This window comes from Agromyces capsici (assembly GCF_058349965.1).
This window is the reverse complement of record NZ_JBYRET010000001.1, coordinates 1477584-1535254: the sequence shown is the minus strand read 5'-3', so window position 1 is coordinate 1535254 and position 57671 is coordinate 1477584. Positions and strand designations below refer to the sequence as shown.

Sequence of the window (57671 nt, the reverse complement as noted above, 5' to 3'; positions counted from 1 at the left end):
GGTGGTTGGCGTAGGTGAGCATCTTCTCGAACACGAGCTGCGCCTCGTCGAGCCGACCCGACCGCGCGAGCGCGTCGACGTACCAGAACGAGCACAGCGTGAACGTGCCCTCGGAGCCGCGGAGGCCGTCGGGCGACGCGCTCGGGTTGTACCGGTACACGAGGCTGTCCGAGACGAGCTCCTCGTCCATCGCCTCGAGGGTCGACATCCACAGCGGGTCGCGTGGCGCGATGAAGCCCATGAGCGGCATCAGCAGCAGCGACGCGTCGAGCACGTCGCTGCCCTCGTGCTGCACGAACGCGCCGCGCTTCGGGTCCCATCCGGTCTCCATGATCCGCTCGTAGATCTCGTCGCGCACCTCGGTCCAGCGGGCGGTCGCGGCCGGCCGGCCGCGGGTCTGGGCGATGCGGATGCCGCGATCGAGCGCGATCCAGCACATGAACCGGCCGTACGTGAACGGCTGCGGTCCGCCGCGAGTCTCCCAGATGCCCTCCTCGGGGGTGTCCCAGTGCTCGCAGACCCAGTCGAGCATGCGGCGGGTCTGCGTCCAGCCGACGTGTGGCAGCTCGAGCCCGTGCGTGTCGGCGAGGTGGATCGAGTCCATCGCCTCGCCGTAGATGTCGAGCTGGAGCTGGTCGGCCGCGCCGTTGCCGATCCGCACGGGCGCCGAGCCCCGATATCCCTCGAGATGGTCGAGGGCCTCCTCGGACAGGTCGGACGAGCCGTCGACGCGGTACATGATCTTCAGCGGGCCGGAGGTCTCGCCGACGCTCTCGTGGATGCGCTCGAGCAACCAGGCGACGAACTCCTCGGCCTCCTCGGTGTAGCCGAGTCCGAGGAGGGCGTACACCGAGAACGAGGCGTCGCGGATCCAAGTGTACCGGTAGTCCCAGTTGCGCTCGCCGCCGACCTGCTCGGGCAGGCCCGCGGTCGGCGCGGCGACCAGGGCGCCGGTCGGCGCGTACGTCATCAGCTTCAGCGTCATGGCCGACCTCGCCACCATCTCGCGCCAGCGGCCCGTGTACGTCGAGCGGTCGTTCCACTCCCGCCAGTAGCGGCGCGTGTCGGTGAACGTCGCGAACAGCTCGTCGAGCGGCACCTGCCGAGGCTCGACCCCGCCCGACTCGAGCATGACGCCGGTCATCTCGCCGGCGTGGAGCGTGATGGTCACGCGCACGCCGTCGCCGTCGCGCGAGATCTTGCCGGCGCGCTCGCCGCCGCGCATGATCGGATCGCCGACGCGGTGCAGCGTCAGCGTGAGGTCGTCCGAGACGAACTGCGCGCCGACGCCGACCGGGACCAGGCGGTGCGCTGCGCGGCCGTAGTCGAAGCGGGGCTGGATCTCGCCCTCGAAGGTCATCGTCCCGCGCACGACGCGCACCATGCGCACGAGGCAGTGCGTGTCGGTCGCCTCCTTGCCGGCGACCGGCATGAAGTCGATGACCTCGCCGACGCCGTCGGCGGTGAGGAAGCGGGTGATCAGGATCGCGGTGTCGGGCAGGTAGAGCTGCCGCGTCACGTGATCGGCACCGACCGGCCGGATGCGGAAGTACCCGCCCTTCTCGGCGTCGATGAGCGAGCCGAACACGCTCGGCGAATCGAACCGCGGGCAGCAGTACCAGTCGATCGTGCCGTCCGTCGCGACGAGCGCCGCGGTCTGCAGGTCGCCGATCAGGCCGTGCTCGCTGATGTCCGGGTAGTCCGTCGCCCCCATGCGTGTCCCCTTCCCCCTTCGGGGATGCTGGCACGGGCGGGCGGGGCGGGGCAAGCATCGCGGGCTGCGGATGCTGCGGGGCGGATGCTGCGGCGGGAACGACGAAGGCGGCCCGCTTTCGCGAACCGCCTTCTTCTTCCGCGCGCCCGGAGGGACTCGAACCCCCAACCTTCTGATCCGTAGTCAGATGCTCTATCCATTGAGCTACGGGCGCATGGGATGTCGCCTGCGCGATCTTCGCTCATCAGGCAACCCCGTTACTTTATCCCACGCGACGCTGCGGCGCCAATCGAGCGTGACCGCCGGGCGCGTCCTCCACCCGCGACGCCTGCGGGAGTACGTTCACGACATGAGAGTCGTGTTCACCGCATGGCTGGTCGGCATCTTCGCCGGGCTCGCGTACATGTTCGCCGTCATCATCGTCGGGAGGTAGCGCATGCGCGTCAAGCAGCACCTGCTCAGCCTGTTCTTCGCCGCGATCTTCCTCATCGCGCTCGCGCTGCAGTCGGTCGCGGGGCTCGCCGTCACGAACGAGGAGAACGCCGTCCACGGCGAGCCCGCCGTGACCTGGCTCGACTTCGTCACGTCGTCGGACTTCGTGGTCGACGTCGCGGAGAACTGGCAGTCTGAGTACCTGCAGTTCTTCCTGTTCATCCTCGCGACGATCTGGCTCATCCAGAAGGGCTCCCCCGAGTCGAAGCAACCCGGCGAGGAGGGCGTCGGCTCCGACGAGGAGCAGCTGGTCGGCCGGCACGCGCGCGCCGACTCGCCGAAGTGGGTGCGCGCCGGCGGATGGCGGCTCTGGGTCTACAGCAACTCGCTGCTGCTGACGATGGGCACGATCTTCCTGCTGTCGTGGGTCGCGCAGGCGTTCGCCGGCGCCGTCGTCTACAACGAGGAGCAGCTGCTGCACGGACTGCCCGTCATCACGACCGGCGAGTACGTCCTCTCGGCCGACTTCTGGAATCGCACCCTGCAGAACTGGCAGTCGGAGTTCCTGGCCGTCGGCAGCATGGTCGCGCTGTCGATCGTGCTGCGACAGCGCGGCTCGAGCGAGTCGAAGCCCGTGGGAATGCCGCACCACGTCACGTCGGCCGAGGGTTGAGCCCGCGGCATCCGTTCGGCATTGCCTCTATCCCTTGGGTCCCGTCGACGCGACCCCGGGAGGAAGAGGATGCCGATCGCGACCGGGGGTGGCGGTTCTGGTGTCGGTATGCAACCCTCCTCCCGAGCGTCCGGACCCATGTCAGTCCACCCTCCGCCCGGGCACTAGCATTCCGCATATGGGCAAGCTCATCTACAACTCCTCGAATCGCGAGATCGAGATCGAGGACCGCACCCTCGCGCACCTGCGCGTGGCCATCATCAACAAGCTGCGCCGCTCCGAGAGCTTCGCCATGACCTGGGAGCACGGCATCGAGCACGGGAGCGGACGCACCACGCTGTGGCTGCACGAGTCCATCCCGCTGCAATTCGTGTTCAGCGGCAACCGCCCGCCCAAGCTCAACCGCCTGTGGATCGAGCAGATGCTGCTCTCCGCGAACAGCACGTCGGGCCTGCAGTACATGCCCGAGCCCACCGAGGACGAGCCGTTCGAAGTCGAGTAACGACGGCGGGATGGCGCGCCTGACGCGCCATCCGATCGCTGTCGTTCAGTCGACCGCCTCGATCTGCGTCTCGATGAACGCGAGGTCGGCGGCACCCAGCCGGTCAGGCGGTTCGGCGCCGGTCCGGTCCCGGATCTCGCCGCGCACGCGCTCGGAGATCGGGGCCGCCGGATCCGCGAGGATCTCGTGCTTGGCCTCGATCGACAGGTGCGGCCACCACCGCTCGGCATCCGTCGTCTGATCACCCATGGCGCACCCCCGAACGTCGCCGTTTCCCTACCCCCGTCGTACCAGCCGCCTCGCGGGCCTGCAACCCCCTCGACCCCTCGGATCGAGCGTGCCTACCGTGGCCGGGGCGCGCAACCGTGCGCGCTTCGAAACGGAGGTCCAACATGAGCACGACCGTCACCGCGGATGCCGAGGTCGACGTTCCCGTCCGCGTCGCGTACGACCAGTGGACGCAGTTCGAGTCGTTCCCCCACTTCATGAGCGGCGTCGAGTCGGTCCGCCAGATCGATGACACGACCACGCACTGGATCGTCTCGATCGCCGGCGTCACGCGCGAGTTCGACGCCGACATCTCCGACCAGGTGCCCGACGACCACGTCGCGTGGCGCAGCACCAGTGCCGAGGTCCACCACCGCGGCCGGGTCGACTTCCGGCCGCTCTCGGCCGACCGCACCCGCATCGATCTCACGATCGAATGGCAGCCCGAGGGCTTGGTCGAGAAGGCCGGGGCCGCATTGCAGCTCGACGACGCGCAGGTCAAGCGCGACCTGCACCGCTTCACGGAGTTCATCGAGAAGCAGGAGGTGCCGACGGGTGCCTGGCGCGGCGAGGTCCACGGCGGTCGCGAGACCGCGTCGAGCAGTTCGGCGGGCACGGATGGCACGCCCCGAACCGCCGGGAGCGCCGGCTCGGTGAACCCGCCCACGAGCGAGGGCGTGATCGGAGCCGACCCCGACCTCCGGGCGTAGTTCCGCCGGTCGAACGCGAGCGGGCCTCGGCGCTATGCCGGGGCCTGCTCCGCGGCCGGCTCCACGATGAGCGGGTCGGCCGTCGGGATGTCGAGCACCTCGGGAACGAGCTGGATGCCGCCCGTGGAGTTCGCGGAGCGCATGAGCTCCTCGATCCACGCGTGGCTCAGCTCGGGCGGCTCGGGATCGTCGAACACGAACCGAAGTGGGATGTTGGGGTGGAGCCACAGAGTGCTCCGACCCGTGGGCTGCTCGTCGGGGTGCTTCCACGAGACCGTGAACGACTCGCCGCGCCGGAGCTTGGTGATGATCGCGACCTTCAGGTGCGCCAGCGCCCGATCCTCGATCCCGATCGGCGTGCCCGCGTCGCCGTAGAACAACGTGCCCATGCATCCGACGATAGCCCCGAACGAGGGGCTTCGGTGGCCGGATTACGGGCCCCTGCCGCGTGCGGTGCGCGGGTCCGGACGCGGCCGCCCGCGGACACGCCACGGCGGGCGGCTCCCGAGGGAACCGCCCGCCGTGAACAGCCGGGGTGGAGTCCGTCAGACGGCCTTCTTCCCGCCGAGGTAGCGCACCAGGAACACGATGGCAGCCAGCGCGAGCAGCACCAGGCCCACCCACAGCAGGAACTGCAGCGACTGGACGGCTCCACCGGTGATGAGGAGCACGATGGCGATGACGGCGATGATGGCGATGAGGATGTTCATGATCTCTCCTTCGGTACCCGTCTCGTGGACGGTGAGCGGCCCCGCCCGGGCGGGCGTGACCTCCGAGGCAGCCTGTCGGCCTCGTGCTGACGACCGTAGGGCCCGGCGGCGCGCAACGGCGAGGGGTTGACCCCCATTCGCGGGGCATGCTACTCGCGGGCGGGCGCACCGCACCACGCCGGCGTGCCGCACGGCGGAGCGGGCCGCGGCATCCTGTCAACCCATCGCCCCGCGAGGCGGACGCGCGTAGCGTTGCCGACGCTGGACGATCCGGACGAACGAGCGCGAGGAGGATCCGTGACCGACCACCTGACCGATCCCACCACCAAGCACACCGCCGAGCCGTTCCCGAGGCAGGAGCAGCAGCCGCCCGGACTCACGCCGGCCATGTCGCCGCAGCCCGACCACGGCGAGCACAGCTATCGCGGGCACGGCCGGCTCGCCGGCCGCCGCGCGTTGATCACCGGGGGCGACTCGGGCATCGGCCGCGCCGTGGCCATCGCGTACGCGCGCGAGGGCGCCGACGTCGCGATCTCGTACCTGCCGTCGGAGCAGGCCGACGCCGAGGAGACCGCCCGGTGGGTCGAGGACGCCGGGCGAAACATCGAGCTGCTCCCGGGCGACCTGCTCGACGAGCAGTACTGCATCGACCTCGTCGACCGCACCTGCGACGCGTTCGGCGGCCTGGACCTGCTCGTGCTCAACGCCGCGCACCAGCGCGACCGCGGTGGCATCGACGAGGTGCCGACCGAGGACTTCGACGCCGTCATGCGCACCAACCTCTACGCGACGGTCTTCCTGACCCGCGCCGCCGTCCCGCGACTCGACGCCGGCTCGTCGATCATCACGACGTCCTCGATCCAGGGCTTCGACCCGTCGTCGCGGTTGGTCGACTACGCCATGACGAAGGCGGCGCTCGTGGCGTTCACGCGGGCGCTGGCCGAGGAGCTCGGGCCCCGCGGCATCCGGGTCAACTCGGTCGCGCCCGGCCCGATCTGGACGCCGCTCATCCCGGCGACGGGCTGGCCCGACAAGCTGCCGAAGTTCGGCCAGGACACGCCGCTCGGTCGTGCCGGGCAGCCCGCCGAGCTCGCGGGCGCGTACGTGTACCTCGCCTCCGACGACGCGTCCTACACGTCGGGGGCGATCCTCCCGGTCACCGGGGGCAAGCCGCTCTGAGCCCGCGGGCGCACGAGCGGAGACGAGGAAGGAGCAGGCAATGCCGAAGGATCGACGCGGACAGTCCTCGCTGAAGGACCCGGAGCTCTACGAGGAGCTCCGCAAGGACGGCGCCTCCAAGGAGAAGGCCGCCCGCATCTCGAACGCGGCCGCCGCACGCGGTCGCAGCTCGGTCGGCCGCAAGGGCGGGAAGTCCGGCGACTACGAGGACTGGACCGTGCCCGAGCTGAGGAAGCGCGCGAAGGAACTCGGCCTCACCGGTTACAGCGGCAAGCGCAAGGGCGAGCTCATCAGCGCCCTGCGCAACCACTGAGGGGCAGCGGATGCCGCGGCTGCGACGCGTCGAACCGTACGCGTCGCCCGGCATCACGCGCCGCCGAAGCGGCCGCGGCTTCACCTACCGTCACGCCGACGGCTCCCACGTCGACCGCGTCGACCGCAACCGCATCGCCGACCTCGCGATCCCGCCCGCCTGGGAGGACGTCTGGATCGCCGAGGCGCCCAACGCGCACATCCTCGCCGTCGGCGTCGACGCGGCCGGCCGCCGCCAGTACCTCTACCACCCGGTGTGGCGCGAGAAGCAGGACATGGAGAAGTTCCTGCGCATGACGGCGCTCGCCGAGGCGCTGCCCGCCGCGCGTCGGAGCGTGCGGCGCGACCTCGACCTCGAGGGGCTGCTCCGCGAGCGCGTGCTCGCCGCCGCGTTCCGCACCCTCGACCTCGGCGCCATCCGCATCGGCTCCGAGGAGTCGCTCGCGACGGCCCGCAGCCGCGGGCTCACGACGCTGCTCGTGCGCAACGCGCGGCTCGAGGGCGCGGACGCGGTGCGGCTGAAGTTCCGCGCCAAGGGCGGCATCGCGCAGAACCTGGTGCTGCAGGATGCCGCGCTGGCCGCGTTCGTGCGCGGCATGGAGGGCCGCTCGCCCTCGTCGCGGCTCTACGCGCACGAGCTCGGCCGCCGGATGCGCCCGCTCGGTCCGGTCGACGTGAACGAGGACATCCGCCTGCGCACGGGCGGCGACTTCACCGCGAAGGACTTCCGCACGCTGCGCGGCACGATCGCCGCAGCCGACCGGCTCGCGCACCTCGGCGCGGCTGGCACGAAGCGTGCGCGCGCGGCATCCGTTCGCGAGGCGATCGAGCATGCCAGCACCGTGCTCGGCAACACGCCCGCGATCGCCAAGGCGAGCTACGTCGACCCGCGCGTGGTCGAGGCGTACGAGCATGGCCGGCTCGTGCGCCTCAGCGGCCTCCGCGAGACCGCGCTGCTGCAGCTCCTCGTCGACGACGCGGGCGAGTGACGCGGACGGGAAACCTCCCGAAACGCACATCCCGTACGCAGGCAGCGCCCGTAGGCTTGCGTCATCTGCAACGGGCGTTCGCCCGTGACACACCGGCTGGGAAGTCGACGACGACAGGCCGGGATCATCACGACCATTTCCTCAGCCGTACCCGCGCGACTCGGCGCGGTGCGGACCACCGTCCCGCGCGGCGACCGTCCGGGCGTCACCAACAGCTACTCGGCACTCTCGCAGGTCATCAAGGAGAGCGGGCTGCTGCGGCGCACGCCCTGGTTCTACGCCCTCCTCATCGGCGGGCTCACGCTCGCACTCGGCGGTGCCGTCACGGGCTTCGTCCTGCTCGGCGACTCCTGGTACCAACTGCTCATCGCGGGCGCGCTCGGCATCATCCTCACCCAGTTCGCGTTCATCGCGCACGAGGCGTCGCACCGCGCGGTGCTCGCCTCGGGCAAGGCCAACGACCGCGTCGGCCGACTCGTCGCCACCGCCGTCGTGGGCATCAGCTACCAGTGGTGGATGACCAAGCACACCCGGCACCACGCGAATCCGAACCGCGTCGGCAAGGACCCCGACATCGAGTTCGACACGATCTCGTTCACCGAGGAATCGGCGGCGAAGCAGCGCGGCCTGATCGCGTGGATCACCCGACGCCAGGGCTGGCTGTTCTTCCCCCTGCTGCTCCTCGAGGGCATCAACCTGCACGTGACGTCCATCCGCTCCCTCTTCGAGCGACGCGCTGTCCCCGGCCGCGTGCTCGAGCTCGGGACGATCGCGCTGCGCCTCGGCCTCTACGTGGCGGTGGTGTTCTGGGTGCTGCCGCTCGGCATGGCGTTCGCGTTCCTCGGCGTGCAGCTCGCGGTGTTCGGCGTGTACATGGGCGCGTCGTTCGCGCCGAACCACAAGGGCATGCCGCTCGTCCCGGCCGACGCGAAGCTCGACTTCCTCAGCAAGCAGGTGCTCACGAGCCGCAACATCACGGGCCGCTGGACGGGCGCGCTCATGGGCGGGCTGAACCACCAGGTCGAGCACCACCTGTTCCCGAGCATGCCGCGACCGCACCTCGGCCGCGCACGCGAGATCGTGCGCGAGCACTGCCGATCGCTCGGCATCCCGTACACCGAGACGACGCTCGTCGACTCGTACGCGATCGTGATCCGCTACCTGAACCGGGTCGGGCTCGCCGCCCGCGACCCGTTCGACTGCCCGGCCGCGGCGCAGTTCCGGCGCCGCTGACGCGCGACCCCGATCGGGCGGTCGGGACTACGCGGCCTCGACCGGCTTCGGCCCCGGGCGCTCGACCGCTTCGAGGGCGGCGAGGTCGATCACGATGCCGCCGCCGGAGTTCGCGGAGCGCATGAGCTCCTCGATCCACTCGCGGCTGAGCTCGGGCGCCTCGACCTCCTGGAAGACGAAGCGGAGGGGGATGGCGGGGTGCAGCCACAGCGAGCTGCGGCCGCGCGGCTGGTCGCCGGGGTGCCGCCACGACAGCATGAAGCTCTCGCCGCGGCGCAGCTTGGTCGTGATCGCGATCTTCAGGTGCGCGAGTGCCCGGTCGTCGATGTCGACGGGGGTTCCGGAGTCGCCGTAGTAGAGGGTGCCCACGTGCGGCACACTACCCCCCAACGGGGGACGGTTCACCGGGTCATGCGCCATCCGCCCGCATTTCGCGCGGTTCGGCGGATGATTCAGCCGATATCGGATACGTGAACGATCTCAGCCCTCGAACACCACGTCCTCGGGCCGCTTGTCGGGCCGGAGGCCACGCCAGCGGGGATGGCGCGCCACGCCGGTCCTCGTCCACTCGCCGAACTCGATCTCGCCGACGAGTTCGGGCTCGACCCACACCGCGTCGACGACGTCGGCCGCCGGCACGTCGTCGAACGGCGACTCCGCCCGGGCGAGTCCATCGAGCCGCGCGAGCAACCGCTCGGACTCCCGCTCGCGCAGCCCGGAGCCGACCCGCCCGGCGTACCGCAGGCCGCCCTCGGCCGGAATCCCGATCAGCAGCGAGCGGATGCGGCCCTCGCGCCCGCCCGTGCCCTTGCGGTACCCGCCGATCACGACCTCCTGCGTGCGCGAGAGCTTGAGCTTGACCCAGTCGTCGCTGCGGACCCCCGGTCGGTAGGTCGAGCGGCGCCGCTTCGCCACGAGCCCCTCGAGCCCGAGCCGCTGCGCCTCCTCGAGGGCCGGGGCCGGCTCGCCCTCGACGATGGGCGGCACGTCGATCGGCACGCCGTCGCGCGCACGGAACAGCCGTTCGAGCCGCGCACGCCGCTGGTCGTACGACTCGTCGATCGTTGACGTGCCCGCCACCTCGAGTACGTCGAACAGGTGCAGCGTCACCGGCACGGCGGCGGCGGCCTCGGCGATCTCGCGCGGCTTCGAGAGGTTCATGCGGCGCTGCAGGAGGCCGAAGTCGGGTCGCCCCCGTTCATCGAGCGCGACGACCTCGCCGTCGACCACGGCGTCGCCCCGGAGCACGCGCGCGAGCCCCGCGAGGTCGGGGTAGGTCGCGGTCTGGTCGATGCCCTTCCGACTGGCGAGCCGCACGACACCGTCGTCGACGCGCGCGAGCAGGCGGATGCCATCCCACTTCCACTCGAGCGCCCACTCGTCGCCCGTCACCAGGCCGGCCGTGCCGGGCACCGCGAGCATCGGCGAGTACCCGACGTCATCGGTGCCGGCCGTGCCATCCGCCGGTCGGCGAGCGGGCGCAACCGACGGTCGAGCCGCCCTCGACGCGATCGGCTCTCCACCCTGCTCCTTCATCCGGTGCAGCAGCCACTGGCTCTTCTCCCCCTCGCCCTCCGTGCGGATCAGCGCGAGCCGGACCTGCCCGAGCGGCCCGCCGACGCGCCCGGTGAGGGTGAAGATCACCTCGTCGTCGCGCCACTTCTCGACCTCGAACGTTCCGGTGTCCCACACCGTCATCGACCCGGCGCCGTACTGCCCCTCGGGAATGGTGCCCTCGAACACGAGGTACTGCATGGGGTGGTCCTCGGTCTGCACCGCGAGGTGATTGGTCCCGGATGTCTCGGGCACGCCCTTCGGCACCGCCCAGCTCTTCAGCACGCCCTCGCGCTCGAGCCGCAGGTCGAAGTGCAGGCGTCGCGCATGGTGCTCCTGGATCACGAACCGCGGCTCGCCGTCGTTCGCGACGCCCCACGCCGACTCGGGCATCGGCTCGGGCGTGGCGCCGTGCGTGCGCATCGAGAGGTAGGTGCTGAGCGGGCCGTCGGCGGATGCCGCGGTGACCGCGAGCATCGGATCGCCGCGCTCCGCGACGAGCGCCACGACCTCGTCGGCCTCGAGCTGCCGCAGCTCCGGGTCGTCGAGCTCCTCCCAGGTGCGGGGTGCCGCGACCGTGGGCCGGAAGCGCCCGCGCAGGGAGTACGGCGCGATCGTCGTCTTCTTGCCGTTGTTCTGGCTCCAGTCGATGAGCACGCGGCCCGACCGCAGCGTCTTCCGCATGCTCGACACGATGAGGTCGGGGTGGTCGGCCTCGAGGGCCCTCGCGAGCTCGTGCGCGACGGCCGAGACCTGCTCCGACGTCTGCGCGCCGTCCAGCGCCGCGTACAGGTGGATGCCCTTGCTGCCGCTCGTGACCGGCACGGCTTCGAGCCCCATGTGCTGCAGGATGCCGCGCACGAGCCGGGCGACCTCGGCGCACTCCGGCAGGCCCATGCCCTCGCCCGGGTCGAGGTCGAACACCATGCGATCGGGATTCGCGGGCGCCCCGGACGGGTCGAACCGCCACTGCGGAACGTGCAGCTCGATCGCGCCCATCTGCGCGAGCCAGACGAGCGTCGCCCGGCTGTCGGCGATCGGGTACGACTTGTCGCCGTCGGAGTGGTGCTGCACGCCGCGGCGGATCCACTCGGGCGCGTGCTCCTCGAGGTGCTTCTCGAAGAACGCCTGCTCCGGATGCTCCGGGGTGCCGACGCCGTTCACCCACCGCTTGCGCGTGATCGGCCGGCCCGCCACGTGCGGGAGCATCGTCGGCGCGATCTCGGCGTAGTACGCGATCATCTCGCCCTTGGTCAGGCCCGTCGACGGGTACATGACCTTGTCGAGGTTCGTCAGTCGCAGCCGACGGCCGTCGACGTCGACCTGCTGGTACGGCCCTTGCGCCATCCCCCCATCCTGCCCGGCCCGGCCCGCCGCAACACCGACTCACGCGAAAACGCCCTTCCGCGGGCCGTTTCGCGTGAGTCGGTGCCGCCGGCGCCGTCGGCAAGGGGTACCGCTCGCGGCATCCGGGGTGTCTACTGGGAGGATGCGAGCCGTCTGGAAGGGGGCGGTCACATTCGGCCTAGTCAATGTGCCCGTCAAGTTGTACAGCGCGACCGAGGATCACGACGTGTCCCTGCACCAGGTGCACGACGCCGACGGCGGGCGCATCCGCTACCAGCGCGTGTGCGAGATCGACGGCGAGGTCGTGCCGTACCAGCACATCGACAAGGCGTACGACGACGGCGAGCGCACCGTCATCATCACCGACGAGGACCTCAAGTCGCTGCCCGCCGAGCGCAGCCGCGAGATCGAGGTCGTCGAGTTCGTGCCGACCGAGCAGGTCGACCCCATCCGCTTCGACAAGAGCTACTACCTCGAACCCGACTCGGCCTCGAACAAGGCGTACGTGCTGCTGCGCGAGGCGCTCGAGTCGACCGAGCGGACCGCGATCGTGCGGATGGCGCTGCGCCAGAAGACCCGCCTCGCCGCGCTCCGCGTCTACGGCGACGTGCTCATGGTGCAGACGCTCCTGTGGAACGACGAGGTGCGCGAGGCGAAGTTCCCCTCGCTCGACGAGAAGGCCCGGATCAGCGACAAGGAGCTCGACCTCTCAAAACAGTTGATCGAGAGCCTCTCGAACGACTTCGACCCCGACCAGTTCGTCGACGAGTACCAGCAGGAGCTGCGCACCCTCATCGCCGCCAAGCTCGAGCAGGGCGATGCGATCGACACGGCCGCGACCTTCGGCGAGCAGCCCGAGAAGGAGGAGGGCGGCGAGGTCATCGACCTCATGGAGGCGCTGCGCCAGTCGATCGCGGCCAAGCGCGGCGGCGGCGAGGAGAAGCCCGCGGCGACGGCGGCGGCAAAGTCCACGTCCTCGAAGGCCGCCTCCTCGAAGGCCTCCTCCTCGAAGCCGGCGTCGAAGACGGCCTCGAAGGCGGCGTCGAAGGCGGCGGTGGCGGATGGCGCGGCGAAGCCGGCCGCCCGGAGGAAGACGACCAAGAAGGCGGGCTGACGTTCCGTCAACCCCGTGCGTCGCCGGATGGCGCGACGTAGCGTGACGGCATGAGCGACAACGACGACATGCTCTCCCGGTTCGCCGCCGGAGAGGGCGAGGACGGGCCGCCCGCGCCGAAGCGAGGAGACACCTCGGCGTCGAGCAACGACGTGCCGGGGGCGAACACGAACCCCGACGACGACCGCACGAGTCCGGGCAGCGAGGCCGAGACCGCGGCGAAGCAGGCCGACCCGATCCCCGACGCGGTCGAGGCCGACGTCGACACGTCGGCGGTGCGAGCCGTGCCCGGCACGGGCGGCCCCGACGACGCAGGCGACGTCGATGTCGACCCCGACGAGCTGAACCTCCCCGGCCGCGCCTGATCGATCCCGATCAGGATGCGTCGGCCCGGACCGGCAGTCCGGGCAGGGCGCCGATCGCCCACGCGTAGTGGCCGCCGAGGCACTCGTGCGCCGGCTCGGCGAGGGTCGCCCCGCCGAGCCACGGCCGGCCGTCGCTGAAGATCGCGTCGTCGTCGAGTGCGTCGATGCGGGCGAGCGCCGAGCGATGGCTCGCCCGCAGGCGCTCACGGGCGGTGTCGAGGTCGCCGTCGCCTCGGTACCGGTCGCGCAGGTCGCGGTTGAGCCGGTCGAGGTCGCGCCAGGTGTAGCCCTCGGCGGGGTACCCGGGAGACCGCCCGGCGGCGTCGGCCGCGAGCCAGCCGAGGAGCAGCATGTGCCAGGCGTGCAAGTGGTTGAGCACGTCGACGGCGTCGCGGTCGCGACGTGAGGTCTCGCCATCCGTCGCCGGCTCGGGCGGTGCCGCGGAACTCGAGGCGGGCTCGGCCAGCAGGTCGTCGATGGCGTCCTCGAGCTGGTCGAAGCGCTCCTCGGCCTGCCGCACGAGGTCGGCGCGATGCGTCGGGATCGTCACGGCGCCAGCCTACGAGGACCCTCGGACGAGCAGGACCGCCGCGGACTCGCCGGGCAGCACGAGCATGCCGCCCGCCGGCACGGTGTCGGCGAGCGCCGGCCCTGTGGTGAGCAGGACGTCGGCCGGCGCGTCGACGCCGACCTCCCACGGCGCGAGGCCGAGGTTCGCGAGCACGACGACGCGCTCGGACGCCTCGGGGTCGCCGCGCTCCATCCGGAACCGCTTCGACGCGTCGTCGGCCCATGCCGCGGCGTGCGCGAACGCCGGATCGGTGAGCTCGGGGCGGGCGCGGCGGAGCGCGAGGAGGCGACGGTGCAGGTCGAGCAGTCGCGCGTGCGCGCCATCCGCCGACGCCGCCTCGGCCCAGTCGAGCTTCGACCGGCGGAACGTCTCGGGGTCCTGCGGGTCGGGCACGACCGAGCGGTCCCAGCCCATGCGCGCGAACTCCTCGATGCGACCCTCGGCGGTCGCCCGGCCCAGCGCGGGCTCGGGATGCGAGGTGAAGAACTGCCACGGGGTCGACGCGCCCCACTCCTCGCCCTGGAACAGCATGGGGGTGAAGGGGCTCGTGAGGTTCAGCACGGCGGCGACCGCGAGGCGCGCCTCCGACAGGGTCTGCGAGATGCGGTCGCCCGCGGCGCGGTTGCCGACCTGGTCGTGGTCCTGCGTGAACGTGACGAGCCGCCACGTCGGCACGGCCGGGTCGATCGGGATCCCGTGGTCGCGGCCGCGGAACGACGAGAACGTGCCGTCGTGGAAGAACCCGCGCGTCGTGGTCTTCACCAGCGCCTCGAGCGGCGCGAAGTCGGCGTAGTAGCCGACCGTCTCGCCGGTGAGCGCGACGTGCATCGCGTGGTGGTGATCGTCGCTCCACTGGGCGGTGAGGCCGTAGCCGCCGGCCTCGCGCGGCAGGATGAGCCGCGGGTCGTTGAGGTCGGACTCGGCGATGAGCGTGAGCGGCCGGCCGAGGTGCGCCGAGAGCGCGTCGGCGTGCTCGGCGAGCTCCTGCAGGATGTGCCGGCCCGACGTGTCGCGGAGGGCGTGCACGGCGTCGAGCCGCAGCCCGTCGACGTGGAAGTCGCGCAGCCACATCATCGCGTTGTCGACGATGAGCCGCCGCACCTCGGGCTCGTCGAGGTTCACCGACTCGCCCCACGTGTTGCGCTCGGCCGCGCGCAGGTACGGCCCGAAGCGCGGCAGGTAGTTGCCGCTCGGCCCGAGGTGGTTGTAGACGACGTCCTGGATCACCGCGAGGCCGCGCGCGTGGCAGGCGTCGACGAACCGCTGGTACGCGGCCGGGCCGCCGTAGGCCTCGTGCACGGCGTACCAGAGCACGCCGTCGTAGCCCCAGTTGTGCGTGCCGTTGAAGGCGTTGACGGGCAGCAGTTCGACGAAGCCGATGCCGAGCTCGACGAGGTGGTCGAGGCGCTCGATCGCGGAATCGAGCGTGCCGTCGGGCGTGTACGTGCCGACGTGCAGTTCGTAGACCACGCCCCCGGCGAGCTGGCGCCCGGTCCACGCGGCATCCGCCCACTCGTGCGCGCCGAGGTCGAATGCCGCGCTCGACTCGTGCACGCCGCGCGGCTGGCGCAGCGACCGCGGATCGGGCAGGGCGCGCTCGTCGTCGTCGAGCACGAAGCCGTACTCGTCGCCGGGCGCGAGGTCGACGTCGGCGCGCCAGCGGCCGCCGTCGGCGCGGTCCATCGCGACGTCGGGATGCCCCGGCCGCCGCAGCGCGACCCGCGACGGGTTCGGCGCCCACACCTCGACGCTCACCGCACGGCCCCCGTCGCAGGCGAGTCGTCGGGCACGAGCAGCGCCACGGGGAAGGTCGCGAGCAGCTCGCCGAGCGGCATCGCGCCGCCGTCGTGCCGTCGTCCGGTCAGCGCGTCGACCATCGGGCGACGCGGGACGAGCACCACCGTGTCGCCCCACGCCTCAGGCGGGACGGGAGCCGACGGCGCCAGGCCCGCCCGAGCGGCGAGCGCCACCGGCAGGCGGGTCGCCACCGTCACCGCGCCGCCGCGGTCGAACGCGATCACGTGCCGGGAGGCGACATCGGCGACCGCGAGCGGCGTGTACCGCGTGAACCACTCCGGCCGGTCGCGGCGCAGGCGCAGCGCTCGCGAGGTGACCAGGAGCTTGGCCGCCGCGGTGTCGCCGACGGGCGGCAGGTCGCCGCGCGCGAACCCGGCGTCGAGCTCGCCCAGCATCCGCCGCCGCACCGCGAAGTCGACGGGCCTGCGGTTGTCGGGGTCGACGAGGCTCGTCTCCCACAGCTCGCTGCCCTGGTACACGTCGGGCACGCCGGGCATCGTGAGCTGCAACAGCTTGGCCGAGAGCGAGTTCGACCAGCCCGCAGGCGCGAGCCACGCGACGAACGCGTCGAGGCGCTCGCCCACGGCCGGCACGTCGTACGCCCGGTCGATCACCTCGTGCATGCGACGCTCGAACGCCTCGTCGGGCGCGGTCCAGTGCGTCGAGACGGATGCCTCGCGCGCGGCCTTGTCGGCGTAGGCATGCGCCCGCTCGCGCTCGAGCGGCCACGCGCCGACGATCGCCTGCCAGAGCAGCGCGTCGAACGGGCCGTCGCCCGTCGACCCCGCGCCATCCGCCGATCGGAGCCACCGGAGCTCGTCGGACCAGCGCTCGGGGATCTCGGCGAGCACGTCGATGCGCGCCCGCACGTCCTCGCCGCGCTTGGTGTCGTGGGTCGAGAGGGTCGTCATCGAGTGCGGCCACGACGCGTGCCGGCGCTGCTGCCGCGCGTGGAACGCGTCGACCCCGATCGCGAACTCCGACGGATCGCCGCCGACCTCGGTGAGCGAACCGAGCCTTGTGAACCGGTAGAACGCGGTGTCCTCCACGCCCTTGGCCATGACCATGCCGCTGGTCTGCTGGAACCGGATCGCGACCGGATCCGCGGCGTCGGCGAGGACGGAGAGGAGCACGTCGACGGTCGCGGCGAGGTCGGGCCGGTGCTCGCGCGCGAGCCGGGCCGCCTGGTCGAGGTACTCGCGGCCTGCGGGAAGGTACGAGCGGTACACCGGGAAGCAGGCGAGCAGCTCGGCGAGCGCGTCGGCCGCGTCGGCCGGACGGGGCTCGGGCAGCATCCGCTCGAGGCGGAGCACCTCGCTGCGGAGGATGCCGTCGGCGATGCCGCGTTTCGTGCCGTGGATCAGCTCGTGCCAGTCGGTGGGGCCGTCGATGCCGGTCTCGGCGCGCAGCCGCGCGTCGAGCGCGTCGAGCGGGCCCTCCCCCGCGGGATCGACGAGCACGCGGTCGACATCGGCGAGCGCGTCGTACCCGGTCGTGCCGTCGGTGCGCCAGTGCGGGGGCAGCGGCTCGTCGCCCTCGAGGATCTTCTCGACGAGCACGTACGCATCGCCCGTGGCCTCCGCCAGCCGGTCGAGGTAGTCGCCGGGCGCGGCGAGCCCGTCGGGGTGGTCGACGCGGAGCCCGTCGGCGAGGCCGTCGCGCACCCAGCGCACGATCTCGGCGTGGGTCGCGTCGAACACCTCGGGCCGCTCGACGCGCACGCCGGCGAGCTCGTTCACGGCGAAGAACCGGCGGTAGTTCAGCTCGGCGTCGGCGCGCGTCCAGTGCACGAGCTCGTAGTGCTGCCGACCGTGGACCGTGGCCGCGTCGGCGCCGTCGTCGGCCGAACCCGGCGCGAGCGGGAACCGGTGCTCGAAGTACCGCAGCTCGCCGTGCTCGACGCGCAGGTCGCCCGACGCCGCCGCCTCCTCGAGCGTGCCGCCGAGCACCGGGATCCGCACCCTGCCGTCGGCGAGTGCGCCGTCGACGTCGAACGCGTCGGCGTGCGGCGACGCGGGCCCGAGCTGCAGCAGGCTCCACCACCAGGCGTTCTGCGCGGCATCCGCCACGCCTACATGGTTCGGCACGATGTCGACCAGGATGCCGCGGCCACGGCGGTGCGCGGCATCCGCCACCGCATCGAGGCCCGCCTCGCCGCCGCGCGCCGCATCGACCGAGTCGTGTGCGACCACGTCGTACCCGTGGTCGGAGCCGGCGCGGGAGGGCAGGATCGGCGACAGGTACACCCAGTCGGCGCCGAGCGCGTCGAGGTAGTCGACGACGGAGGCCGCGTCGTGCAGGTCGAACGAGGGCCGCACCTGGAGCCGGTACGTCGAGCGCGGCTCACGGCGCGGCGCCCGCGGGCCCGTCACCGGCCGGCCTCGCTCTTCGGCGCCGGTGCTTCCTCCTTGCTCGCCGCCACCATCGCCGACAGCGAGGCCGCGACCGAGTGGTCGACCTCCTCGGGAGTGGGATCGTGCTGGCACAGCACCACGAGCGAGCGCTGCTCGAGCGGGAGGGTGCCGCCGGGCTGGATCGGGGCGGAGTCGGCGCGCTTGCCCGCCGTGTCGATCAGCACCTCCCACTCGGGCGAGAACTCGTGCATCGGCAGCGTGAACTCGACGGTGTCGTCGTGCGCGTTGAACAGCACGATGAAGTGCCGGTCGACGATGCGCTCGCCGCGGCGGTCGCGCTCGCGGATGCCCTCGCCGTTCAGGAACACGCCGATCGCCTTGCCGAAGCCGGCATCCCAGTCCTCGGGCTCCATGATCGAGCCGTCGGGGCGCAGCCAGACGATGTCGGGAACGCGGTCGCCCGCGCCGCGCCGCGCCGGGCGGCCGTCGAAGAACCGGCTGCGCCGGAAGGTCGGGTGCTCGGCGCGCAGCTTGGCGACCGCGGCGGTGAACTCGATGAGCGGCTGGTCGGCGTGCTCCCAGTCGATCCAGCTCAGCTCGGAGTCCTGCGCGTAGGTGTTGTTGTTGCCCTGCTGGGTGCGGCCGAGCTCGTCGCCGTGCGCGAGCATCGGCACGCCCTGCGAGAGCAGCAGCGTGGCGATGAAGTTGCGCTGCTGCCGTGCCCTGAGCGTCAGGATCTCGGGGTCGTCGGTCGGTCCCTCGACGCCGAGGTTGTACGAGCGGTTGTGCGATTCGCCGTCCTTGTTGTCCTCCCCATTGGCCTCGTTGTGCTTCTCGTTGTACGAGACGAGGTCGCGGAGCGTGAAACCGTCATGGGCGGTGACGAAGTTGATGGATGCCACGGGGCGGCGGCCCGAGTGCTCGTACAGGTCGGCCGACCCCGTGAAGCGCGAGGCGAACTCGCCGAGCGTCGCGGGCTCGCCACGCCAGAAATCGCGGACGGTGTCGCGGTACTTGCCGTTCCACTCGGTCCACTGTGGCGGGAAATTGCCGACCTGGTAGCCGCCGGGCCCGACATCCCACGGCTCGGCGATGAGCTTGACCTGCGAGACCACCGGATCCTGCTGCACCAGCTCGAAGAACGTCGACAGCTTGTCGACGTCGTAGAACTCGCGTGCGAGCGTCGACGCGAGGTCGAAGCGGAATCCGTCGACGTGCATCTCGAGCACCCAGTAGCGCAGCGAGTCCATGATCAGCTGCAGTGCGTGCGGGTGGCCGACGTTGAGCGAGTTGCCGGTGCCCGTGTAGTCCATGTAGTACTGCTTGTCGTCGTCGACGAGCCGGTAGTACGCGGCGTTGTCGATGCCGCGCATCGACAGGGTCGGTCCCATGTGGTTGCCCTCGGCGGTGTGGTTGTAGACGACGTCGAGGATCACCTCGATGCCGGCCGCGTGCAGCGCCTTCACCATGGCCTTGAACTCCTGCACCTGCTCGCCGCGCTGGCCCGTCGAGGCGTACGCGTTCTGCGGTGCGAAGAACGCGATCGTGTTGTAGCCCCAGTAGTTGGAGAGGCCCTTCTCCTGCAGCGTGCCGTCGTTGACGAACTGGTGCACCGGCATGAGCTCGAGGGCGGTCACGCCGAGCTTGACGAGGTGGTCGATGACGGCCGGATGGCCGACCGCCGCATACGTGCCGCGGATCTCGTCGGGCACGCCGGGCAGGGTCTGGGTGAGGCCCTTCACGTGCGCCTCGTAGATGAGCGTCGAGGCGTACGGGGTGCGCGGGTGCCGGTCGCCGGTCCAGTCGAAGAACGGGTTGGTCACCACGCCGAGCATCATGCTCTTCGCCGAGTCGGCGTCGTTGCGCTTCTCGGGCTTGCCGAACTCGTACCCGAACAGCGACTGGCTCCACTTCAGCTCACCCTCGACCGCCTTCGCGTAGGGGTCGAGCAGGAGCTTCTTCGGGTTGCAGCGCAGACCGCGGGCGGGATCGTTCGGGCCGTGCACGCGATAGCCGTACCGCTGGCCGGGCTGCACCTGAGGCAGGTACGCGTGCCAGATGTAGGCGTCGACGTCGATGAGCTCGACCCGGGTCTCGCGCCGCCGATTGTCGAACAGGCAGAGCTCGACCTTCTCCGCGACCTCGCTGAACAACGCGAAGTTCGTGCCGTTGCCGTCGAACGTCGCGCCGAGCGGATAGGTCGAGCCGGGCCAAGTGTGCAAGTCGTCCCCCAACGGTGAGCCTCAGGCCATCGTAGGGTGCCGATGCGCGGCCGTGCGTCCCGTTGACAGCACCCCCGGCCGGGCATGGAAACGGCCGGAGCGGGGTGCTCCCGCTCCGGCCGTTCGAGCGTCACCGGCGGCGGCGCCGGATCGGCGGGCTACTCCTCGCCGTCGGCGCAGACCGCGTTGACCTCGGTCGCGGCCTCCATCACGGCCGTCTGCTGCTCGGCCATGGCCTCGGGATCCTGCTCGACGACGGTCGCCTCGGGGTCGTCCTCGGACGGACCCTCGGTGAGCTCACCCGCGTACTCCGAGACGCTCTCGAGCTGGGCCTTGAACTCCTCGACGGCGGCGGTGAGCTCCTCGTTGTCGCCGGCCTCCTCGACGGCCGCGTCGACGCGCGACTTCGCGTCGTCGAGGTACGCCTGGATGTCGTCGGTCGACGTCGCCGAGGCGAGCGTGTTCTGGATGCCGTTCGAGATGTCACGCATCTCGCTCGCGACCGTGGCGCAGGTGTCCTCGGCCGGTGCGGCGGTGTCTCCGCCGTTTCCGGTCGCGCACCCGGACAGGGCAAGTGCACCGGCGAAGACCAGTGCAGCGGGCATGGCGATACGTCGCATAACGCATTCTCCTCTGTTCTCGTGAAACAGATGGGAGCCTACTCCCGCGCACCGACACGGGAAACGCCCCTTGACGGGCATATCCTGCCGTTCTCGCACCGGGGCGCACCGACGACCCGGATCGTGATCAGGACCGCGCGTCCCCGGAAATGCGGACTGGTCGAGCGGAGCCGGGAGGTGTATCGAGAAGTACGCGAAGTCGATCCATTCGGGAGGACGGGATGGCCGGCGAGGAGATCGTCGCGAACGGGGTCAGCGGTCTCACCGGCGAGTACCTCGTGCCTCCCCTCGATCCCGCGGAGGTGGCGGCGTGGGCGATCGAGCGGCCCGAGGATCCCTCGGTGCAGGCGCAGCTCCGTCATCTGCACGCTGCGATGACGCAGGAGCACCTCGGGCTCCCGTTCGACGTCGACCCGGCGAAGGTCGAGGAGGCGGGTTGGGCCGTGGTCTTCAGTGCGGACGAGAGCGAGGACGTGAAGTCCGCGCTGGAGCCGCTCATCGAACATCGTCGGCGGCGGATCGGCGACGCTCGCACCAAGGTCCTCGAGCATCGCCCGGGCGAGGGCTGGGCTGCCTGGCTCGACCGCCACAGGACCGCCCCGGGGAACATCGTGCCGGAGAAGGTGCCCTACTACGTCGTCGTGATCGGCGGGCCGGATCGGATCCCGTTCTCCTTCCAGTATCTCCTCGACACGGAGTACGCCGTCGGTCGGCTGGACTTCGACGACCCGGCCGACTACAGGAACTACGTCGCCGGACTCATCGACTACGAGAACGCGGAGTCCGCACCGCGCGACACGTCTGCGGCCTTCTTCGGAACGCGGCATCCATTCGACCGCGCGACGCAGCTCTCCGCCGACTCGCTGGTGATGCCCCTGGTCGAGAGCTTCAGGTCGGGCGGCCGTTTCGCCCGCTCGGTATCGCGCTGGCGAATCGACGACCTGGTGGGCGAGCAGGCCACCAAGGCCCGCCTCGGAGAGATCTTCGCGGGCACTGGCACGTCAGGTCGGCCCGCGCTGCTCTTCTCCGCCTCCCACGGCATGGGCGGCTGGCCGTCCGGTCACGTGGACCAGCGCGCCCGTCAGGGGTCGCTGCTCTGCCAAGACTGGCCCGGGATCGGCCGGATCGAGCACGCCCATTACCTCGGCGCCGCTGACATCCCGGAGGATGCCCGGGTGCACGGCTTGGTGGCGTTCTTCTTCGCGTGCTTCGGGGCGGGCACGCCGAAGGAGGACGCCTTCGTCCACCTCCCCGGCGGGGAGCGACAGGAGCTGGCTCCGGAGTCCTTCGTGAGTGCCCTTCCGAAGCGCCTGCTGTCCCATCCCGAGGGAGGGGCCCTCGCCGTGATCGGGCACATCGACCGGGCTTGGGGCTACTCGTTCGTCGGCGGCGGCCAGGGACAGCTCCTGCCGTTCCAGAACGCGTTGGGGCGCGTCCTGCTCGGTCATCCGGTCGGGTATGCGATGAAGGACTTCAACGAGCGGTATGCCGCCCTGTCGGCGAATCTCAGCACGCTCCTGGAGGACGCCCGGTTCGACGACCAGCGCACGCCGGAGCGCGAGCTGGCCCTGACCTGGACGGAACGGAACGACGCCCAGAACTACGTCGTCCTGGGCGATCCCGCCGTGACGCTGAACGTCGGCTGACCCAGGACGGGCTCAGCGTGCGATGAGCGCGATCACCAATCCGACGATCACGGCGCTCTCGAGGATCAGGAGCGACCGCATGCTGGCCACGGCGCCGCGCATGCGGTCGAATGCGCCACGGTCCCGCTCGGCGTGTCGGCTCTCGTCGAGGAACCTGCGTTCGTCGTCGTTGAGCTCGCGTGATCTCGCACGTTCCTGCGCTGCTCGAAGCTCCTGCCCACGCAGGAGCGCGTCGTCTTCTCGGTCGAGGGCCCACGCGCGAGCCTTCCACTGCCACGGCTCGAGGTGGCCCAGGAACCACTTCCGGTTGTCGTCGATGACGGCGCGGATGAGCGTGTCGTGGGACAGCTCCCACCACGTTGAATCGCCACGGGTGTCCTTCCGGATGAGCCGCGCCTCCTCCAACGCCAGGAGCAGCGCCTCCGGGTCCGCTGTCCCCGCCACGGGCCCTGCGAGGACCTGCGTGCGGAGCCGATCCTTCGTGATGAGCTGCGTGTCGAACCAGCCGCGCACGGCACCCTCATCCGCCCCCGTCTCGGCGGCGACATCCCGTACCGCACCGGCGTAGTAGTCGGCGAGCGCCTGGGGAATGTGCGCCAGCTCCTGCACGTGAGGGAGCTCGATCGCCGTGAAGTCGTCGCCCGAGCGGCGCACCATCTCCCTCCAGAGGCGACGGCAGACGACCTGCAGCTGGAATGGCTGGACATAGGGGGCGTCGACCTCCGTACTGGCCTGCGATGGTCGGGCGACGACGGTCTTCGCGAGTCTGGCGACCAGCTCCGCTGCCGCATCCTCGGCGAACGCGACGCCGACCGCTTCGGCCGGCCGCCGGATTGCCGCCTTCGCCGCGTTCCGGGAGAGGTAGTCGAGTCGGAAGGTCGCGTGGAGTTGCCCCGGCAGGTACCGGAGGAACCGATCCAGCCCGCCCATGTAGTCCTCTCGCATCGAGATCAGCGTCCAGACCCGACCGTCCTGGAGCACGGTGCCCAACTCCTCGAAGAAGACCCTCTGGTTCGTCCAGTCGGTCGGATCGAGCGAGAGGATCTCCTCGAACTGGTCGAGGATGAGAACTGGATACCGCGTGTCGTCCGCGGGTGCGAGCCCTGCGACGATGTCCGGAAAGGTGATCCCGGCGAGCTCCTCGGGATCTCGACCACCCTCGAGCAGGTCGAGTGCGACGCTGTGGACGTAACGGTTGTGCACGTCGACGCCCTGCGGCGGCGGCGTCTTCACGCGCGCCACGCGTGTCGGACGGAGGATCTCGTTCTCCTGCAGCAAGGGGATGAGCCCGGCTTGGATGAGCGAGGTCTTGCCTGCGCCTGATGGAGCGTGGAGCAGGACGATTCGCTCGGCCACGAGCATGCTGGCCAGGTCCCGCTGTTCGCGGTCGCGCCCGAAGATCGCCTCGCCTTCGCGCAACGCCCGTGGTCCGACGTACGGATTGGTCCGCCGTCGATGCACGGATTCAGAACCTGCTACCTGGGATGACACGTCACAGCCCGGTCCGGGTGCGGAGGTCGTCGAAGAAGTGGCGGGTCTCCCCCCAGTAGATGTTCACCTTGTCGTTGCCGAAATACGACTCGAAGTACTCCTGCGCGGCCTCGGGTTCGATCAACTGGCTGTCGGGGCTCAACTGGACGCCGACGTGGAGACCCCTCCTCAGGATCATGCTCCCGCCGAAGCTCTTCACCGCGTGGAACACCACCCGGAAATCCCAGTCGTCGAGACGGAAGCCGACGAACATGAGCGACTTCGCGACGAGTGATTCCTGAACCACCGTGGGGATGTCCCTTCGCTGGGTCAGCCAGGCAGCCATCCAGTCGAAGTAGTCGTCCTCGGTGAGCACCATCGAGCTCGGTCGCTCGAGGCGGCCGAACAGGTGGTACACCAGCGGACGCGCCACCGACGGCCTTTCGAGATTCTCGAGCATCTCGACGTCGGGCCTCTCGTTCCAGGGGAACGTCATGGTGACCGGTTCGCGCGGCGGATCCTGGTCCCGCAACGCGGCCTGCAGCAGATCCGTCACCGCCGTGGTCACGTAGACATCGACGGGCAACGCAGCCGCCACGCTGTACGGGTCGCCGGGGTCGATCCTTCGAACGCGGCGGCCGACCTCGGTGATGGCTTCCTCGGGTCGCTGCGGGTCGAGAGGCAGGTCGCGGAAGGGGTCGCCCGGCTCAGCGCGCTCGGAACGCCTGCGGATCTCATCGCGCAGGTAGTCGATGAGATGGCCGCGTACCACCATCTCGGACTTGCGGACCGTCAGGTACTGGGCCACCTGTGCGAGGTCGTCCTGATTGTGGGCCGCCAGGGGCAGTTGCCAGCGCTTCACCCATCGTCGCGCGATGTCCTGACGGGACCCGAGGATCGAGTCGGCCAGTCCGGGGCCGAGCACCGGCAGGACGCGCCCCCCGCGCAGCTGCGCCGTGAAATCCTCCCATGTCGCGTCAGTCCGCTCGGTGAACTCGGGCCTGTAGTAGGTGCGGCCGGAGCGCAGCCGGGAGAACAGCACGGGGACCCACCAGTCCTCGCGTTCACGGACCGCTCGCCTCGCGGTCGCCATCGCCCTGTCGACGACCCCGTCCTCGGCCAGCGCCTGGAAGAAGGCCTGCGTGAATGCTCCCGCAGTCGTCATCGACACGTTGCCCTGCATCGCCACCACGGCGGAGACACCTGCTCCGGCGAGGCGCGGACCGAGTGCCGAGAGATCTCCTTCGTCGACGCTCCACTGCTCGCCTGCCCCCGATGCCGACTGACACGAGCACAGCATGACCAGCGTCGGCCGTTTGGGCAGTCCGGTCAGGCGCTCGACGAGCGTGCGTCCGTCGACGCGATCGCCCGTGCCGTCCGGTTTCTCGAGATACAGCACAGGGACGTCGTGCATGAGGGCCCCGTGGCAGACGAGGTACAGCACGTCCACGCCGACCTCGAGTCCTGCGAGGAGTCCGGCCATGGTCGCGTCGCCGTCGGTCAGTACCTCGACGTCCCGGAACGCGGTGAGTGCGCGCCGGGCACGCGCCAGTTCCTCGTCGACCCGCACCGGGGCGAGCGTGCGCTCATTCGGATGGTACGTCTCGATGTCGCTCGGGCTCGCGATCACCACGAGGGCACGCAGATCGTGCTCGGGGACCGCAGGGATCGGCCTCCAGTCCGGGCTCGTCAAGTACCGCGAGAGGAGCAGGCCGGATCGGGTGGCGATCGGATCGGGCGAGCGCAGGTCGCGGAGGGACTCCCATCGCAGCGCGTGGAACTGCGGTGGGGCGTTGATGCGCAGTCGCAGATGGAGGTCGAGCTCGTTGCCCTCCGTCGCCGCGATCGCCTCGTGCAGGAAGGGCTGAATATCGTCGCGGCCGAGGACCATTTCGCTGAGCGCCGTGCCGTACGCCTCCTCGTCATGTCCGAGGCTTCTCAGTCGCCTGAAGTCGATCGCGACCGGCGGGACCCGCGGGAGGATCCGGTCGACGTTCTCTCGCGGGTTCTGGAATCGAATGCCGACCTCGAGTTCGCCCACGTCGAGAGGGTCTGCGTCGAGGACCGCCGGCGTCGTGACTTCCACCGTGCCTGCGGCGTCGCCGTGCCGGATCCAGGTCAGGCCCAACTCGAGATCGGCGTCACCGGGCATCGTGGCGACCCCCCGGGTCACGAAGGAATCGGATCTGGGACACGTCCGTGAGGTTCGGCGCGATTCCCTCCAACTCCTCGAAGGGATCCAGGTCCGCGAGCCGTCCGAAGGAGAGCCCGGCTCGCTGCTCGATCGACGCGATCGAGCGCTGCGCCGTTTGGTGCGCGCCGAAGACGAACTCCTCCTCGCGGAGGAAGTCGCGTTGGGACATCGTGTAGCCGGTTGCGCACAACTCGCCGGTCTCGTCATGGATGAAGGCGATGACCTTCCAGAATTCGACGGGGATCCGGACCCCGAATCTCGTCGGATCGTCGTCTTCGAGGAAGGGGCCGGTGAACACCGAGATCTTCATCTCATCACGTCGCGCGTTCTGCAGTGCGTAGTCCTCGAGGTCGAGCCAGATCCCGGCGTTGAACGGCTGCATCTGCGGTACGGCGTTGGTGACGTGCATCGAATCGGCATTGCCGAGTGCCGCGGCCGTGTCCGTGCCCCAGACGGGATCCTCGCGACGAGTCATGTGACCCCGAGAGAACCTGGGTGGATCGCCGTAGCACTCGGCCTTGATCTGGGCTCCTGCCGGTATCCGGGGATCGGTCCGCCAACCGACTCGGGCGAACCTCTTGGGACGGTCGCCGTCGATGTTGACGGCACTGAATCGGCACAGCCGCCGCCCGGCGCTCATCAGCACCGAGAAGTGCTCGTACTTCAGCACGCGCTCGTCGCGGTCGTCGAATCGGAATGTCAGGACGTCGTCCACTCCGCGCGTGATGACCGGCAGTGGGATCGGATCGTCGCCCAGGAAGCCTTCCGCATATCCCGACCTGTCGACGTAGTCTTCGGCGACGGCCTCGACGAAGACCTCGCCCTCGCCCTCGCCCTCGCCGACAGCCAGGCCACCTGCCTGGATCGCAGCATGGACGCTGCGCTCGCCGGCCGGCTGCAGGTCGCCGACGTGCACCGTGATGGACAACGGCAGCTGGTACGACACCGTCGCCGTGGGCCCGGCCGTGCTCGGCGACTGCGCCGACACGGGAGAGGCTCCCTCGCCCGAAGGCGAGGATCCAGGGCGACCCGCGCGTCCCCGTCGCACGTCGTCGAGCCGCCGGGCCAGGACGCTGCCGGAGACCGCGAAGTTGGCTTCGAGGAACCTGCCGGCGTAATGCAGCCCGACCGCTTCGCCGGTGGCCAGCGACAAGACGACCGACCCGGAGTTCCCTCCGAGCGTCGAGCAATCGTGACGGATGGAGTCGCCCGAGGGCTCCAGCAGCTGGCCCGGCGCCAGCCGTTTCTTGTCGTACACGTTCCCGAAGATCCGGTCCATCAGCCCGACATCCGGGATCCGGCTGTCGCGGGCCGGATAGCCGATCACGGCCACGAAGTCATCGGGCTGCGATGCTCCCGCAATCGGGATCGGGGTCGCGGCCGTGCCACCCGCGATCTGGTCGACGCGCAGGAACGCGATATCGGGGCCGCCCGAATCCTCGATATGCACGACCTGGCGGACTTCGAACGTCAGGCTCTCCTCGCGTTCGACCTCCTCGAGGAAGTCGATCGAGGCGTGCATCGCGCGACCGTCGAGTCCCTCTCGGAAGATGAACGTGGTTCCGCGCTCGCGGGCGAATTCGGCAGCCACGTGCCTGTTCGTCACGATGGTCTCGGGTGCGACCAGCCAGCCCGTGCCGACCCAGTCGAGGCTGTGGCCCACGACCTCGATCCTGCCCACCGCCCGGGCGGCACGGACCACGTGCCGGCGTGCGTCCGCGAGCCGATCCTGCCAGACCGCGCTGTCGGGATCTTCGAGCGTCAGTTGCGCCTCGTCCCGCTTGATCGCCAGCACCGGACGCCCCGTGCGCAGGACGATCGTCTCGAGCTGGAATTCGTCGACCTGCATCTCGAGCGCCGGTCCCTCGGCGACCCCACCGTGAGCCAGCTCCTCGTCGAGGTCCGAGTCGCGACTCCGCATCGCAGCATTCTGCGCCCTCAGCCGAGACAACGCGTCCATCGATTCCTCCTGTCGCCCTGCACGCCGAGCGTTCCGAGATCCTCACCGTTCCCGATTGCTACGCCGCCGGTGTCACCGCCGCGTCACCGGCAATGGCTCGAAGGTGGGCCGAGTCCTCGAAAATGAGGACTACTCAATCGGCTTCGCACGGGAGTACCAAGAAGTACGCCGTGCGCGCGGGAAGGGGGGCTGCAGGCCAGGATGGCGATTCCCGCCCTCGCCGACCCGCTCATGAGGATCCGTACGAAGACCGGGGAACGGGCGCGCGACCTCATCCGTGGCAGCCGCCCAATGTCCGTCCGTGCACGGTCCTGAGGAATGGAGGCTCGACATGTCGGGCAGGAGCGGCGTCCAGGAGCAGCAGTGGCTCGAGTCGGTGCTGCCGTCGCAGCAGCAACTCGATGACGTGTTGGGCAACGACCCGGCCGCAGCATTGCTCGGACTCGCACGGAGCCGCGCACCGATCGAGACCGGCTTCGTCGGCGATCCGGGCGACGACCCGGAGCTCAGGAACGAGTTCGCCGAGGCGCAGGCCGCCGCCGCGGCCCTGAAGAAGGATGCGAACGCCATGCTCTCGGCCGAGCAGATCCAGGCACTCCACGCGTTCGTGCACCTGCTCGCCCGACCGGCGCTCCGCGTCGTCGACGACGCCGTTCCGGCGATCCCCCAGTCGTGGGAGCGGCTCAGGACGGCACATGAGTCGGTGATTCGGAGGATCCGCGGCGTGGGACGGATCGACACGAGCGAACGCGTGCATGTCGGCACGGGGTGGTTCGTCGCCGAGGATCTCGTCCTCACCAACCGGCACGTCGCCGGGGCACTGTGCGGCCTCGACCCGCACCACGACCCGGCATGGCTCGACAAGCTCCCCACGGCGGTGGCCACGACCAACGCGCGGTGGGACGACGACCCATCGCGGCGCGCGGTCTGGGATCCAGCGGAGATGCCGAGCGCCGCGAGTGCCGCGATCGGCAGAGTCACGAAGATCCGCGCCTTCCATCCACTCCTCGACATGGCATTGCTCGACGTCACGGGCGTGGAGAACAGCACGGACCTGGTCCTGCGCATGCACGCCGTGCCGCCGGCCGCGGTCGCGCGACACGATGTCTACCTCGCCGGCTACCCTGGCGTCACCCCGCCGCACGGGGTGTCCCTGCAGGTCGCGAAACTGCTCTTCCGCGACGCGACGTCGAGCGGCCTCAAGCGCGTCTCGCCCGGACAGCTCGTCGGGCTCGTGGACGACCTCCCGATCGCGGCGGGCAGACCACGAGAGAGCCACGACGGCTCGACGCTCGGCGGCAGCTCGGGCTCGCCGGTGATCGACTTCGACAACCACCGCGTCGTCGCGCTGCACTATGCGGGTCGGTACGGCGTCGCGAACTACTCCGTGCCACTCTGGCTCGTGAAGGACGAACCCTTCTTCTCCGAGCACGGGATCGGGTTCGCATCATGAGCGATCGAGCCCTGGTCATCGGTCTCGACGCCTACGTCAACGAGGCGTGGGAGCTTCGGGCAGCGGTGCGCGACGCCGTCGCATTCGCGAAATGGGTGACGGCGCCCGGCGCGGATCGGGCCACCGAGGAGACCCTGACGCTGCTGCTCTCCCCCCACGAGGATCGCCCGGTCGACGACATGGAGTTCCAGCCGGCGACCGAGAAAGCCATCCGGGACGCGCTCTACGATCACCAGACGAGTGGCGCAGGTGCCGATCGGCTCTGGTTCTTCTACGCCGGCCACGGCCTTGCTCCGGGCGGCGGCGGGCCGGATGAGGCACCAATCATCGTGCCGGCGGACGTACAGGACCTCGACCGCTACCGGGGCTCGAACCCGATCGAACTCGGCTCGTGGATGCGCAAGATGCTCGTCAGCCCGCCGCGGGATCAGTTGTTCTTCGTCGACGCCTGCCGGGGCATCGTCGGCGACGACGATCGCGTCACTGCGATGACCACGCTCTTCTTCGACCTGTCGAAGTCTCCGGCCGAAGCCCAGGCGCGACAGGCGGTCCTGTTCGCAACCACCGCGGGCCAGCTTGCGAACGAACAGGGCCTTCACGGCCTGTTCGGCCGCGCACTGATGGAGGGACTGCAGGGCAGAGGGCCCGCGCTCGAGCCCGACTCCGACACGGAAGAGTTCTTCCTCACGTTCGGCGCGCTCGCCGACTACACGAAGGGCCAGATCCAACTGCAGTCGGAGGAAGCGCGCCGCGAGGGCAGGACCCTGCCGACACAGGAGCCGGCCGAGAGTCTGTTCCGCATGCCGAGCTCACTCGAGCTCGCGCGATTCAAGCACAAGCCATCTGCGCGGGTCCGGGTCTTCGTCGAGCCCGAGGATGCCACCGCGGTCGGCACCGCCGGTATCCGCGCCTACAACGACTGGAAGAAGGAGTGGGAGCGTCAGGCGGAGAAGCCACCGCCGCTGGGAGTACCGATCGAGTGGGAGCTGTCGCTGGATTTCCACAAGATCGAGATCGAGGCACTCGGATTCGAGAACTGGGCGAGGAAGGTCCAGGTCATCGGGCCGATGGAGCTCCACGCAGACCTCACCCCCAAGCCGAGCGTCGAGTTCGGTGGCGTGATCGGCCGCGGCGACGACGTCGGACTCGAGGGGTTGGGCGTACCCCCGGGCGGAGAAGATGTCTCCTTCTCGCCTTCTTTCTCCCCCGACGGCGCGGAACTCGCGGCTGGCAGGCTCGGCAAGCTGTTGGTCGACGCGCGCGACCGCTACGCACGGATCGAAGTACTCGACGCGGAAGGCAAGCGGGTCGCGTCAGCGTGGGGATGGCTCGACAGAGAGCTGCCGGTCGGCTCCTACCGCGTGGAGATCGCGCTGCCGACCGAGCGGCCTCGTGTCCAGTCGGTACTCGTGACGGCCGACGAGCCAGAGGTGATCTTCGTTCGCCCCGACTCCCAGCTCACACGGAGGCTGCCGGCCGGTACCGGCATGCTCCAGCCGCACGACGGCATGTCCGTGCCCTCCGAGGCGTTCGGGATCGTCACGACCACACATCTTGGCTCGTTGCTCGCGTGGGCGGCGTCAGCGGCGCAGTACGAATCCGACGGACATGGTCAGAAGCTCCGCGAACTGGGCGTCGACCGCGTGCCTGCCGCCCCCGATGAGTGCTTCGTGCGTGTGCTCGTCGGCGATGCGCTGGCGCTTGAGGCGAACCCGCTCGGGGGGCCGATGGAGCAGTTGCTCGTTCGGATGAACGAGCAGACGGCGGTGTGGACGTCGTTGCCTGCGCTCGCAGGTTCAGCAGTGCAGTGGCACGCGCCCGTGACTCAGGACACCAGCCTCACGTTGCAGACACGGGAACTCAACCCGCGACGCCTTCCACTGCCCTTCATCGCCGGCCACGTGTGGACGATCGTCATCGCGCGCGAATCGGCGCAGCAGACCGAGATCCACCGGTACCTTCAGCCCGTCGAACCCCGGCAACCGTTCGACGACACGATCCGCCTCGTCGAACAGAACTGGCGCGCCCTCGAGGCCCGCACCGCGCTGTACGAAGACGAGGCTGCGCAATTGCTCGCACGCGACCTGGACCCGCTCGCCCTCGCCGTGCTCGGGTACCGACTCGCACTCGACGGCCCGGGCCCGGAACTCGAGGACGTCGTCAAGCGACTCGAGAGCGCGAGGCTCGCCGATGCACAGGTTCTCGCCGCACTCGTCGGAGACCGCGACGAGAACATGAAGCACGCGGCGAACAATCCCGCCGTGCCGATCGTCGGCGAGGGGTACCGGATGTTGAAGGCGTGGGTCACCGATCAACTCGCAACGGAGAGCATGCCGCCCCCGATCGCGCCCGAGCCCTTCACCGGCGAACTCTGGACGGCGTTCGACACTCGCGGACAAGCGGTGATATCGAAGGCGTTCAGCGTGCAGCACGCGCCCGCGTGGGCAGCGCCGCTGCACGCTGCCGCGGACGCGACGGCGCGAATCGAGCCGGGCCCGGGCAGCCCGAATCCCTTCATCGGCACCGGCTTTCTGATCGGCCCTCGCGCGGTCGCGACGACGGACTTCATCGCGAGGGAGCAACCGATGGCCGCCTTCTTCGACGACCAGCACGTCGTCATCGAGGAGATCGTGGGAGCGACGGACGACGACCGCCACGCCGCTCTGGTACGGACCGCTCCAGGGGGCCCGGCGCCATTGCGGATTCGGTGGGCGACGCCTGAGGTCGGAACGCGGATCGCGGTGATCGGGTACCCGAGGATCACCTTCGTTCCCACACTCGAAACGCTGGCGGCCTTCGAGACGATTCCGATGGGCGAGAAGACGATCATGCCGGGGGTGATCACCGTGGTCGAGGAGGCGCAGCTGACCTATGAGTGCTGGACGATGGCAGGCGCGGCGGGCGGGCCGATCATCGACCTCGAAACGGGCGAGGTCATCGGCATCCACCACAGCGGCAGGTACGAGGGCGCGGGAAGGAAGCTCGGCTTCGGTGTGCCGGTGACTGCCATCAAGGACCTGTTGAGCACGCCGATCTGAGCGTGGTCTCGGCGAGACGCAACCGATCGATCCAGAGGCTGCGCACGTCGAATCACAGCTGATCAGTACTTCGGTGAGCGGAGACGGCGGGATTTGAACCCGCGGTCCCCTTACGGGGACTCCACCTTAGCAGGGTGGTGCACTCGACCGGACTATGCGACGTCTCCTCGCGGACACCCGAAGGCGAACGCGACTGCAATCATAACCGGCATCCGGTCGAAAGACGATTCGAGCGAGCGGATGCCGCGCGCGGCGCGCCGCGCGGACGCCGACCCGCGCCGGCCGAGCGCCGCAACGCGAGCCCGAGCGCCTACTGGTCGGCGAGCGATCGTCCGGCCGAGCAGCGCGTCTCGGCGGCGGTCTGGCCGCTGACATCGCTCGGGAGCGCCTGTTGCGTGGGCGCGGGCGCCTCGGTCGCAGGGGTCTCGGTCGTGGGCGTCTCCTCGGCCGGAACCTCCTCGACGGGCGCCGCCGGGTCGGCGGGCGCGGCGTTCGGGTCGGCCGCCGAGGCGAACGACGAGTCCTGCTGCGCGGCGGCGTCGAACACGACCGGCGTGTCGTTCTGGAGCGCGAGGTCGACGACCTCGGCCGAGTCGGTGGGCATGACCGCGGCATACCCGTCGACGTAGCCCGTCGGGTACTGGATGAACGCGATCTGGGTCAGGTCGATGTCCTTCAGCGCCTTCGCGATCGAGACCATGCGGACGGGGTCGGTGAGGCTGTCGGAGAGCTGCATGTTGGCCAGCGCGGCCTTGGCGATGCCGTAGAGCTTGACCGGGTCGGAGTAGGTGCCCTCGCTCTGCAGCTTGCGGGCGAGCGAGCTGAGGAAGACCTGCTGGTTCGAGATGCGGCCGAGGTCCGAGCCGTCGCCCACGCCGTGGCGCGTGCGGAGGAACTGCAGGGCGGCCATGCCCGAGAGCGAATGGGTGCCGGCGGTGAGGAAGGTGCCGGTGTACTCGTCCTCGATCGGCTCGGCGACGCAGACCTCGACGCCGCCGACGGCCTCGGAGAGCCCGGCCACGCCCATGAACTGGACGATGCCCGCGAAGGGGATCGTCACGCCGGTGAGCTCCTCGATGGTCTTCACGACGCACGGCATGCCGCCGTGCGAGAGCACCGAGTTGATCTTGACGTCGTACAGCTCGTACAGCTGCTCGCCCGGGTTCTCGGGGTCGTCGCACGCGGGCACGTCGACGAGCATGTCGCGCGGGAAGCTGATGACCGACGCGTGCGAGTGGTCCTCGGCGATGTGCATGAGCATCGTCACGTCGTTGAGGACGGCGGTCTCCTCGTCGGGGTCGCCGAATCCGTCGCCCTGCCCCTGGCGGCTGTCGCTGCCGACGATGAGCATGTTGACGCCGCCCTCGATCGCGCCGACGTCGGGCACGCCGGCGAGCACCTCCTCGTTGCCGAGGGTGACGCTCGGCTTCGCCGTGGCGGCGAGGTCGAGCGCGGCGTAGGCGGCGACCGCAGTACCGGAGACGAGCACGACCGCGACCACGGACGCGACGGCCTTCAGCACCGTCGACCAGATGCCGTGCCGGCGCAGTCTCCCGTGACGGGCGAGCGCAAGCGTGTCTTCAGAACGCGCGGGAGGTTGCGTCGATCGGCTCACTCAGGCGGCTCCTCTCTCGTCGTCGTTCGCCTTCGGGTGCGGAGGGCGTGGGATTCGAACCCACGAGGCATTGCTGCCCACTGGTTTTCAAGACCAGCTCCATCGGCCGCTCGGACAGCCCTCCTCGCCCGGCACGCGGGCGCTCCGCGGGTGTCCGCGGCGCGTCATCGGGCTGGGCAGGCCCCGATTCTAGCCGAAGCACATTCCATCCAGACTTCCACGCGCAGCCTGAAAAGGTCCTGTAACGGATGGCGCGACGCGCGCCCGAGGGCTCCTCAGCCCCAGATCAGCCCCAGTTCGCCGACGCGCAGCGCACGTCCTCCGCGGTCTGCCCCGTGACATCGCCGGGCAGCGCCTCGGCGGTCGGCGTGGGGGCGGCGGTGGCGGATGGCGCGGGGGTGGCGCCGTCAGTGGGCGGCGCAGCGGCATCCGTCGCCGCCGGCGCCTCGACCGGCGCCTCGGCCGCGCCCGCGTTCGGGTCGACGGTGCCGAACGAGGCGTTGCCCGTCGCCGCCGGGTCGAAGCCGACCGGCACGTCGCGTTGCAGCGCCGACGCGAGCACCGCCGCCGAGCCGGAGGGCACCACCGCGCTCATGTCGTCGGTGTACACGGTCGGGAACTGGACGAACGCGATCTTCTCCAGGTCGATGGCCTGCATCGCCCGTGCGACGGTCACGAGGCGCGTCGGATCCTGCAGCGCCTGCGAGAGCGTCATGTTCGCCAGGACCGCCTTCGCGATCGAGTACAGGCGGACCGGGTCGGCGAGCGTGCCGCTCGCCTGGAGCTTCCGGGCGAGCGAGGCGAGGAAGGCCTGCTGGCTCGAGATGCGGCCGAGATCGCTGCCGTCGCCGACGCCGTGCCTGGTGCGGAGGTACGCGAGCGCCTGATAGCCCGACAGCGAATGCGTGCCGGCCTCGAGCTGCAGGCCCGTCCAGGAGTCGTCGATGGGGTCGACGAGGCAGACCTCGACGCCGCCGACCGCCTCGGAGAGCGCGGCGACGCCGTCGAACTCCACGATGCCGCCGACCGGGATCGTGATGCCGAGCAGCGCCTCGACCGTGGCCGCGACGCAGTTGAGGCCGCCGTCGTTGAGGATCGAGTTGATCTTCACGCCGTACCGCGCCGAGTAGCCCGGCCCGGACGGGTTCTCGGGGTCCGGGCACTCCGGCACGTCGACGAGCATGTCGCGCGGGAAGCTCACGACCTCGACGTGCGAGTGGTCCTGCGAGATGTGCAGGAGCATCGTGACGTCGTTCAGCACGCCCGATTCGATCTCGGGATCGCCGAACGCGCCGCTCTGCGGCCGCTTGTCGCTGCCGACGAGCAGGAAGTTCAGCCCGCCCTCCATTGCGCCGATGTCGGGCACGTCCTCGAGGATCTCCTCGCGCTCGATCACGACCGCGGGCTTGATCTCGCGGACGACGTCGACCACGGCGAACGCCCCGATCGCGGTGGCGCTCACGGCGACGACGGCGACCGTCGCACCGACGACCTTCGCGACCGTGCGTCCCGTGCGGTGCCGTGCGAGGCGACCGTGGCGCGCGGGCGGCAGGGTCGCCTCGGTGAGCACCGGCGCGGGGATCGCGCCGGTGGACGGCGCCGGCGGCACGAGCCGCAGCGGCTCAGACAGCGGACCCTCGGTCGAGGCATGCAGGTCGGCGGCGCCGACCCCCTCGGGCGCACGGTCCTCCGACGCGCCCTCGCCGACCGGCGGCGCGTCGCCCCTCGACCCGGAATCCGACTCGCTCACGCTCTCCCCCGCGCCGATCCTACTCGCGGAAGCCCAGATCAGCCCCGAAGTGCGGCAACCTCCGGCGCGGCGACGCTCAGGGCAGCGAGTCGAGCACGGCGGCGAGCCCGGCCTCGTGGATCGTGCCGGTGCGCTCGGCCGCCGCGGCGATCACCTCGCCCGGCGCCTGCCCCATCGCGATGGCGCGGCCCGCGGCCTTGGCCCAGTGGAACATCTCGATGTCGTTGCGCCCGTCGCCGACGGCGATCACGCGGTTCAGCGGCACGTCCATCCAGCCGCGCACGCGCTCGAGCGCGGTCGCCTTGTTCACGCCATCGGGCGCGATGTCGAGCCACGCCGTCCAGCCGATCGCGTAGCTGACGTGGTGCAGGCCCATCCGCTCGACGATGGAGAAGAACTCGTCGAGGTCGTGGTCGACCGACGTCGCGACGACGCGCGTCGCCTCCTGCCCGAGGAGCTCGTCGAACTCGACCTGGCGGGCGCGCTCGAGGTTCCAGTCGGTCATGCCCTCGGTGAACAGGCGGTAGCCGTCGCCGAGCTCGACGAGGAAGCGGCCCTCGGGCAGCACCTCGCGGATCCGCTCGAGCACGGCGGTGGGGTCGAACGTCTCGACGTGCGCGCGCACCCAGCCCTCGGGCGACTCGGGGTCGCGGCGCATGGTGATCGCGCCGTTCGCGGTGACCACGTAGTCGGGCTCCAGCTCGAGGTGCTCGAGCACCGGCCTGGTCGTCGACCATGACCGACCGGTGGCGAGGGTCACCAGGTGGCCGCGCGCGACGGCCGAGGCGACGGCGTCGGCCACGCGCGGGTCGATGGTCTCGTCCTCGTGCATGATCGTGCCGTCGACGTCGAGCGCGACGAACCAGCGCTCGCTCATCGGGTCACGGGGCGGAGCACCTCGAGGCCGCCGAGGTAGCCGCGCAGCCCCTCGGGCACGACGACCGACCCGTCCTCCTGCTGGTGCGTCTCGAGGATCGCGACGATCCACCGAGTAGTGGCGAGCGTGCCGTTGAGCGTCGCGACGGGCGCCGTCTTCCCGCTCTCGGTGCGGTGGCGGATGTCGAGGCGGCGCGCTTGGAACGTCGTGCAGTTCGACGTGGAGGTGAGCTCGCGGTACGCCTGCTGCGTCGGCACCCACGCCTCGACGTCGTACTTGCGCGCGGCGCTCGAACCGAGGTCGCCGGCGGCGACGTCGATCACGCGGTACGCGAGGCCGAGCGCCTGCAGCATCTCCTCCTGCCAGGCGAGCAGCCGCTCGTGCTCGACCTCGGCGTCGGCCGGGTCGACGTACGAGAACATCTCGAGCTTGTCGAACTGATGCACGCGGATGATGCCGCGCGTGTCCTTGCCGTGGCTGCCCGCCTCGCGGCGGTAGCAGGTGGACCAGCCCGCGTACCGGATGGGGCCGTTCGACAGGTCGAGGATCTCGTCGGAGTGGTACCCGGCGAGCGCGACCTCGCTCGTGCCGGTGAGGTAGAGGTCGTCGGCCGGCAAGTGGTAGACCTCCTCGGCATGCGCGCCGAGGAACCCGGTGCCCTGCATGATCTCGGGCCGCACGAGGGTGGGCGTGATGAGCGGCGTGAAGCCGTTCGCGATGGCCTTGTCGAGGCCCATGTTCATGAGGCCGAGCTGCAGGCGCGCGCCGACTCCCTTGAGGAAGTGGAAACGGGCACCGGAGACCTTCGCGCCGCGGGCCATGTCGATGCCGTCGAGCAGTTCGCCGATCTCGAGGTGGTCGCGCGGCTCGAAGCCGAACGCGGGGATCTCGCCGACCTCGCGGAGGATGTCGAAGTCCTCCTCGCCGCCGGCCGGCACGCCCTCGATGACGACGTTGCCGATGCGCTGCACGGCCGCGGTGAACGCCTCCTCGGCGGTCGTGGCCTCCGCGTTGGCCTGCTTGACCTTCGCCGCGAGCTCCTGCGCCTGCGCGACGAGCCCGGCCTTCTCGTCCTTCGGGGCCTTCGCGACCTGCTTGCCGAACGCGTTCTGCTCGGCGCGGAGCATCTCGAACGCGGCGATCGCGGCGCGACGCGCGGCATCCGCGGCGACGGCGTCGTCGACGAACGCGGACGACTCGCCGCGCGCCTCCTGCGAGCGCTTGACCAGGTCGGGGTTCTCGCGGAGCAGCACGGGGTCGATCACCCGTGCAAGTGTAGTCGCGGCATCCGGCGGCGCCTTCGGCCTCTGCCCGGCGCGGCCCATGCACCGCAACCCGGGATGTTCGCAGCCCGCCATGCCCTAGATTCGACGCATGGATGGTGGGGGCAGCGAAGAGCGAACGGATGCCGCGGGCGGAACCAAGCGCGCGGCGGTGATCTTCAATCCGGTGAAGCAGGGCGTCGATGCGCTGCGCACCGCCGTCTCCGAGGTCGAGTCGCAGCACGGCTTCGGCCCCACGCTCTGGATCGAGACCACCGAAGAGGATCCCGGCACCGGCCAGGCCCGGAAGGCGGTCGAGGAGGGCGTCGACCTCGTCATCGCCGCGGGCGGCGACGGCACCGTCCGCGCGGTCGCCGAGGGGCTCGAGGACGAGGAGATCCCCGTCGGGCTGATCCCGCTCGGCACGGGCAACCTCTTCGCCCGCAACCTCGACATCCCGGTCAACGACATCCCCGCCGCCGTCGCACTCGCGTTCACGGGCGCCGACCGCGCGGTCGACGTCGTGCGCGCCCGCGTACGCCGGCCCGACGGCTCGACCGAGACCGAGGTCTCGCTCGTGATGAGCGGCATCGGCTTCGACGCTGCGATGATCGCCAACACCGATCCCGACCTGAAGAAGCGCGTCGGCTGGCTCGCCTATGTCGACGCGGGCCTCCGCGCCATCCCGAACTCGGCGCCGTTCCGTGTCGCGCACCGCATGGACGACGGCCGCACGCACCGCTCCCGCGTGGCGAGCGTGCTCATCGCGAACCTCGGCTACCTGCCCGGCAACATCGAGCTCATCCCCGACGCGTCGATCGACGACGGCCGCCTCGACGTGGTTCGCCTCCAGCCGAAGAACTTCTGGGGCTGGCTCATGGTCTGGCGCAAGGTCGCGTGGGAGAACCGGGTGCTGCGCAAGTCCGCACTCGGGCGGCAGCTCATCGACCTGACCGGCGGCAACCGGCGGCGCGAGGTCGTCTACTCGAGCGGCCGTTCCATCGACGTCGTGATCGACGGCGAGCCCCAGGAGTTCGAGATCGACGGCGAGGAGAAGGGCACGATCACGGCCGCGCGGTTCGTGATCGACCCGAAGGCGCTCACCATCCGGGTCAAGCAGAAGTAGGCGTCGCTGAGGCGCGCCTCGCGCGCACGATCGCGGCGTACCGCGCGCCGATGACGACGGGCAGTCCGATCAGTGCGGCGACGAGCACGGTCGTGGCGGCCGGGCTCAGCAGGTACGGCAGGATGAACATGCGCTGGAGGGCGTCCTGCTGCTCGAGGGTGAGCGTGCCGCTGCTCGCGAGTTCGATCGCCTCGAGGTCCCACGCGGTGAGGCGCCACAGGCCGGCGAGGCCGACGACGGCGAGCCCCAGGAGCACCGCGACCGAGCGGTCGAGCAGGGCGCGGATCACGGTTCGGACCCGTTCCCGGGTGCCGGCGCGGGGAGGCGGTTCGCCCGGCGGAGGCCGTCGACGATCGTGAGCACGACGATGCCGAGCAGGCCCGTCGCGAGCAGGCTCGGCGCGGCGAACTGCGCGAGGGTCTGCAGCACCAGCTCGGGATCGCCCGGTCGACGCCCGAACGGATCGGTCGTGGCGACGAGCGACCACACGAGCCCGGCGCCGATCACCGCCGCCGCCCCCGAGATCGCCCAGGCGATCCCGAGCGCGATCCGCACGATCCGGGCCGCGTCGGCCTCGACTGTCGCGTCGACCGCCGGTCCCGGTGACGGCGGGACGGTCGGTTCGGCCGGCCAGCCGGGGGCCGGCTCCGGCGCGTCGGAAGCGGCCTCGACGTGCGAACCATCGACTCGATCGATGGACGGACGCGGCGCGTCGAGCGCACGTTCGGGCGCGGACGAGGCCGGCGATTCTCCCGGACGAGCCTCGACCGCGTCGCCCTCGGGTGGTTCGTCCGGCGCCGCGCCATCCGCCTCGCCCCCGGCCCAGCCGCGCTGGAACCGCGCGTCGTACCGCGGATCGAACTCCGGCCCCGTCGCCGCCCCCGACATGTCGCTCAGTCCTCTCCGGGTTCCCCGCTCAGGATGCCGCGCAGCCAGTCGCGCGCCTCGATGAAGATCTCGTCGTCGTACTTCGAGTGGTACTCGACCTCGCGGCGGTCCGCGCGGGGGTACGAGCCGAGGAAGATGACCTTGGGGCTGAACCGCCGGAGGCCGAGCAGGGCGTCGGCGACGCGCTCGTCCTCGACGTGCCCATCGAGGTCGATCACGAACCGGTAGCGGCCCATCTCGTCGCCGATGGGGCGCGACTGCAGCAGCGACATGTTCACGCCGCGCGTCGAGAACTGCTCGAGCATGGCCAGCAGCGACCCGGGCTCGTCGTCGGGCAGCTCGACGATGAGGCTCGTCTTGTCGGCGCCCGTGCGCGGCGTGAGGGTGCGCGAACGACTCACGAGCACGAACCGCGTCATGGCGCGCGGGTTGTCGCCGATCTGCTCGGCGAGCACGTCGACGTCGAGGTGGTCGACGATGCCGGGCGGCGCCACCGCGGCATCCGCCAGGCCGCTCTCGAAGAGGGATGCCGCGGCCTGCACGTTGCTCGTCGCCGGCAGGTGGGCGTGGTCGGGCAGGGCGCGCTCGAGCCAGGCACGCGACTGCGCGTACGCGACCGGGTGCGCGTTGACGACGTGCACCTCGTCGAGCCGCGTGCCGGGACGCGCGACGAGCACGAAGTTCACGGGCACGAGGTACTCGCCGACGATCCGCAGGCCGGGGACCGTCGCGAGCGCGTCCTGCGTGGCCGAGACGCCGCCGTCGACCGAGTTCTCGATCGCGATCATCGCGGCGGTCGAGCGACCCGCGACGACGTCGGCGAGCGCCTCACCGACGTTGTTGACGCTGCGCCAGTGCTTGCCGGCCGCCTCGGGCACCTGCTTGAGGGCGGCCTCGGTGAACGTGCCGGCCGGCCCGAGGTACGAGTACGTCTCGTCGGGTCGTGGCGCTGCGGCATCCGTCATGCCGCCAGCCTACGGCGCGCCGCATCCGCCCACCCGCGGATGACACCGTGCCGAATTCAGGAGGGGCGGGTGCAGAATTCAGGAGTCGCGGCTCGCGACGCCGGATCGGTGCGGACGTTCCGCGTTCCGATCAGGCGTCGGCGGGCCGAGGCTCCTGAATTCCGCACGGGGGTTTCCTGAATTCGGCACGAGGGGGTGCGTGAGGTGAGTGAGACGGATGTCGCTGCGCGACGCCGCACGGTGCCCACCGACGATGAGCGCCGCATCGCCCTGCGGCGCATGAAGCGGCTCGCGACGAGCCTGCTGCTCGTGGCCGCCGCGGTGTTCGCGGTCGCGTTCCCACTGCAGGAGACCGTACCGTGGATGGGCTTCGTGCGTGCCGCCGCCGAGGGCGCCATGGTCGGCGCGATCGCCGACTGGTTCGCGGTGACCGCGCTGTTCCGCCATCCGCTCGGGCTGCCGATCCCGCACACCGCGATCATCCCGCGCCGCAAGGACGAGATCGGCGCCGCGCTCGGCGCCTTCGTCGAGGACGAGTTCCTCTCGGACGCGGTCGTGGCGGGCAAGCTGCGCTCGATGGGCGTCGCACGACGGCTCGGCGAGTGGCTGCGCGAGCCCGCCAACGCGGAGCGCGTCACGGCGGAGGCCTCCGTCGCCGGTCGCGGCGTGCTCGCGCTGCTCTCCGACGACGACGTCGCGAACGTCATCGAGCAGCTCGCGCGGAAGCACCTCCTCGAGCCCGAGTGGGGCCCGGCGATCGGGCGCGTCGGCGCCCGGCTCATCGCCGCCGACCAGCAGCGGGCCGCGGTCGACGCGGTGCTCGAGAAGGCGGAGGCCTGGCTCGCCGCGCATCCCGAGACGTTCGGCTCCATGGTCTCGAGCCGGCTGCCGAAGTGGGTGCCCGGCTTCGTCGGCGGGCTCGTCGACGACAAGGCCTACCGGGAGGTGCTCGCGTTCGCGCAGTCCGTGCGCGCCGAGCCGAGCCATCCGCTTCGCCTCGCGATCGACGGGTGGCTCGCCGACCTCGCCGACGACCTGCAGCACGACCCCGCCATGATCGCCCGCGTCGAGCGCCTCAAGGCCGACCTGGTCGACAGCCCGCGGCTGCGCGAGTTCGCCGGCGAGGTGTGGGGCTCGGTCAAGGTCTCGCTCGCCACGTCGCTCGAGGACCCGGCGAGCGAGCTGCGCGCCGGGTTGCGATCGGCGCTCACGGAGGTGGGCGCGCGGCTCGCGACCGACCCCGAGCTCGCCGGCAAGGTCGACGTGTGGGTCACGGATGCCGCGTCCTACGTCGTCGGCAAGTACCGCCACGAGATCGCGGGCGTCATCACCGAGACGGTCGAGCGGTGGGACCCGACCGAGACCACGGAGAAGATCGAGCTGCAGGTGGGTCGCGACCTGCAGTACATCCGCATCAACGGCACGGTCGTGGGCGCGCTCGCCGGCCTCGCCATCCACGCGATCGCGACGGCCGTGCAGTCCCTCACATGACCGACCAGACGCAGAATTCAGGAGCGCACCCGCCGAGGCGCGCGCAGAATTCAGGAGCCCACCCGCCGAGGCGCGCGCAGAATTCAGGAGCGGACCCGGGTTGCTTCCGCCAGGATCGCTCGAATCGCCGCCCTGACCGCAGCAGCCCCGCCGTGCGGTCCTGAATTGCGCACCCCTTCGCAGGATGCGCGTCCTGAATTCCGCACCCCTTCGCAGACTGCGCCTCCTGAATTGTGGAAGCCGACGAGGCGGAGGGGCAGACTGGGGGCATGCACGAGCGAGCGGGCACCCCGGCGACCGAATCCGACCTGATCGACGTGGAGGCCCTGCTCAGGGCGTACTACGACCTGCATCCCGATGTCTCGATCCCCGAGCAACGCGTCGTGTTCGGCACCTCGGGCCACCGCGGATCGAGCCTGAACACCGCCTTCAACGAGGACCACATCCTGGCGATCACGCAGGCCGTCGTCGATTACCGGAACAGCCAGGGCATCACCGGTCCGCTGTTCATCGGCGCCGACACGCACGCCCTCAGCGGTCCGGCCCAGACGACGGCCCTCGACGTGCTCGTCGCCAACGGCGTGCGCGTGCTCGCAGACCAGTACGACGACTACGTGCCGACGCCGGCGCTGAGCCACGCCATCCTGAAGTGGAACAACGACCCGGCCCGCCGCGCCGAGGGCGAGGCCGACGGCATCGTCATCACGCCGAGCCACAACCCGCCGCAGGACGGCGGCATCAAGTACAACCCGCCGCACGGCGGGCCGGCCGACTCCGACGCGACGAGCTGGATCGCCAAGCGCGCCAACGAGCTCATCGAGGGCGAGCTGCACGAGGTCAACCAGGCCGAGCCGAGCGCGGTCGAGACCTACGACTTCCGCGGCAACTACGTCGAGGACCTGCAGCAGATCATCGACTTCGACGCGATCAAGCGCAGCGGCATCCGGATCGGCGCCGACCCGCTCGGCGGGGCGTCGGTCGGCTATTGGGGCGCCATCCGCGACCGCTACGGCATCGACCTCGAGGTCGTGAACGAGAAGGTCGACACCCGCTGGGCGTTCATGACGCTCGACTGGGACGGCAAGATCCGCATGGACCCGTCGAGCCAGAACGCGATGGCGTCGGTGCTCGCCAACCGCGACCGGTTCGACATCCTCACCGGCAACGACGCCGACGCCGACCGGCACGGCATCGTCACACCCGACGACGGCCTGATGAACCCCAACCACTACCTCGCGGTCGCGATCGAGTACCTCTACACGCACCGGCCCGACTGGCCGGCCGATGCCGCGATCGGCAAGACGCTCGTGTCGAGCTCGATGATCGACCGCGTCGCCGACTCGCTCGGCCGCCGTCTCGTCGAGGTGCCGGTCGGGTTCAAGTGGTTCGTGCCCGGCCTCATCGACGGCTCGGTGGCGTTCGGCGGCGAGGAGAGCGCGGGCGCATCGTTCCTGCGCAAGGACGGCACGGTGTGGACCACCGACAAGGACGGCATCCTGCTGTGCCTCCTCGCGTCCGAGATCCGCGCGGTCACGGGCAAGAGCCCGTCGCAGCTATACGCCGAACTCGTCGAGCGCTTCGGCGACCCGGCCTACGAGCGGACGGATGCCGCGGCATCCGCTGCGCAGAAGGCCGCGCTCGGCAAGCTCGACGGCGACGCGATCTCGGCCACCGAGCTCGCGGGCGAGCCGATCGTCGCGAAGCTCTCGAACGCACCGGGCAACGGCGCGGCCGTCGGAGGCGTGAAGGTCGCGACCGAGCACGCCTGGTTCGCGGCCCGACCGAGCGGCACCGAGGACGTGTACAAGATCTACGCCGAGTCGTTCAAGGGCCCGAAGCACCTGGCCGAGGTGCAGGCCGAGGCGAAGCGGATCGTCGACGCGGCGCTCGCGTCGGCCTGACCCGGGGAGACGCAGGGCCGACGGGGCCGACGGGGCCGTTGTCAAGCCGCATCCAGGGTGCGGCGTCGATGCCTAGAGTGGCGTGGTGACCAACCTCGTCGTCATCCCGTGGCGCCCCGCGCCCTCGCGCATCGCCGCGTTCGAGCGGCTCGTCGACTGGTACGGGCGCGAACTGCCCGAGTTCCGCATCGAGACGATCGACAGCGACGACGACGTGTTCGTGCTCGCGCGCACGCGCAACCTCGCGATCGCCGGGCTCGCCGACCCCGACGACGTCATCGTGGTCAACGACGCCGACACCCTGCCCGAGCCGGGCGCGCTCCGCGAGGCGGTCGCTGCGGCACCGGGCAGCGGGCGCGTGCAGCTGCCGTACACGTCGTACCACTGGCTCGGCCCCGAGGGCTCGGCCGAACTCGCCGAGGGGGCCGCACCCGCGGACTGCTCGTTCGTGCTCGTGCACGGCGCCTGCTCGGGCGTGTACGTCACGACGCGGCGAACGTGGGAGGCCCACGGCGGCCAGGACGAGCGGTTCCGCGGCTGGGGCTTCGAGGACTCGGCCTGGTACCTCGCGCACGAGACGCTGCTCGGCGCGCCGCCGCAACGGCACGAGGGCACGGTCTACGCGCTGCACCACGTCGCGGAGGTCCGCGCCGGCGAGCAGTACGACCGCAACGCCGGGCTCATGGAGCGCTACCGAGCCGCCGCAGGCGACGTCGCCGCGATGACGGCGCTCGTCGCGGAGGGTCAGTCGGTCAGGGCATCGAACGCGAGCTCGGGCCCGGGCCTCGCGGCCTGATCCCCGGCGACGGCGTCGAGTCGCGCCCGGACCTCGGCGGGCAGGTCGAGCACCTGCCGGACCGCCGCGCCGATCTCGTCGGCGTTCGCGGCGTTCGGGTCGAGGGCCGTGCCGAACCCGCTCGCCTCGATCGCGGCCGCACCGGCGAACTGGTCGGTCGAGAACGGCAGCACCACCAGCGGCACGCCCGACCCGATCGCCTCGGTCACGGAGTTGTTGCCGCCGTGCGTGACGGCGGCCGACGCCGCCGCCAGCAGGCGCACCTGCGGGAGGTAGCCGCGCACGAGCCAGTCGGCCGGGATCTCGCCGAGTTCGCGGGGATCGGTCGAGCCCGACGCGATCGCGGCGCGTACGCCGAGCGCGCGCAGGGCGTCGGCCACGCGGCGCAGCACGTCGCCGCGGACCGACAGGAAGCTGCCGAAGCTCACGTACACGAACGGGCCGGCGGTCGCGATCCAGTGCGCGACCTCGGCGTCGACCGCCTCCTGGCGCCGCGCCGAGCCGAGGAACCGGTGCGGAGGCAGGAGCGCACGGCGCGCGTCGTCGGCGAGCTCGGCCGGCGAGTTGTAGAGCACGAGCGGACCGTGCGCCGCGAAGGCGTCGTCGATCGGATGGTGCGCCGGATCCAGTTCGCCGGCGGCCCGGTTCCACTCCTCGGCGAACCGTTCCGAGACGAGCTCGCACTCGCGCCTCAGGCCGGCGAGCTCGGCGGGTTCGGGCGTGATCGCGGTCGGCCACGCCGGCGGGAACCCGTACACCTCGTCGCCGACGGGCAGCGCGCTCGGGTGTCCGAGCACCACGTCGCCATGCGGGATGCCCGCGGTCGCGAGTCCGAGTCGCGCGCTGAACGCGAGGTGGTCGACGAGCACCTGGTCGGGCCGGACCTCGGCCACGACCCGCTGCGTCGCCCGCGCCGACTCGACGGGCTGCCACATCAGGTCGGTGAGCCGTTCGGCCGCCTGGTAGCGCAGCGTCGCGACGGCGCCCGCGCGCGTCGCCGCGAAGAACCCGCGCAGCGAGGCGCCCTCGTCGACGGGTTGCTCCTCCGCCGAGATCACGCCCGGGTTCGATCCGCGTCCGAGACGCAGGTCGTGCCGCTCGAACCCGAAGGCGTCGACGATCCCGGCCGTCGCGGGCCCGCTCGCCACCACGACGCGCTCGCCTCGGTCGCGCCACGCCGTTGCGAGCGTGGCGAGCGGCAGCAGGTGCGAGGCGTAGTCGGGACTGACGACCAGGAGGGTCATCGGGCGCGGTCCACGAGCTCGAGCAGCGCGGCCTCGTCACGTGCGACCCGGCCGTAGACCTCGCCGAGGGCCGACGACATCCGCTGGATGGTGAACTGGTCGCGCACCATCGCCCGCGACCGCTCCGCACGGCGGGCGTCGCGTTCCGCGCCGGCCGCGGTCACGGCCGCATCGAGGGCCGCACCGAGCCGGCCGGCATCCCAGGTCGCCGTGAGGATCCCCGTCACGCCGTCCTCGACGTAGGTCGCGGGCCCGCCGCCGTCGGGCGCGACCACGAACAGGCCGGTCGCCATCGCCTCGAGCAGCGCGATGCCGAACTCCTCCTTGATGCTCGCGCAGGCGTACACGCCGCCCGGCGCGGTCAGGCCGGGCAGGCCGAGCCGCGCGGCCGCGAGCCACCGCGCCGCGACGTCGTTCGGCCGGTGGCCGGGCAGCATCAGGCCGGCGCGCGCCCACTCGCGGGAGGGGACCACGGCCTCGATGCGGGCGAGTTGCTCGCGCTCGTCGGGCGACGGCGACACGAGGTCGCCGCCGATCACGAGCAGGTTCGCGCGCTGGGCGAGCGGCCCGTTCGCCCAGGCCTCGACGAGGGTCGCCATGCCCTTGACGCGGTGCAGGCGGCCGACGCTCACCACGAGCGGCAGGCCGCGGCGCTCGGCCGCGAGCCCGTCGACCAGCGTGCGGAGCTCGGCGAGCGCCGGGCCGGGCTCGCCGCCGTCCGCGTGCGTTGCCGCCTCGGCGAGCGCCCGGTCGATCGTCACGAGGTCGACGCCCTCGGGCACGATGGTGTGCCGCTCGGCGTGCGCGCCGAGATCGATCCCGACCAGCCGCCGCATGTCCTCGTGGAGCCTCGGCCGGGGGAACAGCACGGTGTGCGCCGCGTTCGCCGCGAGCCGCTGCACGAGCCGGCTGCGGAACCAGAAGTGCTCGGCGAGGTCGACCCGGCCGAAGTCCTCGCGCGTCAGCCGGCCGGAGCGGTCGAGCGACTCGATCACCGCGTGCGGGTCGGGCGCGACGGTGAACACGACCGGCACGCCCAGCTCGCGCGCGACGTCGGCCGCGGCGAGGCTGCCGACGTCGGCCATGCGCAGGTGCAGCAGGTCGACGCCGCCTGCGGCGCGGATGATCCGTCGGATGCCGCGACGTGTGGCGACCCGCATCGGCCACGCCTCGGCCGAGGGCACGGGGTCGCGCAGCAGTGGGATGCGGCCGTACTCGTGGCCGACGCGGCCGTCGGCCTCGAGCGCGAGCAGGTCGGCCGTCGCCTCCTGCACGGAGCCGCGGGAGAGCGTGATGACCCGGTGGACGCCGGTTGCGGAATCCGAGGCGAGTGCGTCGCCGAGCCGCACGAGCAGTGTCGCGATGCCCCCGTTGTCGCCCGCACCCGCCGAGCTCAGCGCCGGATCGATGTCGGCGTGCAGGAACAGCTGGGCCACCGTGAGTGCGTCCGCGTCGCGACGACGTGCCGGTTGCCCTGACGCTGCGAGGTCGACGAGCGCCAGCCGCGCGACATCCGACACGAACGCGTCGCCCGAGGCCAGCCGTTCGAGCAGCTCGGGCAGGTCGTCGTGCCCGGGCCGCTGGCCCAGCGCGGAGACCGCGGCCGCGCGAACGAGGTCGGCCTCGGACCGGTCGGCGGCCAGCCGCATGAGCGGACCTATGGCGAGCGGGTCGCGCACCAGCCCGAGCGTCTCGACGAGTCGCGCGCGCGCCTCGGGTTCGGCGATGCCGAGCAGCGCGCCCTCCACCCCGACGACGACCGCCTCGGCGGTCGCGCCGGACCAGTGCTCGAGCGTGCGCTGCGCGAGCATCCCGGCGAATCCGCCGTCGACGACCATCCCGAGCAGGCGCCCCATCGCCTCGAACCGCGGCAGTCCCGCTCCGAGCGCCCACGCGGCGTGCTCCCGCAGGAAGGCGCGCTCGTCGGAGAGCAGCCGGGCGAGCACCCGGCCCGCCTCGTTGTCGATCACCCCGGCGAGCGCGTGCGCGGCGGCGATCGCCGCGAGCTGGTCCTCGCCCTGCAGCGCCTGCTCGAGCACGCGGATGGTGCGCACGCCGGGATCGCGACCGGCCTCGAACGCGAGGTCGTCAGCGAGGCGCATCGCGTCGACGATGGTCGGCGCCTGCATCACGGCGTCGAGCGCGGTCTGAACCCCCACGGCAGCACCCCCTCGGTCGTGGCACGCGCCGGCGCCCGGGAGTGCCGGACGTCGACGGCGCATGCGCTCTGGATGATACTTCGGCATGATGGACGTTCCTGTCACCCGGTTGACAGTTCGCTGGGAGAAGGGACCCCTGAGCATGCACGTCGTGGTGATCGGTGACGTCGGCGTCGCCGACGGGATGATGCACATCGGCGACGAGGCGATGTTCGAGGCCATGGTCGAGTCGCTGCGGAGGCGCGGCGCGACGGCGATCACGGGCGTCTCGAGCGCGCCGGAGGAGACCGCCGCGCGGTACGGCATCGGGGCCGTCGGCCGGATCCGGTTCACCGGGTCACGCGCCGAGATGGAGTCGCGGCTGGCCGACGTGCTCGCCGCGGCCGCGGGCGCGCCGACGCTGCCGCGGGGGGATTCCGCGTGGCCCGTGATCGATGCGGTCGAGCGCGCCGACGCGGTCGTGGTCGCGGGCGGCGGCAACCTCGCGTCGAACTGGCCGCTGCACGTCTACGAGCGGGCGGCGCTCGGTGCGATCGCGGAGCGGTTCGGCCGTCCGCTGGTCGTCTCGGGGCAGACGTTCGGTCCGCGCCTCGACGGTCGGGATCGCGAGCTGGTCGGCGGGCTGCTGCGCTCCGCGCGGCTGGTGGGCGTGCGCGAGCACGCGTCGGCGCGACTGGCGTCCGAGCTCGGGGTGGAGCCCGGGCGGCTCGCGGCGAACCGCGACGATGCGAGCTTCCTCGGCCTCGGCGACGGCGACGCCGCTCCGGACGAGGCGGATGTCGCGGAGCCGCGCATCCTCGTGAGCCTCTCGGTGCACCTCGGCGGGATCCCGCGCGACGAGGCGGTCCGCGGCGCGGCCGCGGCGTTCGACGCGCTCGCCGACCACGCCGGGCTCCCGCTGGCCTTCCACCCGCACTTCGGTTCGCTCGACCCCGCAGTCGCGGCGGGCGACGAGGTCCTGCACGCGGCGATCCGCAGCGAGCTGCGCACCCCGTCGGTCGCGTTGCAGCCCGGCGACCCCCGACCGGCCGCACGGCTGGCTCGCGGCGCGGCCATGCTCGTGACGAGCCGCTACCACCCCGCGGTCTTCGCGGCGCCGGCCGGCGTGCCGATCGCGGCCCTGTCCGCCGACGAGTACACGGCCGTGAAGCTGCGCGGTGCGACGGGCTGGTGGGATCAGGACGCCGTGATCGACCTCGCCGAGGCGGTCTCGCCGGCCGGCGGCGACGCGCTCCGGCGCGCCTGGGACGCGCGGGCGGCCGCGCGGGCCGCCGCGGAGCGGGCCCGACCGGACGCGGAGGCGGCCTCGACGGCGTGGTTCGACCGGGTCGCCGAGGCGCTCGCCGGCTGAGCCGGGGCGATCGGGCTCGTCAGCTCAGCGAGAAGTACGAGACCGTGCCGCCGCCCGTCGCGAGCGCTTGGTCCACGTCCCAGTAGTCGGCGTCCTTGGTGTGGCCGCCGACCCAGACCTTGGTGCCCTGGTCGGTGTGCTCCACGCGCGTGACGATCGCGGTGTGGTCGCGGTCGCCCGAGCCGTCCCAGTCGAACTGGGCGATGTCGCCGGCCTTGACCTGGTCGCGCTGGGCGTCGGAGAGCGCCGTGGCGCGGGCCGGCTGGGTGAGCAGGTAGTCGCGCAGCGCGGTCGAGCTCGACCACGAGGGCGACATCTGCCGGGTGCCGGCGTCGTAGTACCACGCGCCGTCCATCGTCCAGCCGCGCGCGATCAGCGACTGGCTGGCGAAGTTGGCGCAGTCGACGCCCCTCAGCACCGGGTACTGCGCGGCGTTGTACGACGACCAGTACGCGAGCACGTAGGCCACCTGCGCGTCGATCCCGGGGTCGGCGGTGTAGGTGATCGTGAGCGGGTCGGCCGCGGCGGTCGCCGCGTCGACGTCCGTCGCGGTCGCATCGGTCGAGGTCGCGGGGGCGGACGGCGCGGCCGGCGTCTCGATGTCGACGGGCGTGCCCGCGACATCCGTGAGCTCGACCGCGACCTCGCCGCGGACTGCGTCGTCGACGGCCGGCACCGCGAACGTGATGGTGTCGGGCGTGACCGCGACGATCTGCGCAGGGGCGCCGGCGACGCTGACCTGGGCGACCTCGTCGAGGTTGCGTCCCTCGACCGTGACCTCGGTGCCGCCCGTGAACGGGGCCTCCTGCGTCGAGAGACCTCCCGTCACGACGGGTCGCGAGGCCTCGACCTCGGAGACGATCGCGTCGGCGGCGGCCTCGCCTCCCGCAGCGGCGGAGATGGCGGACTCGCGGGCGTCCTCGGCAGCGGTCGCCGCGGCGGCGTCGCGGTCGGCGCCGGCCACGACCACGCCGCTGACGAGCGCGCCGCCGACCACGGTCGCGGCCAGGCCGAGCGCGAGCGCGCGGCGCAGGCCGCTCGACGGTCGACGGTTGCCGATCCGGTCGGCGCGGTGGCGCGGGTGACGCTCGTCGGACGGCGGCGCCTCGTCGGACGGCGACGCCTCGGCGGTGCGTTCCGGCGTCGGCAGGGCCGTCGAGCGGCGGCGCGCCGGCGTGGCGGGTGCGAGGTCGGGCAGGTCGAGGTCGGCGAGCACCGCCGCGACGGATGCGGCGCGTCGGGCCGTGACGGCCTCGACCTCGGCCTCGGCCGGCTCGGGCGCGCTCGACGGCGTCAGGTCGAACGCGCGCGCCTCGTCGGGGTCGGGGGCGCGGAAGGTCGAACGGCGGGAATCGGGCAGGGGGAAGTTCTTGGAGTTCTCGGGCACGAGGGAATGGGGGTTTCCGTGTCGGCATTCAGGGGGACACGACAGCCCATCACGCCCGCTTGTGAGGATCCCTCGCGGGGCCTGTGAGGAACGTGAATGCCGACCGCGACTCGGTTTCAGGCGTTGGCGGCGGACTCCCGCTCGGCGCGACGGTTCGCGCGCGCCACGCCGACGCCCGCGAGCACGAGCGGCACGAGCACGAGGATCGCGACGACGTTGACGCCCGCGAACCCCGCGATCCCCAGCACCACCCCTGAGAGCGCGGCGGATGTCGCGGCCGCGACGTTCATCGCGGCATCCGTCGCACCCTGCAACGGCACGCGCATCGCGGCGGGCACCGTCGTGGTCAGCAGCGTCGACCCGCCGATGAGCCCGGCCGACCATCCGAGTCCGAGCAGGCCGAGCGCAAGCGGGAGGATCGCCATCGAGTCGCCGGCGACGATGCCGAGCACGGTCGCCACGAGCAGGATGGCGCCGCCCATCGCGATCACCCGCGTGGGCCCGATCCGATCGGCGAGCCACCCCATCAGCGGACTCGCGCCGAACATGCCGAGGATGTGGATGCTGATCACGACACCCACGAGCGGGATCGGCAGCCCGTGGTGGGTCATGTGCACGGGCGTCATGACCATCACCGTGATCATCACCGTGTGGGAGCAGACGATGGCGAGGATCGCGAGGCGCCCACGGCGCTCGACGAACGTCGAGCGCAGCGCCGCCCACGCGCCCACCCGCTCGTCGGACCCGGTCTCGCCCGCGTCGGACTCGAGATGGCCGGCGCGCGGGAGGCGCATCGCCGTCGCGGCGATGAGCGTCGCGATCGCGAAGACGGCCCCGGAGATCACGAAGGGACCGACCAGCGGCGGGAGCCCCATCGCCCGGCCGAGGTCGTCCCCCGTCGACGAGAGCAGCGGCCCGGCGACCGAGCCGATCGTGGTCGCCCAGAGCACGAGCGACATCGCGCGGGCCTCGAATCCCGGCGCCGCGACCTCGGTCGCCGCGAAGCGCGCCTGGAGCCCCGCCGCGGCGCCCGCGCCGAACGCGGCCAGGCCGAGGAACACCACCGGCACCAGCCCGGTCGCCGCGGCCGTGACGATCAGCACCGCACCCGCGACCGCGAACGCGTACCCCGTGGCGAGCGCGACGTGACGCCCGGCCCGCACCGCGAGCCGCGCGAGCGGCACCGCGGAGACCGCCGCACCGAGCACGCTCCCGGACTGCGCCAGCCCGGCCAGCGCCTCGGACCCCGTCAGGTCGGCCACGAGGACGGCCGCGAGCGCCATGCCCGTCGCCACGCCCACGCCCGCGAGCAGCTGGTTGAGGATCAGCAGGCCGAGCTGCAGGCCGTTGCCTCCGCGCGGGTGGGGCGGACGCGCCATCCGCTCAGGGGTCATCGCACCGTCGCCCACCTCGGCAGCCTACGCCCGCGGCGCCGGGCCCGCAGCTACTGGTACGCCGGGGCGGCCGGGAGTCCGAAGAACTCCTCGAGCGTCGTCACGCCCGTCGCGCGCATCTCCTCGGCGAGGTCGGCGCCGACGTACCGGAAGTGCCACGGTTCGAACTGGTAGCCGGTGACCGCCTGCTTGTCGGCCGGGTAGCGGAGGATGAACCCGAAGCGGTGCGCGTTGTCGCGCAGCCACTGCCCCTCGGGCAGGTCGGCGAAGCACACCTCGATCGAGCACGTGCCCGACTCCGCGCCGATGTCGATCGAGAGGCCGGTCTGGTGCTCGCTGTAGCCCGGACGTGCCGTGAGCTCGTCGTCGCCGACGTAGATGTTCTGCTGCGCGGCATACGAGCGGTAGGCGCTGTTGGAGGCGAGCGACAGCCCGGCCTCGGCCCTCGCCGCGGCGAACATCGCCACGACGGCGTCGGAGGCCTCCTGGCGCAGGAGCGGGTCCCACGTGTGCGCGACCGGAACCGTGACGAGGTCGCCCGGCTCGAAGTCCATCGGCTGCAGCGGGCGCAGCTTGTCGACGACGACCCAGATGCTCATGGGGTCGTCGATCGAACGCGCGGCCCGGTCGAAGGCGTCGACCGGCGTCGCCGTCGGGGTCGCCGCAGGCGAGGGGCGCTCGACGGTCGGCGACGGCGTCGGCGTCGGGGTCGACGAGGTCGAGGCGGATGCCGCGGGGTTCCCGTCGTCGCCGCCCGCGACGATCAGCGCCGCGGCCGTGATCGACCCGCCGAGGACGACGGCGAGCGCGATCGCGCCGGCGATGAGGCGATTCCTGCGGACGCGTGCGGAGGCCGGGGTGCGGGGCGGCATCAGTCGGCGAGGCGCCAGTAGTACACCGACGCTCCGGGGTGTTCCGTGGTGATGGCGACGTCGACGTCGCGGTAGTCGCTGTCGAGCGTGTGCCCGGCGAAGTACACCTTCACGCCCTGGCTCGACCGCTCGATGCGGGTGACGACGCCCGTGTGGTCGCGGTCGCCCGAGTTGTCCCAGTCGAACTGCACGAGGTCGCCGAGCTGCACCTGGTCGCGCTGGTCGTCCTCGAGGGCGGTCGCGAGGTCGGGACGGCTCGCGAGCCAGTTGCGCATCGCGGTCGAGCTGCGCCACGACGCCGAGGAGGAGTACGGGTCGCCGCCGTGGTACCACTGGGCCGACTGCTCCCAGCCGCGCACCACCAGCGATTGGCTGGCGAAGTTCACGCAGTCGTTGCGCTCGAGCACGCCCCACTCCTCGTCGTTGTAGTCCGACCAGTATTGGAGCACATAGTCGACCTGTGCGACGACTCGGGGGTTGCTGGCCACGTCGACCTGCACATCCTCGCTCGCGTCGGTCACGGGGTCGTCGGACTCGGCGGGTTCCTCCGGCTCGGGAGTCGCCGGGGCGGTCTCGGCCCCGCGCTGCTGATCGGGCGTCACGGTGCCGATCGACGCCTGCGGCGGCAGCGGCGGGATGCCGGCGCACCCGGTCGCGCCGACTGCGATGGCAGCGGCGAGTCCGGCGAGGAGCAGAGGTCGGGGCACGCGGAAACGGTAGCCGCCGCGCCTCCGAGTACGCCGGGAGCGGACCCTCCGTTTCATCCGCATCAGCCGCACAGAACCTGCGCGGCAGCGGAGCGCCACCCGGTCACGACCCGGTCTCTGAGAAGATTCGTGAGAGCGCTCTCTTGACATCTGGGCAGGGATGTCTCTACCATCGGGAACCGCATCGTGAGAGCGCTCTCACACCCGAACAGCGCGCGCTCACGAGCGCCCTGCAAACCCATCCACGCACACAAGGGAGTGACCGTGAATCTCTCACGACGCACCAAGGCGTTCGCGGCCGTCGCCGGCGCCGCATCCTTCGCCCTCATCGCCACCGGCTGCGCCGCGGGCGACCAGACCGCCGACGCCGACGGCCAGGTCGAGCTGACCATCGCCACGTTCAACGACTTCGGCTACACGGACGAGCTCCTCCAGGAGTACATGGACGAGAACCCGAACGTCACGATCGTCCACAACCGCGCCGCCGAGTCCGGGGACGCACGCGCCAACTACTTCCAGAAGCTCGGCAAGGGCGGCCTGGCCGACATCGAGGCCGTCGAGATCGACTGGTTCGCCGAGGCCATGCAGTACTCCGACCTGCTCGCCGAGGCGCCCGACAGCGTCAAGGGCCGCTGGCTCGACTGGAAGGAGGCCGCGGCGACCGACGCCGACGGCCGCCTCGTGGGCTTCGGCACCGACATCGGCCCGCAGGGCATCTGCTACCGCTCCGACCTGTTCGCGGCCGCCGGGCTGCCGACCGACCGCGCCGAGGTCGCCGCGCTCTTCGACGGCGACTGGGAGCACTTCCTCGACGTCGCCGACCAGTACCGCGCCGCCACCGGCAAGCCGATGATCGACTCGGCCAACTCGGTGCTCCAGGGCATCGTGAACCAGATCGAGTACACGTACACGGAGGAGGACGGCACCGTCATCGCCACCGAGAACCCCGAGATCGAGGAGGCGTACAACCTCGTCGTCGAGCGCGCCATCCCCAACTCGGCGTACTCCGGCCAGTGGTCCGACGACTGGTTCGCCTCGATGGCCAACGGCGAGTTCGCCACCATGCTGTGCCCGGGCTGGATGCTCGGCGTCATCTCGGGCAACGCCGCCGAGGTCACCGGCTGGGACATCGCCGACGTCTTCCCGAACGGCGGCGGCAACTGGGGCGGCTCGTACCTCACGGTGCCGGCCGACGGCGAGAACGTGGAAGCCGCACTCGAGCTCGCGGACTGGCTGACCAGCCCCGAGACGCAGATGAAGGCCTTCGCGAACGCGGGCACCTTCCCCAGCCAGCTCGAGGCCCTCGAGGGCGACGAGCTCGCGAGCGCGACCAACGAGTACTTCAACGCCGCGCCGACCGGTGAGATCCTCTCGAACCGTGCCGCCGCCGTGTCGGTCGCCCCGTACAAGGACGCCGACTACTTCAAGTACCACGACGCGCTCCAGAACGCGGTGAACCGCGTCTTCGACGGCGCCGAGGACCAGCAGACCTCGTGGAACACGTGGGTCTCCGAGGTCGAGGCCTTCTAGTCCGGACGGGTGTGCGGGCCGGGCGACCGGCCCGCACACCCCATCCCGCCGCAGCCACCCCGCCCACTGAGACGGAGCCATCGTGACCACGACGCAAACGCGCCCCCCGGCGCCGACGCCGGCGCCCAAGTCCGCGCCCGCCGAGCCCGCGGACCGCCCCGTACGGGTGCTCTCGTTCCGCCAGCACCTGAGCCGATGGGACCTGAAGGTCTCGCCGTACCTCTACATCTCCCCGTTCTTCATCATGTTCGCGGTCGTGGGGCTCTTCCCCATCGCGTACACCGCCGTCATCTCGTTCATGGACTGGGACCTGGTCCGCAATTCCGGCGAGTTCGTCGGCTTCGAGCAGTACGTCTGGATCCTGCAGAACCCGCAGTTCTGGACGGCGCTGCGCAACACCTTCAGCATCTTCCTGCTCTCGAGCGTGCCGCAGCTGATCGCCGCGGTGTTCATCGCCGCGATGCTCGACCGCAACATCCGGGCGAAGACCTTCTGGCGCATGAGCGTGCTCGTGCCCTTCGTCATGGCCCCGGTCGCCGTCGCGCTCATCTTCAGCAACATGTTCGGCGACAACCACGGCCTCGTGAACAACGTGCTCACCGACCTCGGCCTGATCGCCATCCCCTGGCACAAGGACCCGTTCTGGAGCCACGTCGCCATCGCCACGATGGTCAACTTCCGCTGGACCGGCTACAACACGCTCATCCTGCTGGCCGCCATGCAGGCGATCCCGCGCGACTACTACGAGGCGGCCACCGTCGACGGCGCCGGCGCATTCCGGCAGTTCACGAGCATCACGCTGCCCTCGCTCAAGGCGACCCTCATCTTCGTCATCATCACCTCGACCATCGGCGGACTGCAGATCTTCGACGAGCCGCGCATGTTCGACAACACCGGCGAGGGCGGCCCCGCCCAGCAATGGCTCACGATCACGCTGTTCCTCTACAACATCGGCTGGGGCGAGTGGAACTTCGGTCGCGCCGCCGCACTGGCCTGGATCCTGTTCCTGATCATCCTCGTCATCGGCCTCATCAACCTGGTCGTGACCCGATCGCTCGTCCGCGGCGAGGGCACCCGCAACCCGAACGCCCGTGCGAAGAAGAAGGGAGTGCGCGCATGAGCTCCACGGACTCCCCCGTCGCGCCCGCCATCGACGAGTCCCCGGCCACCGAGGCCCGACTCCCCCGGACGACCGAGCGCCGCCGCGCCCGCACCACGCGGATCAAGGGCCGGCGCGCCGGCTTCTGGGTCTACGCGGGCCTGGTGGTCGTGCTGATCGCCTCGGTGTTCCCGTTCTACTGGTCGTTCCTCATCGGGTCGGGCGACTCGACGACCATCAACGACCAGGACTTCTCGTGGTGGCCCGGCGGCAACTTCCTCGCCAACGCGACCACCGTCGTGAACGACCCGGCCGTGAACTTCTGGCCCGCGCTGTGGAACTCGATCGTCAGCTCGGGGCTGATCGCGGCATCCGTCGTCATCACCTCGACACTCGCCGGCTGGGCGTTCGCCAAGCTGCGGTTCCCGGGCTCGAAGGCGCTGCTCGTGTTCGTGGTCGCCACGATGGCCGTGCCCATGCAGCTCGGCGTCGTGCCGCTGTACATCCTCTTCTCCGACCTCGGCTGGACGGGGCAGATCGGGGCGATCATCATCCCGGCCGTCACCAGCGCGTTCGGCGTGTTCTGGATGACGCAGTACCTGCAGCAGTCGGTGCCCGACGAGCTCATCGAGGCCGCGCGCGTCGACGGCGCGTCGATGATCCGCACCTTCTGGACCGTCGGCGTGGTCGCCGCCCGGCCGGCCGCCGCGATGCTCGGCCTCTTCACCTTCGTCACGGCCTGGAACAACTTCTTCTGGCCGTTCATCGTGCTCGACCGCAGCGACCCCACGCTGCCCGTCGCGCTCTCGCTCCTGCAGTCCAACCACTTCG

The 57671-nt window shown here is 71.1% G+C and carries 47 protein-coding genes and 3 tRNA genes (2 of these 50 cut by a window edge); 20 read left to right on the top strand and 30 right to left on the bottom strand.

The window, feature by feature from the left end:
* A protein-coding gene (locus tag AC3RKB_RS07320; protein ID WP_491435440.1) for a glycoside hydrolase family 15 protein crosses the window boundary here: on the bottom strand, positions 1-1714 show its 5' portion. 173 nt of this gene lie to the left of the window's left edge; 1714 of the gene's 1887 nt are visible here — the first part of the coding sequence; the start codon lies at positions 1712-1714; its stop codon lies off the left edge, out of view.
* A 141-nt stretch (positions 1715-1855) separates the two neighbouring features.
* Positions 1856-1928: transfer RNA gene (locus tag AC3RKB_RS07315), tRNA-Arg, on the bottom strand.
* Between the two features lie 222 nt (positions 1929-2150).
* Here AC3RKB_RS07315 and AC3RKB_RS07310 point away from each other — a divergent pair.
* Together AC3RKB_RS07310 and AC3RKB_RS07305 are read left to right on the top strand one after the other, a co-directional pair.
* Positions 2151-2819 carry a DUF6766 family protein gene (locus AC3RKB_RS07310; protein ID WP_491435439.1) on the top strand — a complete coding sequence of 223 codons (669 nt, stop codon included), beginning with the start codon at positions 2151-2153 and terminating at the stop codon, positions 2817-2819.
* 178 nt (positions 2820-2997) lie between these two features.
* Positions 2998-3321 (top strand): DUF7882 family protein, encoded by a 324-nt coding sequence (locus AC3RKB_RS07305; RefSeq protein ID WP_491435438.1) that lies wholly within the window; start codon positions 2998-3000, stop codon positions 3319-3321.
* A gap of 45 nt (positions 3322-3366) precedes the next feature.
* Here the strand turns inward: AC3RKB_RS07305 and AC3RKB_RS07300 are convergent, their stop codons facing one another.
* Positions 3367-3570 (bottom strand): hypothetical protein, encoded by a 204-nt coding sequence (locus tag AC3RKB_RS07300; RefSeq protein ID WP_491435437.1) that lies wholly within the window; start codon positions 3568-3570, stop codon positions 3367-3369.
* 143 nt (positions 3571-3713) lie between these two features.
* Here AC3RKB_RS07300 and AC3RKB_RS07295 point away from each other — a divergent pair, with 143 nt between their 5' ends.
* Positions 3714-4298: an SRPBCC family protein gene (locus AC3RKB_RS07295; protein ID WP_491435436.1), complete on the top strand. Its 585-nt coding sequence runs from the start codon at positions 3714-3716 to the stop codon at positions 4296-4298.
* A 32-nt stretch (positions 4299-4330) separates the two neighbouring features.
* Here AC3RKB_RS07295 and AC3RKB_RS07290 read toward each other — a convergent pair whose 3' ends face one another.
* Both AC3RKB_RS07290 and AC3RKB_RS07285 read right to left on the bottom strand, forming a co-directional pair.
* Entirely contained in the window at positions 4331-4687 is a 357-nt protein-coding gene (locus AC3RKB_RS07290; protein ID WP_491435435.1) for a DUF7882 family protein, read from the bottom strand.
* 156 nt (positions 4688-4843) lie between these two features.
* A complete protein-coding gene (locus tag AC3RKB_RS07285) occupies positions 4844-5008 on the bottom strand; it encodes a hypothetical protein (RefSeq protein ID WP_491435434.1) in 165 nt (54 codons plus the stop codon).
* A 297-nt stretch (positions 5009-5305) separates the two neighbouring features.
* Between AC3RKB_RS07285 and AC3RKB_RS07280 the strand changes: the two genes are divergently transcribed.
* From AC3RKB_RS07280 to AC3RKB_RS07265, 4 genes are all read left to right on the top strand, one after another.
* Positions 5306-6187: an SDR family oxidoreductase gene (locus tag AC3RKB_RS07280; protein ID WP_491435433.1), complete on the top strand. Its 882-nt coding sequence runs from the start codon at positions 5306-5308 to the stop codon at positions 6185-6187.
* Positions 6188-6227: 40 nt separating this feature from the next.
* The gene (locus AC3RKB_RS07275; RefSeq protein WP_491435432.1) at positions 6228-6500 is read left to right on the top strand and encodes a DUF7218 family protein; all 273 of its coding nucleotides are present in this window, start codon (positions 6228-6230) and stop codon (positions 6498-6500) included.
* A gap of 10 nt (positions 6501-6510) precedes the next feature.
* Positions 6511-7488, top strand: coding sequence for a DNA topoisomerase IB (locus tag AC3RKB_RS07270; RefSeq protein ID WP_491435431.1), 978 nt, complete (start codon positions 6511-6513; stop codon positions 7486-7488).
* A 168-nt stretch (positions 7489-7656) separates the two neighbouring features.
* Positions 7657-8721 carry a fatty acid desaturase family protein gene (locus tag AC3RKB_RS07265; RefSeq protein ID WP_491435430.1) on the top strand — a complete coding sequence of 355 codons (1065 nt, stop codon included), beginning with the start codon at positions 7657-7659 and terminating at the stop codon, positions 8719-8721.
* Positions 8722-8748: 27 nt separating this feature from the next.
* Here the strand turns inward: AC3RKB_RS07265 and AC3RKB_RS07260 are convergent, their stop codons facing one another.
* Both AC3RKB_RS07260 and AC3RKB_RS07255 read right to left on the bottom strand, forming a co-directional pair.
* Positions 8749-9090 carry a DUF7882 family protein gene (locus tag AC3RKB_RS07260; RefSeq protein WP_491435429.1) on the bottom strand — a complete coding sequence of 114 codons (342 nt, stop codon included), beginning with the start codon at positions 9088-9090 and terminating at the stop codon, positions 8749-8751.
* Positions 9091-9201: 111 nt separating this feature from the next.
* Positions 9202-11622: an ATP-dependent DNA ligase gene (locus tag AC3RKB_RS07255; protein WP_491435428.1), complete on the bottom strand. Its 2421-nt coding sequence runs from the start codon at positions 11620-11622 to the stop codon at positions 9202-9204.
* Positions 11623-11764: 142 nt separating this feature from the next.
* Between AC3RKB_RS07255 and ku the strand changes: the two genes are divergently transcribed.
* Together ku and AC3RKB_RS07245 are read left to right on the top strand one after the other, a co-directional pair.
* On the top strand, positions 11765-12736 hold the full coding sequence (ku, locus tag AC3RKB_RS07250) for a non-homologous end joining protein Ku (protein WP_491435427.1): 972 nt from the start codon (positions 11765-11767) through the stop codon (positions 12734-12736).
* A gap of 50 nt (positions 12737-12786) precedes the next feature.
* Positions 12787-13101 (top strand): hypothetical protein, encoded by a 315-nt coding sequence (locus AC3RKB_RS07245; protein WP_491435426.1) that lies wholly within the window; start codon positions 12787-12789, stop codon positions 13099-13101.
* Between the two features lie 10 nt (positions 13102-13111).
* Here AC3RKB_RS07245 and AC3RKB_RS07240 read toward each other — a convergent pair whose 3' ends face one another.
* The 5 genes from AC3RKB_RS07240 to AC3RKB_RS07220 all read right to left on the bottom strand — a co-directional run bounded on the left by AC3RKB_RS07240 (position 13112) and on the right by AC3RKB_RS07220 (position 20650).
* Positions 13112-13651: a ClbS/DfsB family four-helix bundle protein gene (locus tag AC3RKB_RS07240; RefSeq protein WP_491435425.1), complete on the bottom strand. Its 540-nt coding sequence runs from the start codon at positions 13649-13651 to the stop codon at positions 13112-13114.
* A 9-nt stretch (positions 13652-13660) separates the two neighbouring features.
* Positions 13661-15427: a malto-oligosyltrehalose trehalohydrolase gene (treZ, locus tag AC3RKB_RS07235; RefSeq protein ID WP_491435424.1), complete on the bottom strand. Its 1767-nt coding sequence runs from the start codon at positions 15425-15427 to the stop codon at positions 13661-13663.
* Positions 15424-17841: a malto-oligosyltrehalose synthase gene (gene treY, locus AC3RKB_RS07230; protein WP_491435422.1), complete on the bottom strand. Its 2418-nt coding sequence runs from the start codon at positions 17839-17841 to the stop codon at positions 15424-15426. Before treY ends, treZ begins: the two co-directional genes overlap by 4 nt.
* Positions 17838-20045, bottom strand: a complete 2208-nt coding sequence (gene glgX, locus AC3RKB_RS07225; protein WP_491435421.1) for a glycogen debranching protein GlgX — start codon at positions 20043-20045, stop codon at positions 17838-17840. Before glgX ends, treY begins: the two co-directional genes overlap by 4 nt.
* Before the next feature lie 158 nt (positions 20046-20203).
* Entirely contained in the window at positions 20204-20650 is a 447-nt protein-coding gene (locus AC3RKB_RS07220) for a hypothetical protein (RefSeq protein WP_491435419.1), read from the bottom strand.
* A gap of 236 nt (positions 20651-20886) precedes the next feature.
* On the opposite strand from AC3RKB_RS07220, the gene AC3RKB_RS07215 reads away from it, so the two are divergent.
* A complete protein-coding gene (locus AC3RKB_RS07215) occupies positions 20887-22311 on the top strand; it encodes a hypothetical protein (RefSeq protein ID WP_491435418.1) in 1425 nt (474 codons plus the stop codon).
* A 12-nt stretch (positions 22312-22323) separates the two neighbouring features.
* On the opposite strand, the gene AC3RKB_RS07210 is transcribed toward AC3RKB_RS07215, so the two are convergent.
* The 3 genes from AC3RKB_RS07210 to AC3RKB_RS07200 are packed head-to-tail and all read right to left on the bottom strand — an operon-like array spanning position 22324 to position 27935.
* On the bottom strand, positions 22324-23772 hold the full coding sequence (locus AC3RKB_RS07210; protein WP_491435417.1) for an nSTAND1 domain-containing NTPase: 1449 nt from the start codon (positions 23770-23772) through the stop codon (positions 22324-22326).
* A 31-nt stretch (positions 23773-23803) separates the two neighbouring features.
* Complete coding sequence (locus tag AC3RKB_RS07205; RefSeq protein ID WP_491435416.1) at positions 23804-25933, bottom strand: CHAT domain-containing protein; 2130 nt, start codon at positions 25931-25933, stop codon at positions 23804-23806.
* Positions 25923-27935, bottom strand: a complete 2013-nt coding sequence (locus AC3RKB_RS07200) for a DNA/RNA non-specific endonuclease (protein ID WP_491435415.1) — start codon at positions 27933-27935, stop codon at positions 25923-25925. The genes AC3RKB_RS07205 and AC3RKB_RS07200 overlap by 11 nt, the downstream gene beginning before the upstream one ends.
* A 331-nt stretch (positions 27936-28266) precedes the next feature.
* Between AC3RKB_RS07200 and AC3RKB_RS07195 the strand changes: the two genes are divergently transcribed.
* On the top strand, positions 28267-29388 hold the full coding sequence (locus AC3RKB_RS07195) for a trypsin-like serine peptidase (protein ID WP_491435414.1): 1122 nt from the start codon (positions 28267-28269) through the stop codon (positions 29386-29388).
* Entirely contained in the window at positions 29385-32426 is a 3042-nt protein-coding gene (locus AC3RKB_RS07190; RefSeq protein WP_491435412.1) for a trypsin-like peptidase domain-containing protein, read from the top strand. Before AC3RKB_RS07195 ends, AC3RKB_RS07190 begins: the two co-directional genes overlap by 4 nt.
* A gap of 78 nt (positions 32427-32504) precedes the next feature.
* Here the strand turns inward: AC3RKB_RS07190 and AC3RKB_RS07185 are convergent.
* From AC3RKB_RS07185 to serS, 6 genes are all read right to left on the bottom strand, one after another.
* Positions 32505-32593: transfer RNA gene (locus AC3RKB_RS07185), tRNA-Ser, on the bottom strand.
* 143 nt (positions 32594-32736) lie between these two features.
* Positions 32737-34041: an LCP family protein gene (locus AC3RKB_RS07180; RefSeq protein WP_491435410.1), complete on the bottom strand. Its 1305-nt coding sequence runs from the start codon at positions 34039-34041 to the stop codon at positions 32737-32739.
* Positions 34042-34080: 39 nt separating this feature from the next.
* Positions 34081-34165 (bottom strand) — tRNA-Ser (locus tag AC3RKB_RS07175).
* A 162-nt stretch (positions 34166-34327) separates the two neighbouring features.
* Positions 34328-35791 carry an LCP family protein gene (locus tag AC3RKB_RS07170; RefSeq protein WP_491435409.1) on the bottom strand — a complete coding sequence of 488 codons (1464 nt, stop codon included), beginning with the start codon at positions 35789-35791 and terminating at the stop codon, positions 34328-34330.
* A 76-nt stretch (positions 35792-35867) separates the two neighbouring features.
* Positions 35868-36668, bottom strand: coding sequence for an HAD family hydrolase (locus tag AC3RKB_RS07165; RefSeq protein WP_491435407.1), 801 nt, complete (start codon positions 36666-36668; stop codon positions 35868-35870).
* Positions 36665-37933, bottom strand: coding sequence for a serine--tRNA ligase (gene serS, locus AC3RKB_RS07160; protein WP_491435405.1), 1269 nt, complete (start codon positions 37931-37933; stop codon positions 36665-36667). Before serS ends, AC3RKB_RS07165 begins: the two co-directional genes overlap by 4 nt.
* Positions 37934-38042: 109 nt before the next feature.
* Between serS and AC3RKB_RS07155 the strand changes: the two genes are divergently transcribed.
* Positions 38043-39056, top strand: a complete 1014-nt coding sequence (locus AC3RKB_RS07155) for a diacylglycerol/lipid kinase family protein (protein WP_491435403.1) — start codon at positions 38043-38045, stop codon at positions 39054-39056.
* Here the strand turns inward: AC3RKB_RS07155 and AC3RKB_RS07150 are convergent.
* Genes AC3RKB_RS07150 through pheA form a run of 3 tightly spaced genes read right to left on the bottom strand, consistent with a single transcriptional unit; the run spans position 39043 to position 40909 of the window.
* Entirely contained in the window at positions 39043-39345 is a 303-nt protein-coding gene (locus AC3RKB_RS07150; RefSeq protein WP_491435402.1) for a hypothetical protein, read from the bottom strand. The genes AC3RKB_RS07155 and AC3RKB_RS07150 overlap by 14 nt on opposite strands.
* Positions 39342-39944, bottom strand: coding sequence for a hypothetical protein (locus tag AC3RKB_RS07145; RefSeq protein ID WP_491435401.1), 603 nt, complete (start codon positions 39942-39944; stop codon positions 39342-39344). Before AC3RKB_RS07145 ends, AC3RKB_RS07150 begins: the two co-directional genes overlap by 4 nt.
* Positions 39945-39949: 5 nt before the next feature.
* A complete protein-coding gene (gene pheA / locus AC3RKB_RS07140) occupies positions 39950-40909 on the bottom strand; it encodes a prephenate dehydratase (protein WP_491435400.1) in 960 nt (319 codons plus the stop codon).
* 204 nt (positions 40910-41113) lie between these two features.
* On the opposite strand from pheA, the gene AC3RKB_RS07135 reads away from it, so the two are divergent.
* From AC3RKB_RS07135 to AC3RKB_RS07125, 3 genes are all read left to right on the top strand, one after another.
* Entirely contained in the window at positions 41114-42400 is a 1287-nt protein-coding gene (locus AC3RKB_RS07135; RefSeq protein WP_491435399.1) for a DUF445 domain-containing protein, read from the top strand.
* A 269-nt stretch (positions 42401-42669) separates the two neighbouring features.
* The gene (pgm, locus tag AC3RKB_RS07130) at positions 42670-44301 is read left to right on the top strand and encodes a phosphoglucomutase (alpha-D-glucose-1,6-bisphosphate-dependent) (protein ID WP_491435398.1); all 1632 of its coding nucleotides are present in this window, start codon (positions 42670-42672) and stop codon (positions 44299-44301) included.
* An 85-nt stretch (positions 44302-44386) separates the two neighbouring features.
* Positions 44387-45097 (top strand): glycosyltransferase family 2 protein, encoded by a 711-nt coding sequence (locus AC3RKB_RS07125; protein ID WP_491435397.1) that lies wholly within the window; start codon positions 44387-44389, stop codon positions 45095-45097.
* On the opposite strand, the gene AC3RKB_RS07120 is transcribed toward AC3RKB_RS07125, so the two are convergent.
* A complete protein-coding gene (locus AC3RKB_RS07120) occupies positions 45046-46341 on the bottom strand; it encodes a nucleotide disphospho-sugar-binding domain-containing protein (protein WP_491435396.1) in 1296 nt (431 codons plus the stop codon). The two genes, AC3RKB_RS07125 and AC3RKB_RS07120, sit on opposite strands and share 52 nt — an antisense overlap.
* Entirely contained in the window at positions 46338-48500 is a 2163-nt protein-coding gene (locus AC3RKB_RS07115; RefSeq protein ID WP_491435395.1) for a glycosyltransferase, read from the bottom strand. Before AC3RKB_RS07115 ends, AC3RKB_RS07120 begins: the two co-directional genes overlap by 4 nt.
* Before the next feature lie 151 nt (positions 48501-48651).
* On the opposite strand from AC3RKB_RS07115, the gene AC3RKB_RS07110 reads away from it, so the two are divergent.
* A complete protein-coding gene (locus AC3RKB_RS07110; RefSeq protein WP_491435393.1) occupies positions 48652-49851 on the top strand; it encodes a polysaccharide pyruvyl transferase family protein in 1200 nt (399 codons plus the stop codon).
* A gap of 19 nt (positions 49852-49870) precedes the next feature.
* Here the strand turns inward: AC3RKB_RS07110 and AC3RKB_RS07105 are convergent, their stop codons facing one another.
* From AC3RKB_RS07105 to AC3RKB_RS07090, 4 genes are all read right to left on the bottom strand, one after another.
* Positions 49871-51238: an amidase domain-containing protein gene (locus AC3RKB_RS07105; protein WP_491435392.1), complete on the bottom strand. Its 1368-nt coding sequence runs from the start codon at positions 51236-51238 to the stop codon at positions 49871-49873.
* A 116-nt stretch (positions 51239-51354) separates the two neighbouring features.
* The gene (locus AC3RKB_RS07100; protein ID WP_491435391.1) at positions 51355-52647 is read right to left on the bottom strand and encodes an MFS transporter; all 1293 of its coding nucleotides are present in this window, start codon (positions 52645-52647) and stop codon (positions 51355-51357) included.
* A 35-nt stretch (positions 52648-52682) separates the two neighbouring features.
* The gene (locus AC3RKB_RS07095; RefSeq protein ID WP_491435389.1) at positions 52683-53504 is read right to left on the bottom strand and encodes a M15 family metallopeptidase; all 822 of its coding nucleotides are present in this window, start codon (positions 53502-53504) and stop codon (positions 52683-52685) included.
* Positions 53504-54211, bottom strand: a complete 708-nt coding sequence (locus AC3RKB_RS07090) for an amidase domain-containing protein (RefSeq protein WP_491435388.1) — start codon at positions 54209-54211, stop codon at positions 53504-53506. Before AC3RKB_RS07090 ends, AC3RKB_RS07095 begins: the two co-directional genes overlap by 1 nt.
* Positions 54212-54469: 258 nt before the next feature.
* Here AC3RKB_RS07090 and AC3RKB_RS07085 point away from each other — a divergent pair, with 258 nt between their 5' ends.
* The 3 genes from AC3RKB_RS07085 to AC3RKB_RS07075 all read left to right on the top strand — a co-directional run.
* Positions 54470-55741: an ABC transporter substrate-binding protein gene (locus AC3RKB_RS07085; RefSeq protein WP_491435386.1), complete on the top strand. Its 1272-nt coding sequence runs from the start codon at positions 54470-54472 to the stop codon at positions 55739-55741.
* A gap of 82 nt (positions 55742-55823) precedes the next feature.
* Complete coding sequence (locus AC3RKB_RS07080; protein ID WP_491435385.1) at positions 55824-56861, top strand: carbohydrate ABC transporter permease; 1038 nt, start codon at positions 55824-55826, stop codon at positions 56859-56861.
* A protein-coding gene (locus AC3RKB_RS07075; protein ID WP_491435383.1) for a carbohydrate ABC transporter permease crosses the window boundary here: on the top strand, positions 56858-57671 show its 5' portion. Its footprint extends 119 nt past the window's final position; only the first 814 of its 933 coding nucleotides appear in the window; it begins with the start codon at positions 56858-56860; its stop codon lies off the right edge, out of view. The genes AC3RKB_RS07080 and AC3RKB_RS07075 overlap by 4 nt, the downstream gene beginning before the upstream one ends.

Bases quoted from the DNA above. Each gene is read 5' to 3' on its own strand.
- AC3RKB_RS07310 (WP_491435439.1), top strand. From the start codon at position 2,151: ATGCGCGTCAAGCAGCACCTGCTCAGCCTGTTCTTCGCCGCGATCTTC.
- AC3RKB_RS07305 (WP_491435438.1), top strand. From the start codon at position 2,998: ATGGGCAAGCTCATCTACAACTCCTCGAATCGCGAGATCGAGATCGAG.
- AC3RKB_RS07300 (WP_491435437.1), bottom strand. From the start codon at position 3,570: ATGGGTGATCAGACGACGGATGCCGAGCGGTGGTGGCCGCACCTGTCG.
- AC3RKB_RS07295 (WP_491435436.1), top strand. From the start codon at position 3,714: ATGAGCACGACCGTCACCGCGGATGCCGAGGTCGACGTTCCCGTCCGC.
- AC3RKB_RS07290 (WP_491435435.1), bottom strand. From the start codon at position 4,687: ATGGGCACGTTGTTCTACGGCGACGCGGGCACGCCGATCGGGATCGAG.
- AC3RKB_RS07285 (WP_491435434.1), bottom strand. From the start codon at position 5,008: ATGAACATCCTCATCGCCATCATCGCCGTCATCGCCATCGTGCTCCTC.
- AC3RKB_RS07275 (WP_491435432.1), top strand. From the start codon at position 6,228: ATGCCGAAGGATCGACGCGGACAGTCCTCGCTGAAGGACCCGGAGCTC.
- AC3RKB_RS07270 (WP_491435431.1), top strand. From the start codon at position 6,511: ATGCCGCGGCTGCGACGCGTCGAACCGTACGCGTCGCCCGGCATCACG.
- AC3RKB_RS07255 (WP_491435428.1), bottom strand. From the start codon at position 11,622: ATGGCGCAAGGGCCGTACCAGCAGGTCGACGTCGACGGCCGTCGGCTG.
- ku (WP_491435427.1), top strand. From the start codon at position 11,765: ATGCGAGCCGTCTGGAAGGGGGCGGTCACATTCGGCCTAGTCAATGTG.
- AC3RKB_RS07245 (WP_491435426.1), top strand. From the start codon at position 12,787: ATGAGCGACAACGACGACATGCTCTCCCGGTTCGCCGCCGGAGAGGGC.
- AC3RKB_RS07220 (WP_491435419.1), bottom strand. From the start codon at position 20,650: ATGCCCGCTGCACTGGTCTTCGCCGGTGCACTTGCCCTGTCCGGGTGC.
- AC3RKB_RS07215 (WP_491435418.1), top strand. From the start codon at position 20,887: ATGGCCGGCGAGGAGATCGTCGCGAACGGGGTCAGCGGTCTCACCGGC.
- AC3RKB_RS07205 (WP_491435416.1), bottom strand. From the start codon at position 25,933: ATGCCCGGTGACGCCGATCTCGAGTTGGGCCTGACCTGGATCCGGCAC.
- AC3RKB_RS07200 (WP_491435415.1), bottom strand. From the start codon at position 27,935: ATGGACGCGTTGTCTCGGCTGAGGGCGCAGAATGCTGCGATGCGGAGT.
- AC3RKB_RS07195 (WP_491435414.1), top strand. From the start codon at position 28,267: ATGTCGGGCAGGAGCGGCGTCCAGGAGCAGCAGTGGCTCGAGTCGGTG.
- AC3RKB_RS07190 (WP_491435412.1), top strand. From the start codon at position 29,385: ATGAGCGATCGAGCCCTGGTCATCGGTCTCGACGCCTACGTCAACGAG.
- AC3RKB_RS07165 (WP_491435407.1), bottom strand. From the start codon at position 36,668: ATGAGCGAGCGCTGGTTCGTCGCGCTCGACGTCGACGGCACGATCATG.
- AC3RKB_RS07155 (WP_491435403.1), top strand. From the start codon at position 38,043: ATGGATGGTGGGGGCAGCGAAGAGCGAACGGATGCCGCGGGCGGAACC.
- AC3RKB_RS07145 (WP_491435401.1), bottom strand. From the start codon at position 39,944: ATGTCGGGGGCGGCGACGGGGCCGGAGTTCGATCCGCGGTACGACGCG.
- pheA (WP_491435400.1), bottom strand. From the start codon at position 40,909: ATGACGGATGCCGCAGCGCCACGACCCGACGAGACGTACTCGTACCTC.
- pgm (WP_491435398.1), top strand. From the start codon at position 42,670: ATGCACGAGCGAGCGGGCACCCCGGCGACCGAATCCGACCTGATCGAC.
- AC3RKB_RS07120 (WP_491435396.1), bottom strand. From the start codon at position 46,341: ATGACCCTCCTGGTCGTCAGTCCCGACTACGCCTCGCACCTGCTGCCG.
- AC3RKB_RS07095 (WP_491435389.1), bottom strand. From the start codon at position 53,504: ATGCCGCCCCGCACCCCGGCCTCCGCACGCGTCCGCAGGAATCGCCTC.